Below are 56,196 nucleotides of genomic sequence, written 5' to 3'. Positions count from 1 at the left end.
GCGCCGCGGTGCGACTCACCGTGCTGAACCAAGCCACCATGTCGGCGCCGACCACCATCGTGGCCGAGGGCGTGCGCAGCCTGCGGGAGATGACGCTGTCGATGGCGGCGTTCCTGGTCGAGCATCCGAAGGCGCGGTTCCTGGTCGATCCCGCCCTGTGCGCGGGCGTGCACGACCGGGTGCTGCCCGAGTTGCCGTTCCCGGTCCCGCTGCTCGTCGCGCCGGACAAACCGGTGCTCGGTCTGTCCGACGCGCTCGCCGCGCACGACATCGCCGGTTCCGAGATCGATTTCGTGCTGCCCACCCACCTGCACTGGGACCACGTCTCCGGCCTGCTGGAATTGCCTCCCGCGGTCGAGGTCCGGTTGCCCGCGGCCGAATACGACTGGGCCATGGGCGGTCCGCACGCCCCGGCCGGTGTGGCGCGCGGGCCACTGCGCGGACGTACATTCGACCGATTCGAGCTGGACGGACCACCGGTGCTCACCTTCCCACGCAGCAAAGACCTGTTCGGCGACGGTTCGGTACTGCTGGTCGATCTCGCGGGCCACACGCCGGGCAGCATCGGCGTGCTGCTGGCGGTGGATGACGGCAGCCGGGTGCTGTTCGCGGGCGACGCCGTCTGGAGCAAGCTGCAGGTCGACCTGCTCCGCGAAAAGGCGCCGATGCCGGGCAAACTCTTCGACTCCGACCGCGACGCCGCCTTCACCACCATCCACCGCCTACACGCGCTGCCCGACGACATCGAACTCATCGCCAGCCACGACTACGAGGCCGTCACCGCCCGCGCGAGCAAGTAACCCGGTCAGCCGACCACGGTTTCGGCGAGTCGTGCGGTGATCAGCTTCTCGGCCTCGGTGACCATTCGGCCGATCAGTTCGGCGCAGGTCGGGATGTCGTGGATCAGGCCCTGGCACAAGCCGACCGACCAGATTCCCGCGTCCAGGTCGCCTTCCTCGAACACCCGCCGACCGCGTGCGCCCGCGACCAGATCGCGCACGTCGTCGAAAGTGCCGCCCGCTTTCTCGATTTCGACGACCTTGCGACTGATCTCGTTGTCCGCGACGCGCGCGGTATTGCGCATGGTGCGGAAGATGAGCTGGGTGTCGCGCTCGGAGTTGGCGACGATCCGCTCCTTGACCTTCTGATCGATCGAGGACTCCTGCGTGCACAGGAATCGGGTGCCCATATTGACGCCGTCCGCGCCGAGAGCGAGCGCCGCGACCAGGCCGCGGGCGTCGGCGATGCCGCCGGAGGCGATCATCGGAATGCTCAGTTCACGGGCCGCGGCGGGGATGAGCACCAAACCGGGGACGTCGTCCTCACCGGGATGGCCCGCGCATTCGAAGCCGTCGATGCTCACCCCGTCCACGCCGATCCGCTCCGCCTTCAGCGCATGCCGGACGCTGGTGCACTTGTGCAGCACCTTGATGCCCGCGTCCTTGTAATAGGGCAGGAACGGTTCCGGATTGCTGCCCGCCGTTTCGACGATTTTCACGCCGCTGTCGATGATCGCCTGAACGTATTCCGCGTACGGCGGCGGATTGATCGACGGCAGGATGGTGACGTTCACGCCGAAGGGTTGGTCGGTGAGCTCCCTGGTGCGGGCGATTTCGCGGCGCAGGTCGTCGGGGGTCGGCTGGGTCAGGGCGGTGATGAAGCCGAGCCCGCCCGCGTTGGCCACGGCCGCGACGAGTTCGGCGCGCCCGACCCACATCATGCCGCCCTGCACGATCGGATGCTCCACCCCGAATTTCTCGGTGAACCTGGTCCGCAGCATTGCGCTTCTCCTCTATCTCGGGCGGGCGTGCCGGTCCGCCCGTTGGTGTCGATGGTGACATGAGGATCGCCTCGTGTTCAACTCATAAGTGAGCCGAGGTTCGCACGATTGGCTCTGACCGATGCCGTGCTTGGATGCGACAGGATTGTGCCTGAACAACCAGGTAGATGTGCGTATTTGGCATCTGGATACAAATTCCGACCGCTTGACAACGATTCATCCACGGATGCCTTGTCGGACAATTAAGTTAGTTGCTATTCTGCTCCGGATTCAGCCCGTCGCCGCCGGACATCCGGCGGTCGGAGAGGAGTTCGTGGCATGACCACCGGGGCAGCAGCGCTCGCCGAGCCGTTCAGGTCGCGGCGCAACCACTGGAACAACCAGATCGCCGTGCATGCGCAGATGCGCCCGGACGCGGTCGCGGTGCGGTTCCATGGCGTGGACACCACGTGGCGCCAATTGCACGAGCGATCAATGAAATTCGCCGACGGGCTGGCGCGCCGGGGAGTCGGATTCGGCGATCGGGTGCTGATCCTCGCGCTGAACTACCCCGAATACCTCGAAGCCGTCTTCGGCATCAACGCGCTCGGGGCGATCGCGGTCCCGGTCAACTTCCGGCTCACACCGCCCGAAGTCGCCTACATCGTCAGCGATAGCGGCGCCAAAGCGATCGTCAGCGATACCGTGCTGCAACCACTGGCCACTGCGGTACGCGCGCAGGCTCCCGCCCTGGAGACCTGCGTGGTGATCGGCGGCGCGTCCGGCGAGGGCGTGGTCGGCTTCGACGACTTGCTCGCCGAAGACGGCGAACCGCATATCCCGCTGGACATCCCCGAAGACACCCCCAGCTTGATCATGTACACCTCGGGCACCACGGGCAACCCGAAGGGCGCGGTGCTGACCCACGCGAACATGAACGCCCAAGCGCTGACCTGCATCCGGGCGCTGGCGCTGGAACCGGATTCGATCGGACTGTGCACCTCGCCGCTGTTCCACATCGCCGGACTCGGCAGTCTCGCACCGGCTTTCCAGCTCGGCGCCAAGACGGTGCTGCACCCGCTCGGGGCGTTCGACGCCGGGGAATTCCTCGACGCGCTGGAGCGCGAGCAGGCCACCTCCGCCTTCTGCGTGCCCGCGCAGTGGCAGCTGGTCTGCGATCACCCGACCGTGAAGGAACGCAAACTCGCGCTCGAGGTGCTGAGCTGGGGCGCCGCGCCCGCGTCGGACACCGTGCTGCGCGCGATGGCCGAGTGCTTCCCGAACGCGTTCAATGTCGCGGTGTTCGGACAGACAGAGATGTCGCCGATCACCTGCGTCCTGGAGGGCAAGGACGCGATCCGCAAGATCGGCTCGGTGGGCAAGCCCATCCCGACCATTCAGGCACGCATCGTCGATGACGAGATGAACGACGTCGCTCCTGGCGAGGTGGGTGAAATCGTCTACCGCGGACCCACCCTCATGCAGGGCTACTGGAACAAGCCGGAGGCCACTGCGGAGGCGTTCGCGGGCGGCTGGTTCCACTCCGGCGATCTGGTCCGCCAGGACGAGGAGGGCTTCATCTATGTGGTGGACCGCAAGAAGGACATGATCATCTCCGGCGGCGAGAACATCTACTGCGCCGAGGTGGAGAACGTCCTGTTCGCGCACCCGAAGATTCGGGAGGCGGCCGTGGTTGGCCGCGCACACGAGAGGTGGGGTGAGGTCCCGGTCGCGGCGGTCGCGCTGCACAACCCGGACGACGAGCTGACGCTGGCTGAGCTCGAGCCGTTCCTCAACGAGAATCTGGCCCGCTACAAGCACCCCAAAGATCTGGTGCTGATGCCCGAGCTGCCGCGCAACGCCAGTGGCAAGGTCGTGAAAGTGCAGTTGCGCAAGGACTATTCGTCCTGAATGCCAGGAGCGCACGTTTCACGTGAATCGACGCAGCGATGGGCGTTGAATGCGTAAGGTCGTCCCATGGCGATCCGACGCATCCGCGCCGCCGTACTGGCGCTGCACTGGCAAGTGAATGTCATTCGGCCGGAAGGCTTTTTCGGGCCGATGTTAGCCGCGCCGGTCGCGGCCAGCGGTGTGGTGCCTCGTGCGACGGACTTCCACGCGGCGGCGCTCGCGCTGGATGTGCCGGTTGTCTTCACCCGGTTCACCATCCCGGTCGGCGAGGGCGAGCTCGTGCGCAACACCGGCTTCATGCGCTCGGTCGGCGCGGCGCAAACCGAATTCCGCCCCGATTCGCCCGGTAGCGCGATCATTCCGGAGATGGAGGCGCAGCCGACAGACGTGTTCGACAACCAGAAGCTGTCCGGGCTCGCGGGCAGCAAGCTTCCGGAGTGGTTGGCGGATCAAGGCATCGGGACGCTCTTCATCACCGGCGTCGCGACCGACCTGACCGTCGAGCAGACCGCGCGGCACGGCACCGACCTCGGGTTCACCGTGCACCCGGTGTCCGACTGCGTTGCTGCTGCGAGCCCGGAAGCGCACGATTTCGCGCTGACCAACCTCGAACTCGTTACTGCTGGGTGCCTGACCGCCGCGCAGGCGCTGGAACTCGTCCGCGGTGACGGCCCGATCTAGTTGTCGCGGTTCATGATGGTGTCGACATGGATGCGAGCCTGTTCAATCGTTGCCGTGTCTGGCTGAGTTCGGCTTGCCGGGCTTCGATGCGTCTGGCCAAGTCGTCCAGTTCCGCTCGCAGCTCTGGGCACATTTCGAGGAAAATGCCATGATCGCCGGTGCGGACGCAATCGAGGTATTTTCGGATGGTCGCGGTTCCCAAACCAGCGGAGACCATCATTCTGATCTGGGCAACGCGGGTGACATCGGATTCGGAGTACTCCCGGTATCCGCTGCTGTTACGAGCCGGGACCAATAGTCCTTGATCCTCGTAGTGGCGTAGCGCTCGCGCGCTTGCGCCGGTCGACATGGCGAGTTCGCTGATCAGCACCCTTGGTTCCTCCTCATCGGCTTGACATTCACGCTGACGTGAACCCATACCCTCCTGCCGTATGACAACTGGAACAACCCAACGGCGTGCCTCGATCATCCACGGTTACCACGCATCCCCTGAGGATCACTGGTTCGGTTGGCTGGCCGGGCAACTCGACGCGGTCGGCATCCCGACCACGGTTCCGGCTCTTCCGAACCCGCACGAGCCGGACCACGCGCAGTGGGCGGAGGCCGTCCGCGCCGAGTTGGGCGCCGTTGACGAGAACTCGATTATCGTCGCGCACAGCCTGGGCTGCCTGACCGTGCTGCGCTATCTGCGCTCACTTCCGCAGTCCTGGCACGTCGGCACTCTCGTGCTGGTGTCCGGATTCGTCGAGCGACTCCCCGCGCTCCCGGAATTGAATGCGTACATCGGAGACGGCTGCGATGTGGCGGGGTTCAGCAACCACATCGGTCGACTCACGGTCATCCGGTCCGACTCGGACCCGCTGGTTCCCATCGGTCACACCGATCGTCTTGCCGACCTCCTCGGAATTTCCGCAGAGGTGGTTCCCGGAGCCGGTCACTTCCTCGCTTCGGACGGCGTCACTTCGCTACGTGAAGTTCTGGTAGCCGTCGGTCTCGGCCATTCGTTCCGCTAGCCAGCGGCTCTATTCAGCTCGGATGGGAAATCCGTAAGGCGAACGTTGCGGACGGCAGTGGGATGACGACACCCGCTTCGGTGAGCAGCCGTAATACCTCCGGCGGCAACGGCCGACGCGGCGGTGCCAGCTCGCGGTCTACTCGACGTTCGAGCATCAGCGTGGCCCCGAAATAGCAACCCATCTGCACGAGGATGGCGACGGCCGTGCACGTGAAGACCGCGATGCTCATCGCTCGGTCACCTCTGCCGGGCTGAGAATGGCCCAGCCCGCCGGTCTGGCGGTGTACGCACCAGGGAGGCGAGGGGTGCAAGGGCAGGCATTCGCCGGGTGATACATACGCTGCACAGTCCGGCTGAGCCGCCCGATGCGGAGGTGTATTGCCGCGAGGACCAGGGCCTGGACGCAGAACATCGCGTGTGTCAGCATCACCGCGCCCCGGTCATCTGCGTGAGGACGTGCCGGACGCCGTCGATGAAGTCTCCGAAGTGCGGCATCTCCCCCAGGACCGGTGGGTCGATCCAGACGTGGCGCGGGTCGCCGGGGGCCGGAAGGCGCACCCGCATGCCGAGGTAGGCGCTCACTCGGTGTACCACCAGGATCGGGTCGTTGCTGATTCCGCGGATCAGTTGGACGTCTTCCGGCGCGGCGGCGGACAGGAACTGCCAGCGCCGCGATCGTCCGCAAACGCAGCCGGTGTCGGCGTGGGAGATGACCGGTGCGCGCATGTCCAACTGCAACAGACTATTTCGCATGACCCGTGCGATCGCAGCGGGCATGCCGGCTACCCGCACTCCGGTCTCGAGTCCGGCTTCGAGCCACAGTGCCCCGAGGTCGGTGTCGACGGTCGATCGGAGTCCGAACTCGCGCTCGTAGAGATCGCGGCGCTGCCAGGCGGCCTGGATTGCGAACCGGGTTGTGCCCATAGGAACTCACAATTCAATCGTTGGAAGTCGGTTCGGCCGTCGTGCACCACGAAGACCGTCAGACCTGGGGAGTGGCTGCGCCCCCAGGCATCGAGAAAGCCACGCGCCGCCGTCTCGCACGCACAGCGGTCGATGACCAAGTCGCCTGTCGCCCCAACGTAGACGAAGCGGAGATGCACATCCGGCTCGCCCGGTCGGGGACTTCCGTTTGGCGACAACGTGATTCACCCCGCGCGCCATTCCGGCGCGATCGCCATGGGGAGCTCCGCCTCAACGCCGCCCGAATAGGCGAGGTCTGCACGGTCGCGTCTGCGGACAGTCCCATGGTGGTTGCTGAAGCGCCATCCCGACCGTCTCCAACGCGGTGAGCCCCACCCTTCCGGCCAGATCGCTTACCACAGAGGCCACTTCGGCGGCCTTCATCGCGGCCGTCGCCTGGTCGATGGTCAGCGTGCGCCCCGGTAGGTACGAGACGACCCAGCATTTCCCGCCGACGCATTTCGCTTGATGCTCGGTCTGATCGCTGATCATCAGCGAGTTGCGGACCACTTTGACCGCCATCGCTTCCCCTATCCCCTTGAGCCAGCGCCCAATTGAGCGCCTCGCTTCGATGCTAGGTAGAGTACGTCACTTAGATTAAGTGGACAACCTAAGCGGAAGAGTTGGTCGTAGTTCTTTGCTGTACGGTGATGGCGGCCTTATCGAAGGGGAAGGATCGAGATGGCACGGACGTCTCCAACCGTCGCTGGGTGGGAATTGATGCTCCGCATCCGAGAGCAGAGCAAGGCGCTCGGGGTGAAGGCGACAACGATCCAGAAGGCCCTGGACATCAGCTCCGCGTACTGGTCGCAAGTCGCCAACTATCGCGGTGTCCTCACGGAGAGCAAGCTGGAGACCCTCCTCGACCTGCTCGAGTTCGAACCGGACGAGAAGGAGGAGCTGATCGCACTCCGCAAGATCGCGAAGGGGCGCGGTTGGTGGAACGAGTACTCGGCACTGTTCAACGACGAACTCGCCCGGTTCTTCGGGTTGGAGGACGGTGCGCGAAGCATCCGCAGCATCGAGAGCGGCGTGATTCCGGGACTTCTACAGACCGAGGACTACATCCGCGCCCTGCTGTCATCGCCCCTCTCAACAGGTCGACCAACCGAGATCGGACAGCGTGTGCGGGCGCGCATGCAACGGCAACGCCGCCTCGACGGACCCGACCCGCTTCAGCTGTCGGTGATCATCGGCCAAGCGGCGCTGATGCAGGAGATCGGCGGCCCGCACGTTCAGCGGGATCAACTCCGGCACCTTCTCCGGCTCGCCGACCAGTACCCCGACACCCTTGAGTTGCGCGTTCAGTCATTCAGTGGTGCGAGCCTGAACGCATCGACCTTCCAGCTACTGGACTTCGAGAGCTCTCGACTGCCGACGTTGGGCTGGCTGGAGTCCACTATCTTCCTCGAGGTTGTGCATGATCCCAAGCGCATCGAAACGCTCGACTTCTTGTACAGCAGAGTGGAACAGATCGCACTCGATCGAGATGAATCACTTCGTCTGATTGATCAGATTGCGAGTCAGATAAGGTAGTTACTGTGAGCACGCGGTGGTTCAAATCGACGTTCAGCGGCGAAGCAGGGGCGTGCGTCGAAATCTTCCATCGGAGCGACGCCGTGCTCATCCGCGACAGCAAGTACACCGGCCCCGCAAACGAGCAGCCGATCGTTTCCGTTGCACCCGCGATCTGGCCCACCTTCCTGGACCTCGCCCTGAGCGCGGACTCCGGCACCCTGGATGAAGGCGTGACCATCTCCCTCCACCACGACGGTGGAGCCACGATCTCCGTCAAAGGAATCGCCTTGGTCTACAACGCCGACGAGTGGGACGCTTTCACGAAGGGCATCGCGGACCGCCAGTTCGACCGCTGACCTGAGGCGATGGGGGTCGTCTGGGCCCCGAGTTACCTCCCGCGAGTGGCACATGGCTGCGGCATCGGTCGAGTAACCCTCTCCGTGGTGTGCCACTCGCGGATGCGCTAGCGTCCGTGGATCCATTGGGCGACAGCGGCGATGGCCGATGCTATCGAGATCACGCAGGCGAGTATCGCGGACCAGGTGAGGCTGGCGGTGACGTAGGAGATCTCGCGGAACCCGGGTGCCGGATAGTTGTCGTGGCCCTTGGCCCATCGGAGCAGTAAGCCGACCTGTGTGCCCGGGTCTCGGGCCGTGCCGTACGAAACCACGCGCGTCAGTTCGTCGCCTTTGCTATTGAGGTAGAGCGCGGTGGCGATGGTGAAAACTGCTACGAAGGCCGTGGCGACGATCGCCAGATACGTGAGCGCCTTGGTGCGGGCCACAGTATTGACCGCCACACTGCACACAGTGACTCCGATCGCGACGCTGGTGAGGATTCCCCACGCCCCGCTGGCCTTCGGACTGGGAATTGATGATCGAGCCCAGAGATCTACCCAGAAAGTGGTCACGTGGAGTCGGCCGAAGCCGTTCGCGTGGATCGTACCGTCGGTGCCGCCGGTAGCTGTGGTCAGCCATGGCTGGAACAGCAGGACAAATATGACAATGCAGCCGACCGCGGCGAGCAGGTAACCCCAGTTTCCATCGAGCACGGCCCGCAGCCGTTTGCCGCCAGGCACGGCCGGCGGCCGCCTTCCTGCGAGTACGGCCCGCAGCCGCGCGCGATTCCATCGACGGCGCTGCGCCCCACTTGCTTTGTCGGACTGCTCATGTCGAGCTTCTCTGATCTGCCACGGGGTAGGGCGCACGACTCCTCAGCCTATGAGTTCGGCTGTATGGGTTCCGTCAAGGAATTGGGCCTTGCGTGGAAAGGATTCGTCAAACTCCGGCCTCGCCCTGCACGCGAAATCCGATGCCCTGGAGGCACTCGGGAAAACAGAAATTGCCCCACCTCGCGTGAGGTGGGGCAATTATGGGGGCGATTACTGGCCGGTGCCAGTCCCCGTGCCGGTGCCGGTGCCGGGCGCCGCGCTACCGGTGCTGAGCAGCTTGGCGAGTTCGACCACCACCTTCGACGAGCCCGTCTCGACGGGGGTGGTCCCGCCGTTGCCGGTGCCGGTCCCCGGGTCGGCCGCCGCCATACCAGCGCCAGCCGCAACGATCCCGGCCGCCACTGCGCATGCCACACCGAACGTACGAATCTTCTTCATTGAGAAGTGATTTCCCCTCTTGCGAACCCTCCCGCTGGGTGCGGTCGTCGACCGGACCCAGTTGGGCGGAGGCTGTGATCCACCTCCGTGCAGAGTCCTATCACGTGCCGTTAACGCCGATCCAGCGTGCGTGTGGGCGAAGTTCATACGGCGAATAGCCTGAACATAACGGCGATTTCATTTCGGGTACTCGGAAGTATGTATTGCACAACCGAGGCCGATCGCCCGGTAACTCGGGGCATGCGCGTCCGCGCTCGCACTCCCGCAGTTGTTTCCGGATAGCACTACACCTGCATGGAAGTGCAGGGTCCAGCTACCTCACTCCCCTGTGACCAGCCGCATCCAGCCCTGTGCCGGTCAACACGGCGCGTCGGCGAGACGGTATTCATCCGCAGGACGCGAGCACGGCGAACGGTTTGTCACAGCAACCTTTCGGCGCATGACGAGACAAGGCTCACAGCCGAGATTCTGTAACAGGGCGTATTCACAATTGGATTTCGTGTGAATGCGCACCTCACGGTTCGCAGCAGAACCGACTCGTTGGTACCTGTCAGCAGTTCTCCCCACACGCCGTCTCGGTAATACCCATGGAGCACTTCCGGTAATCGGCATATGTCGCGCCTCACATGTGCGCTCACATCGGACCGACCGCCGCGACAGCGGAAAGGTCGTCGCCTCGCCCGCGATGGAGACCAGGGCGTCGACCATTTTCCGGGTGAGGCGCGTCATCCTGGGTGAGTGGGGATCAGCGGTGACGTGCGTTGTGCGAGCACACAATCGCAATCCCTGATCTAGAAAACAGCCGAAGGCGCAGGTAGACGGGCTGCTTCAGGGTTGCCGCGATGGGTCGGGAATGGCTGCGGAATCGCCGCGGACCCGGCTGCTCAAGCCGGGGCCGACCAACTGGACCAGGTGCTGGTACGCCTCCTCGGCCGAAAGCGGCGGATGAGGTTCCGCGATGGCGCCGAGCATGCCGACCACACCCCAGGACAGGAACGTCACGGTGGTGGTGAATTCCTCCTCCGGCATCGCGAGCCGGTCGCCCAGCCGCTCGGCGAGGATCTGCCCGACCATCACTCTGGTCGTCCGCAGCAGTACGGTGCCGCTCTTACGGCCGAGCAGGGCGCGATATACCTCGGGGTTGTCGGCGGCCAGCCGGAACAAGGTGCGCACCGGCGCGAGCGGTTCTTCGGCGTCGGTGTCCGTCTCCGCCGCGGCCACGGCGGCGTGCAGGTAATCGGTGCTGCTACGCAGGAGCAGATCGTCCTTGTCGCGGTAGTGCGCGTAGAACGTCGAACGCCCGACGTCGGCGCGGTCCAAGATGTCCCGGACGGTGATCCGGTCGTAGCCGCGTTCGAGCATGAGCTCGATCAACGCCCGGTGCAGCAGGGTCCTCGTGCGCCGGACCCGGCGATCCGCACTTTCGGTGATGTCCTGGCCGTCCGACACGATGCCTCCTGAACAAATCTTCCGCAGGTGTCCGGTTGCGGATGGTTTCGGCCATATTGCCCCTGGTCGGCACGACGACGTCCACCGATCCTGAACATATGACCGGAAACGAACCCAAGTCTGCCATCCCGCACCACGACGACGACATCGGCGTACTGCTCACCCAGCCGCGCCGCTACCGGGCATTGAAGGCCGCGTTCCTGCTCGGCCGCGCGGGTCGCCTGAACGTGCGTCTGGCCGAGCTGGCCCGCCCGTCACCCGGCGCCGATGTCGTCGACATCGGTTGTGGTCCAGGTGATTTCGCTCGCGTGCTGGCTCGCACCGCCGGTCAGGTCATCGGTGTGGATCCCTCGCCGCGGATGATCGACTATGCGACCGCGCGCTCTCGCTCCCTGCCGAACTGCCGGTTCGAACTCGGCGCCGCGCAATCGCTTCTCCTGCCCGACGCCTCCGCTGACCTGGTGACCTCGACTTTCGCCATGCACCACATCCCCGCGGCGCACCGCTGCGGCGCCGTCGAGCAGATGTTCCGGGTGCTGCGACCTGGCGGCAGGCTGCTGCTCGCCGACACCCACCCGACCGGCCCGGTCCTTTCCGCGGCCGTGCGCATCATGGCGCGGTTCGCCGCACACCGCACACGCGATGCGACGCACGACGACGCCGATCCCTTGGCTGGCATCGATATCCGCCGGTACCGGGACATGTTGTGCGCGAGCGGATTCGAGGACGTGAAGTTCGTCGCGGTGCGGCCCGCGACCGGCGTGCTGCTGGCCACCAAGCGATGAGGGACGCTGCCGGTCAGGCTCTGTCGTGGGTCCGCGCTGGGCCGAGCGGAGGTAGCGGAGCCGCAGAGAGGGCGCTGCCTGTTGCAGTCCGTCCACAGCCGGGCAATGGGCCGGATGAAGGCGAAGCAGCCGCTCAGATCAGGTCCCTCGCGGTCATCCACCGCATGGTGGCCCAGCCGCAGAACACCGGCAGCCAGCAGGTGAGCACCCGATACAGCAGCACCGAGGGCACCGCGATGTTCGCGGGCAGGCCGAATGCGGCCAGACCGCCGATCAGCGCGGCCTCGACCGCACCGACACCGCCCGGAGTCGGCGCGGCCGAGGCCAGCGTGCCGCCGATCATGGTGACGATGGTGACGGTGACGAATGTCGTGCCGCCACCGAACGCCTCCACACTGGCCCACAACGCGCCTGCGAAACCGAGGGTGATCGCCGCGCAGCCGAGGACGATCACCGCGGACCGCTTGGGGTCGCGGGCCAGATCGGCGAGTTCGCCGAGGACTTCCTGCAGTTGCGGCCGGACCGCGTTGTTCAGCCAGCGGCGCAGCTTCGGCACGAACATGAAGGTGCCGACGATACCCACGCCCACACCGGCGAGCAGATACAGCACCGTGGCGTCGGGGACGAAGTGCGAGAGATCCGCGGACGTGCCCGCCACGATGCTGAACGCCAGCAGCAGGCTGATGTGCGTGATCACCTGCACGGCCTGCTGTAGCGCCACCGCCGCTGTCGCACGGACCGCACCGATACCGCCCTTCTGCAGAAAGCGCACGCTCAGCGCGAGCCCGCCCACCCGCGCGGGGGTCGTTGTCGCGGCGAAGGTGTTCGCGACCTGCATGATCACTAGATTCCGGAAGCTCACCGCACCGGACGCACAGGCCCACAGCGCTGCCGCCGCGCCGACGTAGGTCAGCGCCGAGACCCCGAGCCCGAGCAGCGCCCACCACCAGTTCGCCGTTCGCAGCTGGGTGAAGAAGGTCGGCACCGCACTGATGAACGGATAGGCGACATACACCAGCCCGATCAGCAGGACCAACTGGATGATCTGGTTCCGCGAGAACCGGGTGATCTGCTCGGCCTCGATCCGGTCCTGCCCGGTCTGCTTACGCACTTCCTCGCGCGCGCCGGACAGCGCGTGTTTCCAGTCCGGGATCGACTTGCGAATCCCGGTGGGTATGGCCGACTTGGTCAACCGGCTCGCCGCCGCGAGCACCCGCGATTCGCCGAGCGCGTCGATGGCCGCCCGTACCGCGGGCTCCTTGCCGAAGACCGCGGTGGTCGTCACCAGCAATTGGGCGATGTCCGACTGCAGCTGCGCGTCCGACGCCCCGAACTCGGCACTGCCGAAGCCGCCGAAAGCTGTCGCTCCCTCCTCGACGCGGATGTCGACAGGTCGCAGATCCCCGTGCGAGATCTGCTTCCGGTGCAGGGTGTCGAGTGCCTGCCACAGACCGGGCAGCACCTCCTCGGCCGACTCGGTGATCGCCTTGCCCCGCGGCTGCGTGTGCGCGAACAGCATCCAGCCACGGGAGAGCGCGGCAACCGCGACCGGCGTACAGCTGGCCAGGCCCAGGTCACCTACGGCGATCGCCATCAGCGCGCGGTGCTCGACCGCGCGGTGCATGGACCCGTGCATGGCCGCGGTTTCGCTGCTGCGGAAGGTGAGCCAGCGCCACACCTGCCGCAGCGCACCGAAGCTGCGCTGGTTCTTGCCGAACATCTCGACGACCAGCTCGCGCTCGGGCCCCTCGACGGCGGCGGCCAGCACCAGTGGCCCGCGACCGGCCGGATGCACCACGGTGAACCCGGTGACGACGTGGCCGCGCCTGGCGAGCACCCGGACGGCGGCGTCGAGCGGAACCTCGAGCGCGGGCGTGCCGACCACGAGCACGATCACCGCGCCGACCAGCCAGCCGACCGCGAGCCCGAACATCGCCCGCGCCGGGACCACGGTGCTGACCACCAGGTGCATCGGCGCGAAGGCGAGCAGCAGGAACCACAGCCAGCGACGCGGCCGGGTGGGCAGCCAGGGGCTGGACACGGTGAGCATCGCGGCGATCATCGCGATCCAGCGGGGATCGTCCAGGAACTGGGACAGGAACGTGTCCAACCGGTCCGGCACCTGGAGGTGCCATTTCGGCGCGGACAGTCCGGTGCCGGTGATGGACAGCAGCAGTCCGGCGACCACTCCGGCCGCGGCATAACCGGCCAGCAACTTCCACTGCCTGCCGATGATCAGCTCGATCAGGATCGCGAACGGCAGGGCCACGATCGCCATGCCGTAGACCAGATACACCAGATTCGACTGGGCGGGATTCAGGAAGTCGACGAGGGTGGATACCGAACTTTCCAGCGCCAGCCATTCCGGCCGGGTGATCAGCGACGCCGCGACGACGATCGCCACCCCCAGCATCGCGAGGACGACCCGGACTATATCGCTCGTCCGCCGGATCATCGGCTGTAGCAGGCTACCAGTGACCGGGATTTCCCGCCCGCTCTTGCGCCCCTCCGAGTCTTCCGGCCGTACCAGTCGGGTGACGCGGGATTTGCGTTCAGGTCCTGCGTTGGGTGCCGCTCGTGTTCTGGGCGTACCCGACGAGTTGCCCATGTGCTGTGCTCCTCCGCCTCTCCGGGTCTTCCGGCCGTACCAGTCGGGTGGCGCAGGATTTGCTTCAGGTCCTGCGTTGGGTGCCGGTGGTGTTCTGGGCGTGCCCGGCGGCTTACCCAGGTGCGTACGAGATCAGTTGTTGCGTTCGCTGCACGATACTGCGCGGCGCATGCGGCGATGTTCTTGATATCCGCTGGTTGTTGCAAGGTTCTCCACCTACTGTGCCGCACATCACTCGTGCTCGAGGTTGATCCTGACATTGGTGTCAAGTTCGAGCATGTGGGCATGGACAACGAACTCTTCGACTACAGCCCGATCGTCGAGCGCGCGCCGGTGCACTGGCCCGGCGGGGCCAGGGTGGCGTTCTATGTCGGTCTCAACATCGAGCACTATCAGGTGGACCGGCCCAGCACGAGCATCTTTCCCGGCACCGCCGGACTGGCGCCCGATCCGCTGAACTACGGATGGCGCGATTACGGGCCGCGGGTCGGCATCTGGCGGGTGATCGAGGTGCTCGACCGGCACGGCATCCGGGCCAGCGCGCTACTCAACTCCGATGTCGCCGCCCGCAATCCGCAGATCATCGCCGCGGGCGTGCAGCGGAACTGGGCGTGGCTGGCGCACGGGAAGAACAACTCGATCTTCCAGGCGGACATGTCGGTGGACCAGGAGCGCGCCTATCTCGCCGACGTCGTCGCGACCATCGAACGCGCGACCGGCCGCATGCCGCGCGGCTGGATGGGTCCCGCGCTCACCGAGACGTTCCACACCCCGCGACTGCTCGCCGAACTCGGCTTGGACTATGTGCTCGATTGGACCAACGACGATCAGCCGTATCCCCTGTCCGTGCCGGGCATGCTCAGCGTCCCCTACTCGGTGGAACTGAACGACAACACCCTGTTTCTGGGCAAGGCCACCAGCGGGCCGGAATTCGTGCGGATCGTCCGTGACCAAGTCGACCAGCTCTACGCCGAGTCGGCCGACAGCGGCCGCGTCATGGCGCTCGCCCTGCACCCGTTCGTGATCGGCCGGGCATTCCGGATCAAATATCTGGACCAAGCCCTCGACTACGTGGCGACCCACCCCGGGGTGTGGCTGACCACCAGCGACGAGATCGCCGAGCACTACACGGGCGCGTCGGCACTTGCCGAATCCGCGCGATCCGAAGACGATCGGGTCACATAGCCGATGCTCGGGAGGCGGGAATGGCAATGCAGGACAAGGATTTGACCGGTAAGACGATAGTGGTGACCGGTGCGAGCTCCGGCATCGGCGCCGAGGCGGCGCAGCGGCTCGCGGCGCGCGGCGCCACCGTCGCGGTGGTGGGCCGATCGCCGGAACGCACCGGGGAGGTGGCGGCGAACGCGGGCGCGCAGCCGTTCGTCGCCGACTTCGCCCGGCTCGATGACGTGCGCAAGCTGGCCGATCAGTTGCTCGACCGGTATCAGCGCATCGATGTGCTGGCCAACAACGCGGGCGGCGCCTGGCCCAAGCGCACCGTCACCGACGACGGCAACGAGCTGACCTTCCAGGTCAACCATCTGGCGTCGTTCCTGCTGACCAACCTCCTGCTGGAGCGCCTGACCCAGTCGCGGGCCAGGGTGGTCAACACCTCGAGCACGACCTACCGGATGGCCAAGCTGGACCTGGACACGGTCAACGAGCCGACGGGTTCGTTCAACCAACTCGGCGCGTACGCCGCGTCCAAGCTCGCGAACATCCTGTTCACCAGGGAGCTGGCCCGCCGCACCGAGGGCACCGGTCTCACCACCGCGGCCTTCCACCCCGGGGCAGTCGCCACTCACGTCTACGACAACGCGCCGCTCGGCCTCGGCTGGTTCATCCGGTCTCCGCTGTCGCGCCCGTTCTTCATCCGCCCGGACAAGGGCGCCGAGCCCTTGGTGCATCTGGCCACCACCGCCGACGGCGAGGCGATCAACGGGCAGTACTTCCACCGATTCAAGCTGGAGCCGCCGAGCAACAAGCAGGCGATCGATGCCGGTCTCGCACAGCGATTGTGGACGCTGTCCGAGCAGGCCACCGGCATCGCGACCGCGGAATAGCGGCGGTCAGGGTTCGGCGTCGGCGAGCCGGAGGGAGTTGACGCCCTCCGGCTCGTCCATCGGGTCCAGCTCGACGCCGTACACCGCGCCCGACCGGTCGCTCGCGTCCAGCTCGGCGATCGCCCGAGCGACCTGCTCGGTGGGCACGAGCGCGGGAAAACTGTTGGGCGCGATGGCATTGGCGCGCACACCGAACTCGGCGAACTCGGCGGCAATACCACGAGTCAGTTGATTCAGCGCGGCCTTCGACGCGGAGTACAGAGTCTGTCCCGGGTACACCTCCGATCCGGAGATGCTCGAGACGTTGACGATGTTGCGGTTGCGCGCGCGGTTCTCCGGACCGGCGTGCAACCAGCATCGCTGTGCCAAACGCGTCGCAAGACGAAGGGGCACACCGACGTTCAGTGCGAAATGGCGATCGAAGTCCTCCAGTGCCGCGTCTCCGTCGACGATGCCGCGCGGGTGCAGCCGCAGGTGCGCCGCGTTGTTCACCAGCAGGTCGACGTGGCCGAACCGGGCCAACGCCAAGTCGACGACCCGGTCCACCTCACCCGGCTGCGTCAGATCGGACCGGACCACGAAAATGCGCGATTCGTTCTCCGGCAGCGCCGCGTCCGGCGCGAGCGGATCGACGTACCACTCCAGTTGCGACGGCGCGGCGGGCGTGCGAGTGCGGCACACGGCGACGATGTCGTAGTCGCGGTAGTAGGTACGGCAGAAGGCGTCGCCGAGCGTGCCGCTGGCGCCGGTGAGCAGGCACACGCGGCGTTCACCAGTGGACAATCTTGTCTCCTCCCCAGCGCCCTTCGGCATCCACCTTGGTGCGATGCACCCACATCACCACGCTGTTGCGGTCTTTGGCGTTGTTGCCCGCGAAGGTGTGCCAGCTGCGCGGCGTGACCTCGAACAGGATCAGCGAATTGTCCAGCGGCGGAACAAGCGTCACCGACGGTAGCGTGGCGTCGTCGGCGACGTGGTCGTACAGCGCGGTCTCGCCGCCGTCGCCGGGCTCCCACCCGGGATTGCCCAGATAGAACAGCACCGCGACGCCGCGAACGGTCTCGCGTGCGACGACGCCGGGCGCGCGTGCCCCGGTCTTGGTGTCGACCGTCCCGTCCGGCAACCGGACCTCGCCGGGACCAGGGGATGGCCCTTGGAACCAAGCCGGGTTGAGGTCGTTGTGGGGCCAGCCGAACGGACTGCCCGGACGGTGATGGTGCACCGATCCCTCGATATCGCCGGTCGCCGCGACGCCGCCGACCCTGGCGACCAGGTCGTGCCACTCCCGCGAGGCGAATATCGCGAGCGGCCCGTCGCGCAGATCGGCCAGGCGAATGCCGTCCGCGCTGTAGCCGTCGGCGACCGAACCGGACAGCCCGGGACGTTCGCGGCGAACCCGGTCCAGTTCGTCGGTCAGTCGCTGATAGAACTCCGGAACGAAGACGTCGCGGGCGTACACGTGCGGAAACGGTTGGCTGCGCCGGACCCAGCGCCGATGGGCGAACAACTCCGCGAACCACTCCGGCACCGCGAGCCCCGACTCGGTTGTCACGATCACTCCCTCCCGGTCTGACCCTCCGCGATCATAAATGGCGCAGTCGGACGGAGCCCGTCCTCAGCCCGCGCCGGGCTGAGCCAAGGCTCGAGCAGCCGCTCGCGCGGCGGGCTGAGCGAGGGTTCGGGCAGTCGCTCGTGCGCGGGGCCGAGTGAAGGGTTCGGGCAGTCGCTCGTGCGCGGGGCCGAGTGAAGGGTTCGAGCAGTCGCTCGTGCGCGGGGCCGAGTGAAGGGTTCGAGCAGTCGCTCGTGCGCCGGGCCGAGCGAAGGCGAGGCAGCCGCATATTGCCCGCACCCGCTGCACGCGTCCGAGTCTCGCGCTGCGAGGATCGGGCGGTGAGCCGTGATCTGCGTGTGTGTTTCGTTGGAGACTCGTTCGTCGCCGGCGTCGGCGACGAACGCTGCCTGGGCTGGGCCGGTCGGCTTTCGGCGGCGGCGCACGCGGAGGGGGTGCCGCTGACCGGGTACAACCTGGGCGTGCGTAGGCAGACCTCGGCCGAGATCCTGGACCGCTGGCTGATCGAGTGCTCGCCGCGGCTGCCCGAGGGCGTGGACGCCAGGGTGGTGCTGTCGTTCGGCGTGAACGACGGCTTGTACGAGAACGGCGGTCCACGAGTGTCGCCCGCGCAGTCGGTGGCCAATCTGGAGCGCCTGCTGGCGCAGGCCGCCGAGCGAGGCTGGCCGGTGCTGGTGGTGGCACCGCCGCCGATCGCGGACGACGAACACAATGCCCGCACGGCCGCGCTCGACGCGCGGTTCGCACAGACCTGTGCGGCGTCGGGCGTGCCCTACGTGAGCGTGTATCAGCCGCTGTGCGACAACGCGGTGTGGGCCGCCGAGGTCCGTGCCGGCGACGGCGCACATCCCGGGGCGGCGGGCTATGACGAGGTCGCCGCCCTGATCGCGCCGCGGTGGCGGGAGTGGTTGTTGCGCTGATCGTTTCGCTTGGTCAGCGGGAAAGCCAGCCGCCGCAATCGGATTGGGCGATCGCTCCCACGTGCTGTCGAAGTCCCCCGTGAGCGCCCCAATGGTCGATGACACTGCCGACTGTCGCAGCCGGGCCGACGGCGTTGATTCTTTGCGCTGAACTCGACGACCGTCAGTGCGGATGCCGCAGCACGCGTGTGACGCGCAGCGGGCAGCCCTCCACCGCGCCTGGGCGTATGCCCCCACGGCGCGTCCGATTGCGCGCGTCGCCGATCGGGTCAGCCGATGGACCGGCTGCGCTCACCGGCTGCGGACCGACGCCTGCGCACCGCGTCCAGATCTACCGGCCGCGCAGTGCAGGTAGCGTCCTCGTCAGAGGTGAACGCCTCGGCCAATTCCGGTAACCAGCGGAGGATTTCGTCGCGATAGTGCCCCTCGGTCTCCAACTGGCCGAGCACGCCGACCAGAGTCAGGAACGAGCGGGCGAAGGGAGTGCAGTAGGCGGGCATGGTCGTCTGCCGGAGCACGTTCGACAGGCGGGGATTCGTGGTGCGCAGCACCTGCCGGCGCAACCAGCGCGTGGTCAGCCGATAGGTCGAGTGCCGTAGCGGCTCGCCGCACGGGCTGATCGCGGCGTAGAGCTCCGCGCTATCGAAGGCGCGTCCGGACTGCACGAATCCGTGCCTGCGCGTCGCGGCCGCCAGGTCTTCAGGGCCGCCGGTGAAGATCGCCTTGCAGTAATCCAGGGTCAGCTCGGCGAAACCCGCGGGCGGCCATGCGCAGCAGGCGCCGAAATCCACCACGCCGAGCCGGCCGTCGGGCAGCAGCCGGAAGTTCCCCGGGTGCGGATCGGCGTACAGCAGGCCGTGCCTGCCCCAGCCCGAGGTGACGAAGCGGACCATGAGCATGCCGACCCGGTCTCGCTCGGCCCGCGACCCGGAGGCGATGATCCGCTGCACCGGCGTGCCCTCGATCCATTCGCTGATCAGCACGTCGCCGTGCTGTGCGACAACGTTCGGCACGTGGAAGTCCGGATCGTCGGCATAGGCGGCGGCGAAAGCCCTTTGGTGGCCGGCCTCGGCCGCGTAGTCGAGTTCGTCGGTGACCGACGCGCAGATCGCCTCGGTCACCGCCTCGACGTCCGCGCCGGGCAGGAAAACCGAAGCGAGATAGGAGATTCGGCGCAGCTGGTCCAGATCACCCGCCACCGCCTGCCTGCCGCCGGGGTACATCACCTTGACCGCGACCTGCCTGCCGTCGTGCCAGACCGCGCGGTGCACCTGGCCGAGCGATGCCGCGGCGGCGCGGCGGTCGTCGAACTCGCGGAATCGCGACCGCCACTGCTCGCCCATACTGGCCGCCATGGCGGCGTGCACAGTGTGCGGCAGCATGGCCGGCGCGGCGTCCTGCAGCCTGCTCAGCGCGATCCGGTACGGCTCGGCGAGCTCCTGTGGCAGCGCCAGTTCGTAGATGGCCAGCAACTGACCCAGTTTCGCGGCGCAGCCCTTCAGCTCGCCGAGTACTTCGAAAATGTGCTGTGCGGTGCGGAGCTGGATGTCGCGATTGACTTCTTCGGCCGATTTCCCGAATGCGCGTTTACCGGCGCCCGCCGCCTGACGTCCGGCGAAGGCCATCGGGAGCGCGGCGAGCTTGGCGCCGCGAATTGCACTGTGAACTGGAGGTTTATCATAGGATCGCGACGCGAAGAGCCGGGATCGCTTGCCCGGGAACGGTTCCCCGGGGCGTTCACCGATGGGCCGGAAGGTCATGAGTCACCTCACAGTTGCGCGGACAAGTGTGACATAGGTGCAGTACCGAACAGTAGGGCCTAGACTGTCTGGGACGTATTCGAAAATAGTCGAAAGGTGACTTCGATGGGATCCCAGACGGTGGTCGCCGACGTTGCCGACGAGCTGGCGCGCCGGGTTGCCGCGGGTGAATATCAACCGGGGGATCTCATGCCGTCGGTGCGTCAGGTGGCCGAGGAGTTCGACATGAACCGCGCGACGGCGCAGCTGACTTTGGGTCGGCTGGAGTCGTACGGCTTCGTCGAAGCTCGGCGCGGCAAGGGATTCACGATTCGGGACGTTCGCGAGTCCGGCGGCGTCGACGTGTACCGCCAACTGTTCCGCTTCTCGATTCCCATGCCCGACCTCGCGATCGAGATGTTCCACGACATCGTGGACGTGGAGCGCAATCTCGTGTTCGAGGCGCTGCTCGCCTACACCAGTGGCTCGCAGGAGATCGACATGGCCGAGTGGAAGGCCTCGATCGACGAGCTCGAAACGATTGCTCGCCAGGATGTTCCGGATCTGCGGCGGCTGCTGACCATCGAAGTCGCGCTGGTGCGCAGGATGCTGACCGCGCTCGGTCTCACCATGCAGCGCGCGATCCTGAACTCGATCGGCGAAATGGTGCTCGAGGTCCCCGAGGCGGTCGAGGCGTACTTCGCGGGCGCGCCCGACCTGCATGTCCTGGTCTGGCGCGCGCTTGCCGCGGTGTGGGCTTCCGGCTCCGGGCCGAGCGAGGCGCAACTGGCGCTGTTCGAGGATCTGTTCGGCATGTACCACGAAAAGGTCGTCGCGCGGTTCGAGGAGCTGGTGGGCGGGGTCGAGTTGCCTGTCGAGGAAACGCGCGCTGCCACGGCATAGCCGCTGTCGTTCGTACGCTGCACAGTCCGTCTGAGACGGACATTGGACATGCGCGGGAGTGCTTCTCGCCGCAGGGTAAGTCGCGGCAGCGTGCAGGGCGGGAGCGGTTCGACGCATGTCTCAGACAATTGGTCCGGGTCGGCGGCCAAAACAAGATCGGCAACCGGCCCGGTCCGGTCTTCTCCGCCGATAGCGTTCCGGCGGCTCAGATTCCGCCGTTGATCTTGTTGAGACGTTCGCACGCCTCCACATACTCCTCGATCAGCCGGTTCACCACGTCGGCGGAGCGCTCCACCCGATTCATCATGCCGACGATCTGCCCGACCGGGTTGAAGTTGACGTCCTTGGCGGCCTCGGGGTAGCGGTGTCCGCGCTTCACGCCGTCCAGGGCCACCATCATCTGCAGCGGCATCGGCAGCGGATCAGGGGTGTCGGCCTGCTCCCATGCCTCGGTCCAGTCGTTGCGCAGCATTCGGGCGGGCTTGCCGGTCCAGGCGCGTGACCGCACGGTGTCGTGGCTGGTGGCCTCGAGATAGGTCTGCATCTGCGCGGGCGGTACATTGGCCTCCTCGACGGTCAGCCACAGCGAGCCGGTCCACGCGCCAGCAGCGCCCATCGCCATGGCCGCGGCGACCTGACGGCCGTTCCCGATGCCGCCAGCGGCCAGCACCGGCAGGTCGCCGACCGCGTCGATCACCTGCGGCCACAGCACCAGCGAGGAGACCTCGCCGCAGTGGCCGCCGCCCTCGGTGCCCTGGCAGACGACGAAGTCCAGACCGGCATTCTTGTGGTTGAGCGCGTGCTTGACCGAGCCGCACAGCGCGCCGATCAGCCTGCCGGAGTCCTGTACCTGCTTGATCACGTCCTCCGGCGGAGTACCGAGCGCGTTGGCGACCAGTTTCGCCTTCGGATGCCGCAGGATCACCTCCACCTGCGGGCCCGCGGTGGTGGCGGTCCAGCCGAGCAGCTGGTTGTGGTGCTCGCCCTCGGGCAGTTCGGGTACGCCGTGATCGGCGAGGAGCTTCTCGGCGAAGTCGCGATGACCTTGCGGAACCAGCTCGGCCAGTTTCGCTTCCAACTGTTCGGGGGTGAGGCCCTCGATCCCCTTGCCCTCGTACTTGGAGGGAATCACCAGATCGACGCCGTAGACGCCCTGCACGTGCTCATCGAGCCAGGCCAGTTCGACCTCCAGCTGCTCGGCGGTGAAGCCGACCGCACCCAGCACGCCGAGCCCGCCTGCGTTGCTGACCGCGGCCGCCACGTCGCGGCAGTGGGTGAAGGCGAAGATGGGGAATTCGATCCCGAGCCGTTCGCAGATTTCGGTACGCATGGCGTGCTGGTCTCCCTCACTGCTCCGCCGCGAACGGCGCGGCGCAGATGTCATAGAACGAGTTACATAATGGTCGCGCGGTCCGGCGGGCCGTCAGCGCGTCGATGCCGCCGCAACCGCAGATATCGCCATGAAGCGGCCGCGGCGCCATCGACAGGCCCGCCCACCATGCATCGACAGTAACACGTTCTAGTTTTCTGGGGGAGTGCTGCCGTGACGTCAGTCCGCGGCGTGCTCGAGTTCGGCCAGGGAGTCCTCCAGGTGATCGAGCAGCCGGGACAGCTGCGGCACGCTGCGGCGGCAGCCGACCAGGCCGAAATCGAGGTTGCCCGCGTTGGAGGTCAGCGTGATGTTCACCGCCTGCCCGTCGAACGGGATCGACAGCGGGTAACTGGCATCGAGGCGCGCCCCGTTCCAGTACATGGGCTCGCCAGGACCCGGCACGTTGGAGATGACGATATTGAACGTCGGATTGGTCCAGGGGATCAGCGCGGGCACGAGATTGAGGGCCAGCGGACTGAGCATCAACGCCGACAGCGCCATCGTCTGATTGCACGACAGCGCGCGATAGACCTCTTTGCTGTCGCGCATCGACGCGCTGACCACGCGCAGCCGCTCCAGCGGATCGGCGAGATCGGTGGCGAGGTTGCACAGCGCCGCACCGACCTTCACGCCGTTTGTCTCGTTGTCGTCCTCGGAACGCAGCGACACCGGAACCATCGCGATCAACGGTTTGTCCGGCAACGCATCCCGTTCGAGCAGATAGCGGCGCAGCGCGCCCGCCGACATGGCCAGCACCACATCGTTGAGCGTCGACCCGGTCGCCTTCTTGACCTGCTGCAGCCGCTCCAACGGCCAGGACCGCACCACCGATCGGCGCGCACCGCCGATCGGCACGTTGAACATCGTGCGCGGCGCCGTGAAAGGCTGCTGCCGCAGCAGGGCCTCCCGAGCGGCTCGCAGCACCGACGCGCCGGAAGTGGCCGCCGACAACAGGTTTCGTGTCGCGGCCCGCACACCGGACGGCTCCGCCTTGTGCCGTGTCCTCGGCAGATGCCACGGCACCCGCGCCGCTGTGGCGGACGCGTCGCTGGTCAACGTGCGTCGTAAAAGGCGTTGTGCCGAAACGCCGTCGATCAAGGCGTGGTGCATCTTCGAATACAGCGCAAACCGTCCGTCGGCCAAGCCCTCGATCAGATGGATCTCCCACAGCGGGCGATGCCGGTCGAGCAGGCTGCCGTGCAGCCCGGAGGCCAGCTCGACGAGTTGGTCCATCCGTCCGGGCCCGGGCACGGCCTGCCGCCGCACGTGATAGCCGAGTTCGACGTTCTCGGCGTACGTCCACGCCAACTGCGGTGTGCCGAATACCGTTGCGGGATGCTTGCGGAAGGCGGGATCGATATCGGTGCAGCGCAAGAGTTTTTCATGAACCTGCGCGGCGAAGTCGGCGCCCGCGTTTTCCGGCGGCTCGAAAAGTTGCAGCGATCCGACGTGCATCGGCTGTTCGCGGGATTCGGCGAGCAGAAAGACCGCATCGACCGGCGCGATGAATTCCATGATGGGTCGCCCCCTGACGACAGTGGTGAAAGTGTTGTTGATTGCTATCGACCACGTTGTCGGCGGGCCCGCGCAGCCCAGGAAATCGCCGCGACACGATCAACTTACCTGCACCGGACCGGTCGTGTTCGGCGAATCACCGAACCTTCGCAGCCAGCAGGTAGGCCTGTCCGAACCGTTCATCGGGCTCCGGCTCACGAACCATACGGGCGATCAGGGTGAACCCGGCATCGGTAAGCAGACGCGCGAGTCGTTTCGGCGCCCACCGATAGGCGCGAGTCACCTTGTGGTCGAACGCTTCTACCGCGTCGGGACGATCGGCTGTCTGAAACGCCAGCAGCAAGTGGCCTTTGTCCCCGAGTACCCGAGAAAACTCGTCCAACACCTGCGGCACGCGATCGGGTGGGAGGTGGATCAAGGAATACCAGGCGACGATCCCGCCGAGCTCTCCGTCGCCGATCGGTAACTGTTCCAAGGAACCTTGGTCGAAGGACAGGTGTGGAAATTGCGCCCGCGCGAGCGCGATCATTCGCGATGACAGGTCGATGCCGAAGACCCGCACGCCGAGCGTCGCGAGATGCGCGGCAACCCGCCCGGGGCCGCAGCCGAGATCCGCTACGGGGCCGGAACTGTCCGCCACCAACTCCGCGAACGCGGCGAGCATCGCCCGATCCAACGGCTGGCCGACGAGCTGGTGCCGGAAAAGCTCGGCATAGAGCTCGGCGACGTCGTCGTAAGCGATGCGCGTCGCGGTCACGTCGGCGTATTCGTCCGCGGAGTCTTCAGTCGAGTCCAGCATCCACAGCAGCGTATTACGCGGTCGGATCGAAGGCCCGGGACGCCCCGCGGAGCGATTACCTCTCGGGTAGTGGGGCGGCCGCGGTGGGCACGGGCGGATCCTCGGGAGCCGGCTCGGCGCGGCTGCGCGCGGTGCCGAGAATCGAGCCGAGGATGACCAGCGGGAAGCCGATCGCCATGCCCGCGGTCAGCGGCTCGTCGAGCGCCGTGACGCCGAGCAGGATCGCGACCGCCGGGTTGATGTAGGTGATCACCGTGGCGCGCGCGGGACCGACTTCGGAGATCAACGCGAAGAAGAACAGGAACGCGACGGCCGTGCAGATCACCGCCAGGCCGAGCACGGACCACGCGGAATCGGCCGTGATGTGCGAGGGCCACAGCCATCCCGCCAACGGGGCGTAGAGCGCCGCGGCCAGCAACAGAGAGCCGGTGACCACACCCAGCGGAGGCAGGTCGGCGAGTGCCCGGTTGATGATGATCGGACCGACCGCGTATCCGATCGTCGTCAGGCCGATCGCGCCGATGGCCGCCGGATTCCGCAGATCGATATCCAGGCCGACGAGTGCGGCGACACCAGCGAATCCCACGAGCAGACCGGTCACCCGGCGCGCGTCGAACCGGTCATGGCCGAGCCTGGTCACGATCACCACCGCGATCAGCGGAACCGCGGCGATCAGCAACCCGACTGTCGAGCTGTTCAGCGTGGTTTCCGCGTACCCGATCAGGAACCACGGGCCGGTGATCTCGACCAGGGTGTAGAGCAGCAGCGGCCGCCAGCGCCGCAGCACCGGAGTCAATGCGTCGCGGTACAGCGCGATCGGCAACAGCAGCAGCCCGCCGATCAGCGTGCGCCCGAACGCGACCACTATCGGGTCGAGATCCTCCACCGCGATCCGGATCATCGCGTACGGCACACCCCAGATCACGCCCATCGCCAGGAACAGCGCCCATCCGCGTCGCGTCATCGCGCGACCGCCGATCGGCGCCGGGGAATGAGGATCGGATCGGTTCGTGACATGCTCCGCTCGCTTTCGATCACTCGGAGCTTAATCAAATGATCCGATCATCCGACAGGTCCAGTTCCCAGTTCTGAACAAGGCAGGTTTCACCCTGGTCGAGCTGTCCTCTTCGCCCGGTTTTCCCGAATAGTCGGCACGGCAATGACGTTCGAGCTAGTCTCGCCGGGAGCGAAGGGAATGCATGATCGTGGTCGACGTCATCCGCCGGCTGGCCCCGAGCGAACTGATGTTCGCCGCGGGCGAGGTCTTCATCGGGTATTCGGCACAGGTATCGGGCCCATTGGACCTGACGGCTCTGACGGCGGCCTTCGAGGCCGTCGCCCGCGCGCATCCGATCCTGCGCGCCCGCATCGAGGTGGCCGAAGGCGGCGGTCATGCGTTCGCCGTCTCCGACGCCACCCCCGAGATCTTTGTCGCCGACGCGGACCCCGAAATGCCGCTGACCGGTGCAAAATTCGATCAGCGCGTTGGTGTTTGCGCCTTGTGCGTGGTGCGCTCTGGCGATACCGCCGGCGTGACGCTCATGATCCACCACAGCGTCGCCGACGCCGCGCACGCTTTCGCCGTGGTCGACGCGCTGTGGGCTGGGTACCGGGACGCCGCCGCGGGGCGCCCGCTCGACCTGCCGGTGCACGCGTTTCCCGAGCCGGTGGAGCAGTTGCTCGCGGCGCGGGGCATCGAGAAGATGGTGCTGCCCGGAGGGCCGCCAGCGGGTGAATCGACTGCTCCGCAACCCGTTTCGCAGCCACGCGACGACGACTACCCCGTGCTGCGCACGACCCGTTGCCGGCTCACCCGAGACGAGACCGCGGCGCTGGTCGAACTCGGTCACCGCGAGAACGTCACGGTGCACGGCCTGGTGTCTGCGGCATTGCTGCGGACCGAGGCCGAGGTTCGCGAACTGCCTCTGACCGGACTGCTCTACCTGTACTCCGTTGACCTACGCACCAGGATGAGCCCCGAAGTCGACGCGACCGAGGGGACGAACGTCCTCGGATTCGCCAACTACCTCTCCCCCGAAGCCGACGTGACACTGGTCGGCTTGGCCCGTGGCATCAGCGACGCCCTGCACGCGGGCCTATCCGCGGGCATCGTGCAACGGACCCCGTTGAACATCCCCGACATGGCCGCCGCACCCCCGCCGGCGCTCCCCGGTGTGGTGATCGCGACCAACTGGGGCACCATCCCACAGCTGCCCGAGCAAGACGCTCTGCGCATCGACGACTTCCACTCCACCATGCTGGCGAAACCGGACCTCACCGGCCGCCGCCCGCAACAACCAGGCGGCGGCACCTGCGTCATCAGCACCTTCGCGGGCCGCCTGAGCGTGGAAATCCACCACCCGCCGGAATTCACCGACCTCCAGCGCCACCGCATCGAGGTACTGGAACGCAACCTCCGCTCGGTACTCGTCTGATCGAACGCTCCGCTTCGACCGGCTGGCACCGCATCTGTTCGGCTGCGTCTGAGTATCGCTCGGTGCATTCTGCCTCGGACACGGCTGGCCGCGAAGCGATTGTCCGCAGCTGACACGCACTCGGCGCATGTAGCTCTGACGGTTCGCCGCAGTGCGGGAGAAATACGCGTGACCTGAAGAAGGGGAGCAACTGCCCTGTATCCGAGGTTGACCGACCGGTCGGTCATCGCTACCGTGGTGACATGCATCGTTTCCTCCGCGACCGCCCCGGTCGCCGAGAAAACAGCTCATCACCTGGCCAAATGGGCGAGTTCCCGCGCCCGATGAACCCTGCAACCGGCACGCGTGGTCGAAGTACTGGACGACCGAACCGACCAGAGTCGCAACGCGGTTGCTCGACGTCCTGCATGCCGTACGACACTGGGAGAAGCCATGATTCAGACCGTATCCACCCCACTCGGGGAGATCGCCGTGCATCTCACCGGCCCCGATCCGGCCCAGGCACCGAATCTGCTCTTGCTCCATGCCAATCCGGGCGATCACCGCGACTTCGACCCGATCGTGGCCGAACTCGCCGATCGGTGGTCGATCGCAGCGGTCGACTGGCCCGGCTACGGCCGGTCTACGGTGGCCGATCCGCTCGCGGTCACTGCCGAGGGATTGGCCGAGGTAGCCGGTCAGGTATGGGACATTTTGGCGACGAGGGGCTTTCAACGAGTGACGGTGATCGGCAACAGCGTAGGTGGTTACGCTGCCATGCGTCTCGCGCAGCGCAGGCCCGGCGCCGTGGCCGGACTGGTGCTCGTGCAGTCCGCGGGCTTCGCCCCGGTCAATCCCATGACCCGGGCGCTCTTTCGGATCATGGGCGATCGAGGTGTCGCACGTGTTGCGGTGACGCCGTCAGCGCGGGCCTATCTCGGCCCACTGGACAGAGGCGGAGTGCGCGCGGTCTACGAACGGGCCCGGCGCATCCCGGCAGTGTCCAGTCGGCTGGACGTCTATCGCTCCGTGTGGCGCAGTTTCGCCGATCCGCGGTTGGATCTGCGGACGCAGGCGCCGCTGCTCCCCGAAATACCCGCGCTGGTGGTGTGGGGCAAATTCGATCCGATCAACCCGTGGCTGCTGAGCCGACGTGGGATCGCACAAGTTCTGCCGCATGCCGATGTCGTGGTGCTTCCCACCCGGCACGAGCCGTTCTGCGAACAGCCGGCCCTGTTCCTCGAAACGGTGACACCGTTCCTGCTCCGGCATGCTGGAATGACGTCATGAGATCCGCCGAACCCGGACGTCGTGCACTCCTCCAGGCCGGCCAGACACTGTTGGCCGCGGAGGATCTGAGCCGGGTGTCGGTGAACGCGATCGCCGCGCAGGCGAATATGGCCAAAGGCAGCTTCTACCAGCATTGGCGCAGCCGCAGCGACTACATCATCGCTCTGCATCGCGCGTTCCACGACAAACTGATCGAGTCGGTGACCGCGACCATCGCGGGCGCCGAACCCGGACATGAACGCCTCGCGGCCGCGATCGACAGATATCTCGATGGCTGCCTGGCCGAACCGGCCACCAAAGCACTGCTCGTCCAGGCGCGCACGGAAGCCGGTCTCGGCGACGAGGTCGCCGCCCGCAACCGGCAAGCAGCTGAAATGATCACCGCCGACCTGGCCGCCATAGGTTGGCAAGACCCGGAACCGATCGCCGCGTTGCTGGTCGCCGCAATCGCCGAGATTGCGCTAGCCGAGCTCACCGCAGGCGAATGCCGCACCGATCTACGCGACGGAGTACTGCGATTGGCCGCGGCGCCGAAATAGCCTGCGGTGATCTCGCCGGGCGCCGCTGCGTGGCGAGGCCTGGCGTCACGTCGAAGCGGGGGAGGCGCCGAGACCTCGTTCAGCCTCCTTCGCCGGAGAAGCGGTGGCGGAGGGCGGCCGCCCGGAGCGTGAGGTGGTTGCGCTCGGCGAGGTTTTGCGCCTGTGCCGCGGCATCCACATAGAGCTGCGCCGCCGTGGCGACGTCACCCGCCCGCTCGTGCAGGTAGGCGGCCGAAGCGGTGTACCGCGGGAGGCCCGGGTCGACTTCGGCGAGTGCGGCGAGCCCTGCCTGCGGTCCGTCGGCCTCACCGACGGCGACGGCGCGATTGAGCCGCACCACCGGGCTGCCGGTGAGCCGGACCAACTCGTCGTACCACTCGACGATCTGCACCCAGTCCGTCTCGCCTGCGGTCTGCGCGTCGGCGTGCAGGGCCGCGATAGCGGCCTGCGCCTGGTACTCCCCGAGCCGGTCGCGGGCCAGCGCGGCCTGAAGCACGGCCACGCCCTCGGCGATCAGGTCGCGCCGCCAGAGGCCACGGTCCTGCTCGGACAGCGGCACCAAGCTGCCGTCGGCGCGCGTGCGGGCGGGGCGTCTCGCGTGGTGGAGCAGGAACAGAGCGAGCAGTCCCGCGGCCTCCACGTCGCCGGTAGTCGCGGCCAGCTGCCTGGCCAGCCGGATCGCCTCCGCGGCGAGGTCGACCTCGCCGCTGTACCCCTCGTTGAACACCAGGTACAGCACGCGAAGCACGGTGTGCAGGTCTCCGGGACGATCCAGCCGGACGTTGCTCACGGTGCGTTTGGCCCGGCTGATCCGCTGGGCCATCGTCGCTTCTGGCACGAGGTACGCCTGCGCGATCTGGCGGGTGGTGAGGCCGCCGACCGCCCGCAGCGTCAGGGCGACGGCCGAGGCAGAGGTGAGACTCGGGTGCGCGCACAGAAAGTAGAGCTGCAGCGTTTCATCCACCGACGCGGTCGGTCCGGGCGGCGGCTCGTCGGAGACCTGAAGTTCGCGGCGGCGCCGCGCGGTGTCGGAGCGGGCGAGATCGAGGAAGCAACGCCACGCCGTGGTGATCAGCCAGCCCTTGGGGTCGCTGGGACGCTGGTTCGGCCACGTCTCGACGGCCCGGACCAGTGCCTCCTGGACGGCGTCCTCCGCGGTCGCGAAATCCGCCCCGCGGTGGACGAGGGCCGCCAAGACGCCGGGAATCAAATCCCGCAGCTGGGCCTCGTCCACCGCGTCGGCGTCCATCACTCGGTGACAGTCGGCGCGGCGGTCAGGAACGGCCGAACTTCGAGCCACTCGTGGATCGGCTTGCCGCCCGCGCCTGGCGCTGCGGACAACTCGCCGGCCAGTTCGACGGCGCGCTCATAGGAGTCGACGTCGATGACCATCCAGCCCGCGATCAGGTCCTTGGTCTCCGCGAACGGGCCGTCGGTCACGGGCGGCTTGCCGTCGCCGTCGTAGCGGACCCATGCGCCCTCCGGCGCCAGGGCCTGGCCGTCGACGAACTCGCCGCTGCCTTCCAGCCGGGCCGCGAAGTCGTTCATGTACTGGATGTGCGCCTCGATCTCGGCGGGCGTCCACTGGTCCATCGGCACGTCGTTGACGGCAGCCGGGGCGCCTCGGTAGTGCTTGAGGAGCAGGTACTTGGCCATGACATTCTCCCTTCGGTTGCGACCGTAGTTGATCGCTCACCCCTGGGACGGAGCCGTCACGACGTTCTCGACATCCACCGCCGAACTTTTCTCGAATTTTTTTCCAGGGCCTACTCATCCGGCGACCGCGGCGCACGAACTGGTCAGAAGATGACCCGCACCCTGACCTGGCTTCCGGGGCGGGGTGCCGGACAGCTGATTTCTGTCCGCATGTCACAGGCGGCTGCGCTGTCTCGTCTCGGGTGTCGAAGGTGGTTCTACGAAGACCACACCCGCCCATAACAAGGAGCTAGTCGTGCCAGAACAAACCACACAACAGCACGTCGCGCTGGTGACCGGAGCGAACAAGGGGATCGGCCGTGGGGCTGCCGAGCAACTCGCCGCGCTGGGTATGACGGTGCTGATCGGCGCCAGAGACCCGCGCCGCGGCGAGGAGGCCGCTGCGGCGCTGCGCGCGGCCGGTGGGGATGTGCATGCGGTCACCCTGGACGTCACCGACGCGACCACCGTCGCAGCGGCCGCGAAGTTTGTCGAGGAGCGCTTCGGACATCTCGACGTGCTGATCAACAACGCCGGCATCACCGGCTCCGGACAGGTTTCGCCCATGGATGCCTTCGATCAGGTCCCCAGCACCGTCGACCTGGATATGGTCCGGGAGGTGTTCGAGACCAACGTCTTCGGGGTGATCGCGGTGACCAACGCCATGCTGCCGCTCCTGCGACGGTCGCCGGCGCCGCGCATCGTGAACGTCAGCTCGCACGCCGCGTCGCTGACGCTCAGCAGCGACCCCGACGGCCCCTTCGCGGCGCTGCTGCCCTCGGCGGCATACTCGCCGTCCAAGTCCGCACTCACCGCGCTGACCGTGCAGTACGCCAACGAGCTCCGGAAGGACGGCATCCTCGTCAACGCCGTCGCCCCCGGCTACGTCGATACCGACAGCAACAACCACACCGGGCTCCTGACGATCGCCCAGGGCGCTGCGGTCCTGGTGCGCATGGCCACGCTCGACGCGGACGGACCGACCGCCGGGTTTATCAGCGAGGAGGGTCCGGTGCCCTGGTGACAGAGGGCCCGGCCCGCGGAAGACGGACGGCGTAGACAGCCTCGGCGGGCGCGTTCTCGTTGATCACACACCACTGCAAGGAGGAGCTGACGTGACCCGGACCGAAGAGTTCGAAAACCTGCGGCCGCTGCTGTTCTCGATCGCCTACCGGATTCTCGGCAGTACGAGCGAGGCCGAGGATGCGGTCCAGGAGACCTGGCTGCGCTACGAGGCCTCCCCAACCCAACCAGCCTCGGCCAAAGCATTCCTGTCGGCCACCGTGAGCAGGATCGCGATCGACGTGCTGCGGTCGGCCCGCGTGCGGCGGGAGGAGTACGTCGGGCCGTGGTTCCCCGAGCCGCTGCTGACCGACCCGTACCAGGACCCGCAGCGGTCGGCGGAGCTGGCCGACTCGGTGTCGATGGCGGCCCTGCTACTGCTCGAACGGCTCAGCCCGCTCGAGCGCGCCGTGTTCGTGCTGCGGGAGGTGTTCGGGTTCGGCTTCGGAGAGGTCGCGGCGGCGGTGGGGCGCTCGGAGGCCGCGTGCCGCCAGCTCGCGGTCCGGGCTCGCCGCCACATGGACCGCGGCCGCCCCCGGTTCGAGGCCGACCGAACCGAGCGCGAGGAACTCGCCGGGCGATTTCTCGATGCGTTCCGGGACGGGGACGTCGACGGGCTGACAACGCTCTTGGCCGCCGACGTCCAGCTGGTCGGCGACAGCGGCGGCAAAGCCCCGCAATGGGCCGACCGCTTCATCGGTGCCGAAGATGTGGCTGGGGCGCTCGCCGCGCTCGTCGCACTGCTGGCCGGGAGCGGCGCGACGATGGAGCCGCACCAAGTGAACGGCCAGCCTGGCGCAATCTTCCGCGACCGGGACGGAAAGGTCCTCAACATCTGGGCCCTCGACATCCTCGACGGACAGATCCAAACCATCCGTTCGGTGATCAACCCCGACAAGCTCGGACACGTCGGTCCCGTGGCAGATACCTGGGCGACCTTCCGCGAAGCGAACCAGGCCACCCGGACCGAAGACGCACTGACGAGGCTTACGTGGCCTGCTCGCGGCTTGACGCGGAGCGACGACGGAAGGGGGCGACTACTTTCCGGATAATGTCCGCTGCGCCCCATGTGTCGAGACCATGTGCTACCACGCTGAACAGGTCCCAGATACGCAGCAACTGCGCCTGGTCCCGCCAGCCGTCGAAGGGGTGAGCGAGTTCCTCGTATACGGCGAAGAACCGTTCCGACTCCTGCGCGCGGGGTTGGCACCACAATGCGGCCAGGTCGATTTCGGGCCAGCAATAGGACACGGCCGGATCGATCAGGGCGGGTTCACCGCAGCTGTCGGCCAGGATGTTTCCCGGCCACATGTCTCCGTGGGTCAGCGCCGGTGCATGCGGCGGGATCAGCTCCGGAAGCTCGGCGCACAGCCGCTCCACCGCCAGCCGGTCCGGTATGTCGAATTCCGTCAGGACCAGCGGTTCCCGCAGCCACCGGAGGATCCTGTGCTGAGCGAAGAACGCATGTCCATCGGTCTCCCAGCAGTTGTCCTGCCTCATCCGGCCATGCCAACCGTCCCGGTGCCAGCCGAACCGACCGGAGATGGTGGAGGTGTGCAGCTCAGCGACCATGCGGCCGAGCTGATCCCAGAACCGCTCCCTGTCGGTGCGGGGCTGCAGTTCCTCGAGCACGAGCAGCTGTGGTGAGACATGCACAACCGTTGGGACGCGCACGCCACCGAGCTCACGCAACGCCGATAGCCCGGCCGCTTCGACGGTGAACATTGTCGGCTCCGGCTCGGCCATTGTCTTCGCGAACACCCGGCCGCTGTCGCACAGCGCGGCCATCGCAGCGACGCAGACGCACCCGCCTGTCGTCGCCTCGAGTCCCGCGACCGCGAAGCCTGCCTCCTCCAGCCGCTGAGCGAGGAGCTCCACCCCTGACATGAGGCTAGTGAACCACGAGACCCTACAACAGTCCTCAGCCGCGGGCCATATCCACGAACCGAGACAGATGCAGTTGGTGTGCGACGGTAATCGTCGCGGTCGGCCCGTTGCGATGCTTGCCGAGAATCAAGTCTGCTTCGCCGCCACGCGGGTCATCCCGTTCGAATGCATCCGGCCGATGCAAAAGGATAACCATATCCGCATCCTGTTCCAAAGAGTTATGGAGATTTATGCCGTTTGCCACGAAATTGTGTGTGCCATAGACCGTTCCGTCGAAAACCTCTTGATCGCCTACGCTGGTAATTTCAACGATCTTGTCCCAGAAGACGTCGTTGGTCGCGTACATATCGATATCCGCATCGTCCAGCACTGCCGCCACGCGGGCGAGCCGGGACCGGCTTGGCGAGTGCTTCCACATAGTCGATCCGCAGAAGCGTGAGCCCATCGCCGCCGAGAATTCTCGGTGCGTCATGTTTTTCGCGGTGAGGAGCGTGCGAACCTTCGACCAGACTTCGCGCGGAACCGTGTCGACGTTTGTATTGCGAGTCATCGGCTCCAACTCGGCGAGGGCCGCACGCGCCGACCGCCCGCGCGCGCCGTGCACGCCGACATCGCGCAGGAAGATGGTCTGGTTATCCGAGCCGTCGATGGTGAGATGCCAGCAGTCGCGGTAGCCGGTCTTGCGGACCTTCTTGATCCGGCCGTGCACACCCAAACGAAGCAAAAGCTGGGCTACATCATCGATCAGACGGCGGCTGGTCGAAGCGTAGTAAACCCGTGCCTGGCGTCCCTTTGCATCCCAGCGCACTGAGCCATCCGTGGCCCAGAGGTGACGCAAGAACAGGGCGACCTGGTCGTTCGGCAGTGCAAAAATGCGCTCGGGGATGAACTTTTCGTAGCTGCGCAGGCCGAACAGTCCCAGCTCGTCGAGCCATGCGGCGATGGGGTTCCGCTTGCCCCGGGCAAGCCGCCCCGGCGCGGGCAATCGCAGAGTGGTCACGCGCGCGGCCGCGTATTCGTCACGAATGGCCGTCACACCGAAATGTGTGGCGGCCTGTGTGACCACCGCCAAGTTCTCCTCGTCAATGCTGGCGTAACGGATTGGCTGGCGCTTGACACATGACCCATCGCCGATCATGTGGGCCAGCAGGATCACCTCGGCGTCTGGCATCCGAGTCGTGTGCACGGGCTCGGGGACGAGGCGGGGGGTGGCGAGCCGGTCGCCAACGGCCAGCTTCTCCAAAGGAATCCAGCCGTCAACGGTCAGGAACGGGTGATTGTCCGTTGCCTCGACTTCACGCCCGGAAGCGAGCCGGAGCCGGAACACCTCTTTACGACCGCTAGGAAAGACCTTCACCATCGGCCGGGCTACCATGCGCATCCGCTCATCGAGAGACCACACGAGCGGCTGCTCGCCGCTGGCGAGAAGCTCACCGAGGGTGGTCTCACCGCCGGTGTCGGCCCGCAGAATGCGAGTCGACGCGGGCAGGCAGCCCGATTCGCGCAGGTCCGAGACCATGGGGCGCTTGTCGGTTCGCTGTTCGGGACCGCGGTTGAGCTGGCTGATCGCAACCACGGGCACTTCCAGTTCCTTCGCCAGCAGTTTCAGGTTTCGAGAGAAATCCGAGACTTCCTGCTGGCGGGATTCGACCTTTTTGCCGGAGGTCATCAGCTGGAGGTAGTCCACCACAACGAGTTTCAGATCGTGGCGCTGCTTGAGCCGCCGCGCCTTCGCCCGGATTTCCATCATGGTCAGGTTCGGCGAATCGTCCACGAACAGCGGCGCTTCGCTGATCTCACTCATCCGCCGCGCCAGTTTGGTCCAGTCGTCGTCACTCATCCGCCCGGACCGCATATCGCCGAGCTTGATCTTGGCCTCGGCCGAAAGCAGCCGCATGACGATCTCGGTGCGGCTCATCTCCAACGAGAAAATAACGCTCGCCAAGCCGTGCTTGATCGAGCAACTGCGCATGAAATCCATTCCCAAAGTCGATTTGCCGACTCCAGGCCTGGCCGCGACGATGATCATTTGTCCTGGGTGCAGGCCATTGGTGACTTCGTCGAGTTCGGTGAAGCCGGTGGGGACGCCGAGGGAGATGCCGCCGCGGCTGGCGATGGAGTCGATCTCGTCCATCGTCGGCTGGAGCAGTTCCTCGAGTGGGAGGAAGTCTTCGCTGGTGCGGCGCTCGGTAACCTCGTAGACCTCGGCTTGGGCGCGGTCGACGACCTCGGCGACATCCTGGCCGTCGGCGCCGGCGTAGCCGTACTGCACGATGCGGGTGCCCGCCTCGACCAGGCGGCGCAAAATGGCTTTCTCCGCGACGATTTCGGCGTAGTAGCCGGCGTTGGCGGCCGTTGGCACGGTCTGGGTGAGCGTGACCAGATACGGTGCGCCGCCGATGCGCTTCAGTTCGCCGCGGCGGTCAAGCCCGGCGGCAACGGTGACCGGGTCGGCGGGTTCGCCACGCCCGTAGAGATCGAGGATGGTGTCGTAGATGGCCTGGTGGGCAGGACGGTAGAAATCGCCGGGGCGAATCACCTCGACCACATCGGCGATGGCGTCCTTGCTCAGCAGCATGCCGCCGAGCACCGATTGCTCGGCCGCCATGTCGTGCGGCGGCTGGCGGCCGAAGTCTTCGCCGGGGGGTTCGGGCGGGAAATCCGTGTGCCCGCGGTCATCGGTGGCTGTCACGAGACTCGACCGTCCTCTCTACCCCACGACCGGGTTCCACCCTGTTGACTCGTTCTACCCCCGGGCACCGACACGTTCGTCACCGCCGCTGACCTGGGGTCCAGCTACCGCTGCGGCACCCGCCCGTACGCACCGTTCGGGCGGCGCGCACATGGCGATGCGAAGAACCTAGGCGACCCGGCGGGCACCCGCCAAACCGGACTGTGCACACAGCTGTGGATAAGTTGGGGAGTGTTCACCTAACGATGTGCACCCCCTGTGTACAACTTGGGGAAAACGCAGGTGCGCGCGGTCGAACACGCAGATAGATAGTGACTTCTGCATTTCGGACCGTGTGGATTAATGAAGTTGCGGCGTGTCGGCCAAGTTGAACAGCCGGGCGTGTTGGGTTAACAGCACGTGAGGTGAATATGACTCGAGTCACAGCGCGAATGGTCGGTTTCGCCGGCAATCCACAGGTTGGAAAAACCGATGCTTCACCGCAAGGTGATGAGCAGCCCAAATGCTCCGAATGGCGCTCCGGCCATTCGGCAAACAATTAGCTATTTAGCAGCCGCGACACGTTCAGGACCACTCCCATGTCGCCACGGGAGTGGTCCTCGACGGATGCCCGAATCAGGCGGCCGTGACCGTCAGGTCGAACTTCGCCACCACATCCGGGTGCAGGTGCACCACGACGCCGTGCTTGCCGGTCGTCTTGATGTGCGCCTTCGGCAGTTCGATGCTGCGCTTGTCGACAACGGGACCACCCGCCGTCTTGATCGCGGCCGCGACGTCCGACTGGGTCACCGAGCCGAACAGCTTGCCGGTGCCCGCGGTCTTCACGCTCAGCGAGACCGACGCCAGGGCCTCGATGGCCTGCTTCAGCTCGTTGGCGTGGTCCAGGTCGCGGACCCGGCGGGCTTCCTGCGCCCGGCGGATGCCCTCCACCTGCTTCTCCGCGCCACGGCTGGCCACGATCGCCAGGCCGCGCGGCAGCAGGTAGTTGCGGCCGTAACCGTCCTTCACCTCTACGGTGTCGCCGGGGGCACCGAGGTTGTCCACATCAGCAGTCAGAATCAACTTCATTTGCGTGCCTCCCTTTCTCAGCGAGCCGTCGACACGTAAGGCAGCAGAGCGACCTCACGCGAGTTCTTGACCGCAACCGCGATATCGCGCTGGTGCTGCACGCAGTTGCCGGTGACGCGGCGGGCGCGGATCTTGCCGCGGTCGCTGACGTACTTGCGCAGCAACGCCGTGTCCTTGTAATCGATCGTGACAGTTCCGGTCTTGCTCTCCTTGCAGAACGAGCAAGCCTTCTTCTTGAGCACCTTTTCGCGCGCGGGCGCTTTAGGCATGGTCTTGTACTCCGTAATCAGTGATGGCCCGAATCAGGCGGGCCGATGTAGCCGTTCTCAGAACGGCGGTTCGTCATCCATGCGGCCGCCGCCCCCGAAGGAGCCGGCCGCGGGCGCACTGCCCCAAGGGTCGTCCTCGGCACCGCCGGAACGCCCACCCCCACTACCGGAAGGGGAGGCCGCGGCATAGCCGCTCCCGCCGCCGGACCCGAACCCGCCGCCACCACCGCCGCGGCTGGTCTTGTTGACCTTCGCGGTGGCGTAGCGCAGCGAGGGGCCGACCTCATCGACCTCGAGCTCGACGACCGTGCGCTTCTCGCCCTCGCGGGTTTCGTAGGAGCGCTGCTTGAGCCGTCCGCTCACGATGACACGGGAACCTCTGGTCAGGCTTTCGGCGACATTCTCCGCGGCTTCGCGCCAGATATTGCAGCGCAGGAACAGCGCTTCGCCGTCTTTCCACTCATTCGAATTACGATCGAACACCCGGGGGGTCGACGCGACGGTGAAATTCGCCACCGCCTGTCCCGCCGGCGTGAATCGAAGCTCGGGGTCGGCCGTCAGATTTCCGATGACGGTGATGACCGTGTCGCCTGCTGCCATTGTGGTTCCTCCTGCTCGGTGTGCAGTCCGCGTCTCGCTGTTGCGCTAGAGCCTAGGCACAGGCTCTGACGCAAACGAGAGTTGCCGGACTACTTGTCGTGGCGCAGAACCTTGGTGCGCAGCACCGTCTCGTTGAGACCGAGCTGGCGGTCGAGCTCGCTCACGGTGGCGGGCTCGGCGGTCAGGTCGACCACGGCGTAGATGCCCTCGGCGTGCTTGGCGATCTCGTAGGCGAGCCGGCGGCGGCCCCAGATGTCGACCTTGTCGATCTTGCCGCCCTCGGTGCGAACGACACTGAGCAGGTTGTCCAGCGACGGACCAACAGTGCGCTCGTCCAGGCTCGGATCGAGGATGACCATCACTTCGTAATGACGCACGGACCAATCACCTCCTGTGGACTAGGAAACGGCCACGGACGGTCCGTGGCAGGAGGGTCGTTGCGTCAGCAACCCGACAAGGCTACCTGAGTGGTCGTTGAGCAGCGAAATCGGTCCACTGCTCGGTCTCGGGCGGGTATTCCGGGCGTATTTGCCGGGGTACACCGGCATGGTCCGGCGGGGCCGCATAGGGTTGTCGCTATGCCCACCGGACTCGTCGCCCGCGACCTGCCCGCAGGTCGTGTACGACGCCGCGCGGCGTTGACTGCGGTGGTGGTGCTGCTGTGCGGCCTCACCCTCGCCTTGGCGTATGCGAACAAGGCGCGCTGTGCGGAGGCGCCGTTCAACACGGACGGTCGCAGCACGGTCTTCGACATCATCAAGGATTCGGACGTCTGCTACTCGGATATCCAATTCCTTTGGCTCGGCAGGGACATCAACGAACACGTCTTTCCCTACGTGCACGGCGGCATCACCGACGACGGCGCGCTGGTCGGCGGGGCAGTGGAGTATCCGGTGCTCAGCGGCGTACTGATGTGGCTCGGTGCGGTCGGCGCGGACAACGACGCGGAGTTCCTGCGCTATTCCGCCCTGCTGCTCGCGCCGTTCGCGCTGCTCACCGCGTGGATGTTGGCCCGATTGGCCGGGGGTGCTGCCCTGTTGTGGGCGGTGGGCCCGCCACTGGTGCTCTATGCCTTCCACAACTGGGAGCTCCCGGTGGTGTGCATGGCCGTAGCGGCCGTCTACGTGCTGGGGCTGACCCGCTTTTCCCTGCGCACCAGGGGAATCGCGGCAGCCGTGTTACTCGGGCTCGGTTTCTGCCTCAAGCTGTACCCGGGGATCTTCGTGCTGCCGCTGGTGGCGTACGTGCTGACCGGCGGCGTGGAACGCGACGCCAATGGCAGCGATCGCGGTGTGGACGTTCGCGGTGCGCTGCTCACCGCGGCCGCGGCTGTAGGAACCGTGGTCGCGGTCAACCTGCCGTTCGCGTTGGCCGGTTACGAGGGCTGGCGGGCGTCGATCACGTTCCAGCAGCTGCGTCAGGCCGACATCACCACGAATTCCATCTGGTACTGGGGACTTCGGCCGATGTTCGGTCCGGACGCGCACAGCGAGGCGGCGTTCCAGCAGGCGGTTTCGATCGCCTCGCCCACGCTGGTGCTCGCGGCGTTCGCGCTGGCCATGTGGCTGGGCTGGAAGCGGTACCTGAGAACCCGCGTGTTTCCGTGGGTCGGCGTGAGTGGTGCGATGCTGTGTGGATTCCTGCTGTTTCACAAGGTGCATTCCCCCCAGTACACCTTGTGGCTGGTGCCGTTCCTGGTGTTGCTCGAGGTGCCGTGGTGGCTGATCGGCGGCTACCTCGTCGCCGACGCGGCCATCGGGATCGGGGTGTTCCGCTACTTCTATTCGATCGGGTCGGGCACCTCGGTCGAGCTGATGGAGCACATCGTCCAATTCGGGGTGTGGGGACGCGCGAGCCTGCTTGTGGTGCTGTTCTTCGTGTTCCTGTGGGCGCTGCCGCGCGGGTACCGATCGGTGTCGCCGCGGACGGCGCGGTCCGACCCCAGTGATCTCGTTCCGGTTCCCTAGGCTCCGCGCTACTTGCGCGCGCTGTGCCACTGCATGCCCCAGTGGTAGGCCTGGTCGATCTCGCGCTGGGCGCCGTTGATGTAGTGCACCTCCCGGTGCACGGTGATCCCGGTGCCTTGGTTCTGCAGCAGGGCGATGGCGCAGGAGCGGGCGCCGTCCACGGGGGAGTCGAGCCGCATCTCGATCCGCGGACCTGCCGTCGGGTAGAGGGTCACCACGCCGTCGGCGGCGGCCCAGTTGGGCACGCCCTGATAAATGAAGGCGAAGATCAGGATGCGCCGGAAGAGCTCGGGCCTGGCGAGGTTGATGTGCATGTTCTCGCCGCTCGCGGCCGAACCGCTGCGATCGTCGCCGTCCAGTTTGATGTAGGGCTCGACGTCCAGCGCGCCGAAGTTGTGGCCGATCGCCTGCACCACACCTTTGGCGCCGTTGGACAGCTCGTAGAGACAGCCGAGGTCCAGATCGACCGGCTTGGAGCGGCGGAAGAACCCCTTGGGACCGCTCGACCAGTTCAGGTTCACCCGCATGGTGCCCTGCTGTTCGCCCGGCTTGGTCAGGTTGATGCTCGGCGTCGCCTTCGACAGGGTCACCTTGGACAGGTCGACGCCGCCGTGGTTGCCCTCGATGGCCATGGCGCGCTCCCCCCTCTGTGCAAACGAGAGCGGCAGCGGCCATCCCTCGGGATGGGGCCGCTGCCGCAACGGGTCTTCGGCTGCATGCCGGGAATCAGCCTACCGGCGTGGGTTCTCGTTCGCTGTCCAGTTCTTCCTCATCCGCGCCGCGATTGCGGAGGATGCTGCTGACGAACGCCGCGCCGATGAACGCGACGCCGATCAAACCTGTGACGAGCTCGTTGACGTGCACGCCGATCGAGATGAGCAGGATCACCGCCAGCGCGCCGATGGCCCAGTGCGCGCCGTGCTCCAGGTAGACGTATTCCGAGAGGGTGCCCTTGCGCACCAGGTACACCGTGATCGACCGGACGAACATGGCGCCGATCAGGCCGAGGCCCAGCGCGATGATAATCGGGTCGGAGGTGATGGCGAACGCGCCGATCACGCCGTCGAAGGAGAACGACGCGTCGAGCACCTCCAGGTAGAGGAACAGGAAGAAACCCGCTTTACCGGTGGCCTTGGCCAGTTCGGACGGGCCTTCGGTGTATTCCTCGGTGTGGAACATCGAGCCGAGCCCGTCGACCGCGATGTAGGTGATCATGCCGAGCAGGCCGGCCGCCAGGACGGTCGAACGGTGCGCCTCGTCGGAGACGAACTCCGCGGTGAGGATCAGGCCGGTGCCCGCGACCACCACGGAGAGCATGTCCAACTTGCCTGCCCTGGCCAGCGGCCGTTCCAGCCAGCCGAGCCAGGTGATCTCGCGCTCCTCGAAGATGAAGTTGAGGAACAGCAGTGCCAGGAACATGCCGCCGAACGCCGCGATCTGCGGGTGCGCGTCGGTGAGCAGCTTCTCGTAGCTGGGGCTGCCGTCGGGGAAGGTCAGCGCGTCGTTCGGGGGCGGGTTGAGCGCCAGGTCGAACGCCCGCACCGGATCCAGCCCGGCGGTGATCCACACGATGGCGAGCGGGAAGACCAGGCGCATGCCGAAGACGGCGATCAGCACGCCGATGGTGAGGAAGATCCGCTGCCAGAACGCGCTCATACGTTGCAGAACGGTGGCGTTGATCACGGCGTTGTCGAACGACAGCGATACCTCGAGGATGCCGAGGATCGCGGCGAGCGCGAAGGCGGTCGGCCCGCCGTACACGAACGCAACCACGAGCGAGAGCACCGTGACGAGGAGGGACATGCCGAATATGCGCAGGACCACGCTGGGACCTTTCGTGAAGTAAAAAACGAGTCGGCGACGGTTGCTACCAGCGTGGCTGCTGGATCGCCGGTTGTCCAACGCTGTTCCCAGGGCGCACCGGCATGCCTGGGTCGCATGACGCAGGGGGCCCGTCGCCGGGCCCCCTGCGAACAGCGAAGAATTCCTTAGACGTTCACGCCGTAGTCACGGGCGATGCCGGCCAAGCCGGAGGCGTAGCCCTGGCCGATCGCGCGGAACTTCCACTCCGCACCGTTGCGGTACAGCTCGCCGAAGACCATGGCGGTTTCGGTCGACGCGTCCTCGGTGAGGTCGTAGCGGGCGAGTTCCTGGCCGTTGCTGCGGTCGACGACGCGGATGTAGGCATTGCGGACCTGGCCGAACGACTGCGAGCGAGAGTCGGCGTCGTAGATCGAGACCGGGAAGAAGATGCTCTCGATGGTGGGCGGGGTGTTTGCCAGGTCGACGTTGATGACCTCGTCGTCGCCCTCGCCCTCGCCGGTGCGGTTGTCGCCAACGTGCTCGATCGCGCCTTCCGGGGACTTCAGGTTGTTGAAGAAGACGAAATGCTGGTCGGACAGGACCTTCTTGTCCGCGCCGGTCGCGATGGCGCTCGCGTCGAGGTCGAAGTCGGTGCCCGTAGTGGTCCGCACATCCCACCCGAGGCCGACCGAAACAGCAGTCAGGTTAGGCGCCGCCTTGGTCAGCGAGACATTGCCGCCCTTGGACAAACTGACACCCATGCGGGATTCCCTTTCAATAGTCCGTCATTGGTTCCCAGCATGTCCGAATCGCCGGGTACGTCATACGACAGTAGTAGGTTTCGCCGAAGTTGCGTAGGAACCCGCGTAACCCTCGGCGAACAGGAAGATCTCCTACCATCGGGGCGTGGCAGGCCGAAGGCGTGGTTGGTTCCGGTCGTCGGGGAACGACGAATGGATCGAGCACGCCCGCACCGCGCTGGCCTCGGCGTTTCTCGATATGGATCGGCGCCAGAGCGCGGCGGACGTGGCGGTGCACGCGGCCGATCAGGTTTTCCCGGAGCGGCGGATGGGCCAGCGCTGGGAATCTGTGCGCCACAGATGCTATGGCGCGGGCGAAAGCTACCTGGCGCTGAGTGCGGAGTTGGACGGCGCGCAGCGCAGCGGCACGCCGATAGCGCATGGGCAGCAGCGTGTCGATGCCGCGGTGCGGCAGCTGACCGACGCGGCCCGTGCCGTCGACGAGTTCTATCACGGCAACCGGAGCCTGCTCGAGGAGGCGGTCGCCGTGCTCGGCGCGGTGCCGCAGCTGGTGCGGCAGGTGCAGCTCGCCGCCGCGGCCGTGCGCGGGCAGGCCGCGGAATCCGAATTCGCGAACTATCCCTCGGTGCGCGAGCGCGCGGCCGTGGTGGATGAGGCGCTGGTCACACTGGAAGCCATCGGATCCGACGCGCCCGGCGCCGTGCGTGAGGCCGCGAACCGGCTGGACAGCGCCACGAAAGAGTTGGCGGAAGCCTTGGCACAGGCCCCATCTCGGACCGCCGCCGCGCAGAACGCGATCGCCTCGGTGACCACCCGTCTGGCCGCCGTCCGGACCAGGGCCGAAGGGGTCGCGCCCGCGTACTCGGTGCTGCTGCGCGAGTTCAACGCTGCGAGTTCGGCGGATCTGGCTGACAATGAGCGGGAAAGTCGGCGAGCCATCGAGGCTGCGGACGCGGCTCTCGGCAGGGCGCGTGCGGCAGCGGCGGAAAACAACCCGGAGTTTGCACTTGATCTGACCACATCCGCGCGCGGGTTCCTCGCCGAGGCCGAGCAGCAGGTCGATGCCGTCACCAAGCGGCTCACTCTGCTCCGTGCGATCCGGGCCGACCCGCTAGAACACGCCAAGGCCGTACGATTCCGGCTGCGGGATGCGCAAATGCTCGCGGTGAGCCGGGGGCTCGTCGCCGAATGGGGATCGGTGCTCGACGCGCAGGCGGCACGGATCGACCGAACCAGCGAAACACTGTCGGGGCGTCACCCCGACTACTGGGCCTACGTGGCGGAATTGGATGCCGTCACCGAATTCATAGCCGGGATAGTGGATCGAATGAGAAAACAAGCAGGACCACGACGAGAATGAGGATGGGGCAACGATGACCGCAGGCATCGCCGTCCAGCAGGAGGTTTCCCTGCGGAAGCGCATGCCGCTGCGCCACTTCCGGCAATTGCACGGCCCAGAGGCGAGGCGTCTTTTTCACCGGCAGCCCGAACCGTTCGCCAGCGACCGCGCGGATCGGGAATTGCTCGCGATCGGGCTCGGTGCCACCCTGTACGCGCCCGCGACCAGGCCCGATCTCGCGTTGACGATCAGTAAGCGGGCTGGGCACGGGGTGTGTTCGATGGTGATCGATCTCGAGGACGCGGTCGCCGACGACGAGGTGGAGTACGCCAAACAGCAGACCGTCGCCGCGCTCGATCTGCTCGCGGCGAGCCACGACGCGAATCCGCTGCTGTTCATCCGGGTGCGCGACGCGGACACGATCACCGAGATCATCGAGCAGCTCGGCCCGGGCGCGCAGGCGCTGACCGGGTTCGTGTTCCCGAAATTCGACAGCGTTTCCGGACCGAAGTACCTCAACGTACTGAACGTGGCCGCCCAGCGTGTGAACCGGCCGCTGTACGGGATGCCGGTGCTGGAGTCGCCGTGCCTGGTGCACCGGGAGACCCGCGACTACGAACTCACGCAGATCGCGGCGCTGCTTGCCGCGCATCGGGACCGGGTGCTCGCGGTGCGGGTGGGCGCGACGGACATGTGCTCGACCTTCGGCATCCGGCGCGATCGTGATCTGACCATCTACGACGTGCGGGTGGTCGCCGACGTCATCGCCGACATCGTGAACTATCTGGGGCGCGCGGACGGAACGGGTTTCGTCATCACCGGGCCGGTGTGGGAGTACTTCGCCGACCACGAGCGGATGTTCCGGCCGCTGCTGCGCACCGCGCCGTTCGAGGAATCCGACGCCGTGCCGTTCCGGCAGTACCTGGTCAGCCGGGATCTGGACGGGCTGCTGCGGGAGATCACGTTGGATCGTGCCAACGGCATCCAGGGCAAGACGGTGATTCATCCGTCGCACGTGGCCGCCGTGCACGCGCTGTCGGTGGTGACGCATGAGGAGTACTCGGACGCGCTGGACATTCTGCGTGCCGATGTCGGCGGCGTGGCGGCCTCGGGCTACCGGAACAAGATGAACGAAATGCGGCCGCACCGCAGTTGGGCGCGGCAGACGCTGTTGCGCGCGCGGGTGTTCGGCGTGGCGAACAAGGGAGTGTCGTTCGTGGATCTGCTGACGGCGTTGGTCACCGTATGAGTCAGGCGGCGACCGAGTTCGGGCACAACGAAATTCCCTGGGCAACAAGAATTCTCGGTATCGGACTGGATCACGATGCCGAGTGTGACGCGGATCGCCTTCGCTCGGCCCAGCTGCCGATCACGGCGCTGGTCCGGCCGGGGATTCGGCACAACAATCCGCGCCGGGCGCACCTGCTGGTGTCCACCGTGCTCGGCAAACATCTCCCGACCGATCCGCGGGTGGTGCTCGGGGCGGGCAATCATCTGGGTGATCTGGTGCGCGAGGTGCTCGGTGAGCGCGAAGCGGTGGTGCTCGGGTTCGCCGAGACCGCGACGGGCCTGGGCCACTGCGTGGCGGCGCGGATCGGCGCGAGCTGCTATCTCCATTCGACCCGGCGCGAGGTGCCGCACGCGCAGACCCTCGCCGGGTTCGAGGAGGGGCATTCGCACGCCACCTCGCACCTGTTGCAACCGACGCCCGCCGATATCTTCGTCAACGATCTGCCACTGGTGCTGGTCGACGATGAAATCTCCACCGGTGCAACGGCGATCGACGCGGTGCGCGCGCTGCACGCGTTTTCGCCGCGGTCGCACTACGTACTGGCGTCGCTGGTCGATCTGCGTGGGGTGGCCGACCGGGCCGAATTCGATGCGGCCGCAGCGCAACTGGGTGCGCGCATCGACACGGTGTGTCTCGCCACCGGCCGGGCGACGCTGCCCGACGGGCTGGTCGCCGCCGTCGGCGCCCTTCCCGAACCCAGGCTCAACCCGACCGCCGGTCATCCCGGCACGTTCCGGCGGATGGAACTGCCCTGGCCTGCTTCGGTGCCGGAGGGCGGCAGGCACGGGATACTCGCGTCCGAAACCGACGCGTTCGAGGCGGCGCTGATCACCGCGGCCGAGCTGCTGACCGCGCGGCTCGACGCTGATTTCGCCGGTCGGCCCGCTATCGTGCTCGGTCACGAGGAGTTGATGTATCTCCCGCTGCGGCTTGCGGCGCTGCTCGCCGAAACGGGTACGCCGACGCGCTTTCAAACCACCACGCGATCGCCCGCGTATGTGCTGGACGAGCCGGGATATCCCTTGCGGCGCGGGTTCCGGTTCGTCGCACCGGAGCCCGGCGACGAAGCGCCGCGCTACCTGTACAACGCGGACTGGCCAGATGATCCGCTGGACCTTTTCGAAGCGGATATGGCGGGGCTCGGAGCACTGGTCGCCAGCGCTGCTTCGGGGCGCAGCGAGGATGTCACGATCACCGATGACGGCGTCGACAGCGGCGCGGAGGGCGACGGTCCCGCGTCCGATCCGGTGCTCGTCGTCGTGGTCGACTCGCCCGCCGACACCGCACAGCTGCGGGCCGAGGGCGGACTGATCGACGTGCTGACCGCCTCCGGCGCCGATGTGCTGCTCGCGGTGCTGCGGGAGGCCGACCCGCGGCGGCTGCACGCGGAACGCGCCGAGTCGCCGGGAAAGGACGGGAGCCGACTATGACCAGCACGAGGGTGGGTGCGTTGCCTGTTCCGCTGCACGGTCCGGAGTTCGGATCGTATGCGGCCGACGAGGTTTCCTGGTTGCTGAAGGACCTGTCCGAGGTCGATCTGGAGCGCGACGTCGCCGAGCGGGAACGGAAGATCCAAGCCGGGCAGGCGCACTACGCGGAGTCACTGCCGATCGAATACCAACCGGACGCGCACTATCGGACCCTGTTCGACGAAGTGCTCACGGCCAGCGCCGAGCGGCTCGCGCTCGCCGTCGCGACCGTGTCGGAGCTGGTCGTCGCCGAACGCGGCGAGGACATCGTGCTGGTGTCGCTGGCGCGGGCGGGCACGCCGGTCGGCATCCTGATGCGTCGCTGGCTGCGTGCGCGGCGGCCGAGCCTCACCGTGCCGCACTACGCGGTGTCCATCGTGCGGGATCGCGGCATCGATGGGGTGGCGCTGGACTATCTGGCCGAGCACCACGACCCCGACTCCGTCGTGTTCGTGGACGGGTGGACCGGCAAGGGTGCGATCACCCGCGAGCTGACCGATGCGCTGGACGCCTACCGGGCGGCCGGAGGCCCGCGGTTCAATGACGAACTGGCGGTGCTGGCCGATCCCGGATACTGCGTGCGCACCTACGGCACCCGCGACGACTTCCTGATCGCCTCGGCCTGCCTGAACTCCACCGTGTCCGGACTCATCTCGCGCACCGTGCTGAACGACACGCTGATCGGCCCCGGCGATTTCCACGGCGCCAAGTTCTATCGGGAGCTGGCCGGTGACGATATGTCCCGACGGCTGCTCGACACCGTGAGCGGCGCCTTCGACGCGGTCCGCGACCGGGTGGCGGCGGAGGTGGCCGCGATCCGCGCGAGCGACCGCACGCCCACCTGGACCGGCTGGGCGTCGGTGGAGAAGGTCAGGGAGCGGTACGGCATCGCCGGCGTCAACTTCGTGAAGCCCGGCGTCGGCGAGACCACCCGGGTGCTGTTGCGGCGAGTCCCGTGGCGGGTGCTGGTCCGCGAGGCCGACGCGCCCGAGCACGCGCACATCCGGTTACTCGCCGCCGCCCGCGGGGTTCCTGTGGAAATCGTCGATGACCTGGCATATTCGTGTATGGGATTGATCAAGGACGTGCAGCAGTGAACCTCTCTCGGAAAGTGCAGCGAAGACGTGCGCTGATCGCGACCGACCTGGACCGGACGATGATCTACTCGCGTAGCGCCTTCAGCACCACCGCCGACGTGCCGACGGTCTGTGTGGAGCATCTCGAAGGCGCTCCGCTGTCGTTCATGACCACCACCGCGGCGCTGCGGATGCAGTCCCTGACCGAACCCGCCGCCGTCATTCCCACCACTACCCGCACCATCAAGCAGTTCGGGCGCATTCGACTACCCGGGGCGCCCTGGCGTTATGCGATCACCAGCAATGGGGGGAACATCCTCGTCGACGGTGTCCCCGACCTGAGCTGGCGCATCGACATCGACGCCCAGGTGCGCGCGGGCGGCGCCACCCTGTCGGAGGTGAGCAGGGAACTGCACGCCCGCATCGATGATTCCTGGGTGACCAAGTTCCGCGTGGCCGACCACCTGTTCTGCTACCTGGTGGTGAAGCCGAAGGCCGTTCCCGACGGATTCCTCGCCGAATGGGACGACTGGTGCCGTCCGCGCGGCTGGTCGGCCTCCCAGCAGGGCCGCAAGATCTACACCATGCCGCTGGCCGTCTGCAAGAGCCGCGCTGTCGCCGAAGTCCGCAAACGCCTCTGGGACAGCGGTGAACTCGCCGACGAGGCAAGGACGCTGGCTGCGGGAGACGGCGCTCTCGACGCCGAAATGCTCCGCGCCGCCGACTCCGCCATCCGGCCCCGCCACGGCGAACTCGAACAACTCAACTGGACCAACCCCAACCTCACCGTCACTCGCGCCGCCGGCATCCTCGCGGGCGAGGAAATCATCAACTGGTTCATCAAAGCGGCGCCCAACCACACCGACGCATAGGCTTTCGCCCCTGAGGGTCAGTGCGGCATCACGCCGGTTCGAAGGTGGACTTGAAGTCGGGGCATTCGACCAGTGGGTCGTGGGTGCAGGTGGAGGCGTGGCGGAGGCTGTCGCGCATGCGGCTGAGGCGGGCGATGTCTTCGTCGAGCTGATTCGCTTTCTCGGCCATGCGGATGCGAAGTTCGGCGTCGGTGGGGGAGGCGCGGAGGAAGCGTGCGATTTCGGCGAGGGTGAAACCGGCGCCTCGGGCGCAGGTGATGAGGGCCAGGCGGCCGAGGATATCGGGGTGGTAGGTGCGGCGCAGGCCGTTGCGGCCGGTCGCGGCGATGAGTCCGCGTTTCTCGTAGAAGCGCAGGGCGGAGGGGGCGAGGCCGGTGTGGTCGGCCACTTCGGCGATATCGAGTAGGGCGTCCGTCATCTCGGCTCCTTGACTTGAACCACGCTTCAAGTCACAGACTAGCTCGCATGACAATTCATCACCTCAATTGCGGATCGGTGCGGCAGATCGAAGCCACCTACGACGGACCTGCGCCCGCCCACGCGGTCAACCACTGCCTGCTGGTCGAGACCGAATCCGACGGGCTGGTCCTGATCGAGACGGGCATCGGGCTGGACGATGTCCGCGACCCGGCGGGCACGCTCGGCGCGGACTGGGTCGCGATGGCGCAGCCGAGCCTGTCCGAGGACGAGACCGCCATCCGGCAGGTGCAGCGTCTCGGCTACGACCCCGGCGATGTGCGGCACATCATCCTCACCCACCTCGATGTGGATCACTGCGGCGGACTGCCCGACTTTCCGCACGCACGGGTCCACGTGCTGGCCGCCGAGTTGGCGGCGGCACTCGCCGAAGCTCCGAGTTTCCGCTACCGGCCCGCGCACTGGGCGCACGACCCACAGTGGCTGACCTACCCGTCGGATGCCACCGGAAAGTGGTTCGGCTTCAACGCGATTCAACCGAAGGACCTGCCGGAAGACTTCCAGCTGATTCCGCTGGGCGGGCACACCGCGGGCCACACCGGCGTCGCCGTCCGCGACGGTGAGCGCTGGCTGCTGCACTGCGGCGACGCCTACTACTACCACCGCGAACTCGATCCGGCTCCGCAGCCGCACCCGGTGCTCGACATCGTGCAGACCACCTCGGAGGTGCACCACGACCTGCGGCTGGGCACCCAGGCGCGGCTGCGGGAGCTGCACCGCGATCACGCCGACGAAGTCACGCTGATCAGCGCGCACGACCCGTGGGAATTCCAGCGCGCAAGCTGACAGCCGCGCGATCGGTCATCGGCGCTGCCAGCACTGGGCGGTGTCGGCGAGGTTCCACCACGAGACGTAATCCGGGTCCTGGTCGAGCCGGGTCCAGTCGGCATCCAGGATGTCGAAGAACGCGGTGTCGGCGGTGCGTCCGCCGCGCGACTCGCCGATGTAGACGAGGGTGCGGCCGCCCGCCTGCTGGTAGGCGGCGAGGGTGGTCGAGGCCATGGGGTTTTCCCAGCCGGGCGGCCAGCAGAGGAACAGGACATCGCTCGCGTGGGCGGCGGCCAGATCGGCCGCCGACGCGGGTGGTGTCGCGGTGGGATGCCACATTGCGACTTGTCCCGGGGCGGAAGGGAAAGCCGAATTGGTCACGAGGCCGGGCGGATGTGAATCGAAAGCGGTCGTCGGTACACCGATCCGGGTGAGTTGATGCGCCCAGTAGCCGCGACCCGACCCGACCTCCATGATCGGCCTGCCTTCCGTGACCTCCGCGACCCACCGCAGTGTCGCGGGGGACGGAATGGCATACGCGTAGGCGGCTTGCAGGAGGATCTGCGCATAGGCCAGACGAGCACTACCTTTCGGATTGCCACCGTTCACCTCGCGTCGCGCCGCACGCTCCGGCGGCCCCGGAGAGACCGCGGCGGCGACGACATCCCAGTACGGATTCGTGCTGGCGCCACCGGTCATGTAGTGCAGCAGGTGCAGGTCGAAGGTGGCGTCGGCGATGTCGTCGCCGGTGCCGGGCAACCGGCCCACGGTGGACCAGTAGTCCGCGACGCGCGGATACGCTGTCGCGAACGTGGATTCGTCTTGGACCAGGTTCGTCAGCGCGGTGCGACGCTGCGGCGAGAGCGCCAAGTCAGCCATCTACCGATTCTCCGCCGCCTATCCCCTGCGTCGGCGAGCACCGAGACGATTTCACCATACCGACGCGAATCTTTTGCTGTCTGTATGCCATCTGCCCGGCAACCTGCGATACATAGCGAGCTCTATGGTCAATCGGTAGTTCGCGACGCGCGGATAAGCTGCCGTGTAAAGGGATTCGACCTCGGCCACGTGCGTATGCGTTGTGCCGAGAGCGACGAGTCAGCGATGCCTGGATTCGCAGATACGGCGGCCCGCTGAGCGGTCCCGGGGGCGATTGCATTCCGCGCCATCGCTATCCGCCGATCAGCAGATGAAACCCGGACTCAGCCGCCGTCGCGCATGGACACCAACCCGCCGAGCGTGCCGAGATATGCCGCCCCATCGGGCCCGATGGCGATCCCCGCGTAATTGTTGTTGAACCCGAGGCCGGTGCCGGACAGCTGTTTCCACACGGTCTCGCCGGTGCGATAGTCGAGCGCGGTCCAGTACCAGGGATCGCTCGGTTCGGTGCCCTTCGTGTAGGTGTAGATCAGTCCGGTGGCCAGCGATAGCTTCGGCACCACCGTCGGCGCGGCTTCGACCGTGTTGGTCCAGGTCAGATGGCAGCCGCTGCCGTCGGCCTCGATGTCGACGCGAGCGAAACCGGGAGTCGTGGTTTTGCCGGACGCGGTCGCATCAGGGTGTGCATAGCCATAGTTGTTCTCGACGATGAGTGAGCGTCCCGCGCCGATCAACGAGTTCTCGGTCGCGCCGTGGCCGGGCTCGAACACCGGCACCGCGCAGACTTGACGTTCGGCGACCGAGGGGGCCGTGCGGTAGACGACGACGTTCATCGGGTCGGCATTGTCGGTGATTGCGACATAGCCGTCGGGGAGGATGGTGGGTGTGGTGCCGGTTCCGTCGTCCACCTGGCCCGGCTTACGCTGGTTGCTGTTGGCGTAGGTGACCTGCCAGGTGATCTGTGGTGCGCCGCCGGGACCCGCGTCGAAACGCAGCAGTTGGCGGTTGGTGGCGATATAGACGTCACCGGCCGCTCCGACCGCGAACGAGTTCTCGATCTGGTTCTCCGCGCCCGCGCCGAGCCGGATGACCTGTGCCGCACCGGTATCCGGATCGAGCGTGCCGACCACGCCGTTGGTCTTGGCCACGAACCAGATCAAACCGTTCGAGTCCGGCACCGCGGAGTTCAGCGTCTCGCCCGGCTGCAGCACGCCGGTCAGGTCGTAGTCGCGCACGAGCGAAAAGCCGTCGGCGGCAGGGGTTTCGGCAAAGATCTGAATGTGCCCGGTGCTGGTGCCCACTACCGCGCGGTCGGCGTCGTCGAGATAGAAGTACCCACCGCCGACGAAGTTGTTGAACGCGCCGGGTTGCAGCGTATCGAGCGGGCTCTTACCGGGCAGCGGATGTTTGCCCAGCACGGTCATCGTGACGGGGTCGATGAGGTAGAGACCCGGTTGCAGCCCGAGGCAGGTCGTGACGATGCGACCGGCGCGGTCGAACGCCACCGAGCCGCACTCACTGCCGAGCAGCAGCGAATCGGTCCGCGGCGCCCGGCCGAGTGGGCCGGGGCGGGTATAGGTATCGCTCATCCAACCGTCGTCGTGGACACCCGAGTTACCGTTCGGCGCCAGGTACGGGTGCTGGGGGACCGGGGCGATGCCGGTAACCGGTTCACCGATCGCAGGTGCGCCGAGAAACCGTGGAACGTCGGGTACGGCTGGTATCGAAGGAATCGGCGCCGCGGCGGCGGGCACCGCTACCGAGGCGAGTGCTGCTGCCAGCAGTGCCGTACGCAGGTTTCGAAAGGAAATGTGAAACACGAGTGAACGGTATCCAGGTCCGGCTCGTCGCGAATCCCCCGCACGAGGGGCGCGAGTCCCCTGTGTGAGTGATGACGAATGCGCGGGCGTGACCACCGGGCCGGACCTGCGCCGCCTCCCCTTGCTCAGTATTGCTGTTGCCCAGCCAGCTGCTGCGCGATCACCCCTTGCAGCCGTTGCAAGCCGCCGACGGTGACGCCGCTCTGGAGCTGTCCCTCGATGGTGCGCACCAGCACCGAGTCGCTGAGCACCTTCTCGCTGGACTGGATCAGCACGGTTCCCGCGCCGGTGAAGTCGAATTGACGCTCCTCACCGGAGTTGACGCCCAGGGCCGCCGCGCCCGCGGCCAGGAAGTCGGTGACCCACCGCTGGTCGTAGTGGTGGCTCGGCGAGGGGCAATCCGCCCACCCGACCAGCGATTCCGGGTCCACCCGCAGCGGCGGCTCGGCGAACATGACCGGTCCGTTGGACGAGGCGAGGAACTTGCCGGTGCCGATAAGGGTGAGGAATCCAGGCACGATGGACTGGTTCAGCGACAGACCGGGCTCGAACGCCAGCAGGTTCGCCGCCCGGATGGTCAGGTTGCCGTTGTCCTCCAGGTCATAGGAATTGATGTCGTAGCCGCGGTCGCCGATGATCAGCTTGCCGTGCCCCTCCGCGACGACATAGTCGCCGGTGAACAGCGGTGCGGAGAACTGCTGCGACACCATGTGCAGCAGACCGCCGTGCAGGCCGTGCGTGAGCATCTGGAACCGCATGTCGCCGTAGTAGGCGATCATCGCGCCCTTGCGCATGAACCACGGCTTGTTCAGGTCGATGCAGTAGGCGTAGCTGTTTCCCGGGATGTTGTCGCTCTCACCGAGAGTCATGGGGTTGAGGATCTGGGACATGCTCACAACTTCTCTTCGGAGGCCTGTACATAGACGACACCCTGCCCGACGCAGTGCAACTGCATCGCCTCACCGGAACCGCGGCCGACCGCGTCCCGCCAGCTCAGCGCCGTCTTCAGCTCGGTCTGCACATTGCCGTAAGCGGCGACGAACGCCTGCGGGTCTACCACTATCGGATTCGGGCCGCCCACTTGCAGTTCCAGGAACCCGCCATGCGCGAGCAACACCGCCGCGCCCTGACCGGACAGCTGGGTGGTGAACATGCCCTGGCCGGTCAACGCGCCCGACGCGGCGCCGCGCAGCGCGCCCATCAGTCCGCCGCCACCGCCTCCGCCGCCCGAACTCATCACGGACACCACCGAACTCTGCAACCCGGCGGTGTTGGCCAGCAGTCGCGAGGCCTCGACGCGCAGTGTCGCGCCCGGCTGCATGTGCACCACATGCACTTCCAAGCCCGCGAACCCGTAATGCACCTCGCCGGTGCCCTGCGCCAGCATGGTGCGTTCGTGCTCGCCCGCCATCGCGCGCCCGGCCAGTCGCATCACACCACCCATGCCGCCCATCCCCTGGCCGCCCGGAATCTGATGCGGCGCAAAGGAAACGTCGCCGGTGTAGAACAGCATCGCGCCGTTGCGAGCGGCCACGCCGCCCGCCATCCCGACGTTGACCTTGACGACTTTGCCGTTGACTTTCTCGAACATTCGTTGGTCCTACCGTTCCGCCGGCTGGATCGACACCACGCCTTGCCCGTCCCAGCGCAGCGAGAACGCCTCGCCCGCGTCCTGTCCGACGAAACTGCGCCAGGACACGTCGGTGACGAACGACTGATTGAGGTTGCCGCGCGCGGCGACGAACGCGTCCGGGTCCACCACCAGCGGATATTGCGGGGACACCTCGAGGTGAATGAGCGGCCCGCCCGCCGAGAGCAGCGCGACCTGCCCCTGGCCGGAGACAGTGGTGGTGAACAGGCCCTGCCCGGAGGACGCGCCGCGCACGCCGGCGAAACGCACGTCGGTGCGCAGGTTCCCGGCGAAGGCGAGCAGCTGTTGCGACTCCACTTGCAGCGTCTCGTTGTTCAGATCGACCACGGTGACATGCTGGCCGTTGACCGCGAAGAAAACCCGGCCGTTGCCGGAGCACTCCATCAGCGAGAGCTTCTCGCCGGTGGCGCGCCGCTTGAGCCCGGCGAGCACGCCGTCGCCCCCGCCGAAACCGGCCGACTTGAACTGCACATTTCCTTCATAGGCGATCATCGAGCCGGAAATCGCCCTGAGACTGGTTCCGGCGAGGTGGGCCTCGACCACCTTCTTCGATTGCTCGAACAGTTGCGCCATGGAATGTTTGCCTGCTGTCTCGATCGGGAACACGGTGTGATTGCCGTATTCCATCTGCGTGTCGTCACCCTAACCGATGTGCCAGTGCGTGTCGGGGTAGCGCGGCCGTTCAGTACGAGCGGTGCCGAGCGCGTTTCTCGTAGAGTGTCAGGCGTACGCACCGACAAGCGAAGGGTCGAACTTGTCCGCAACACTCGCCAAGGGCCAGAACGGTCCGCTGGCCACCAATGACGTGGTGATTTCCGTCCAGCTCGCGGCGCCGGCGGATCTGTCGGCACTACTGGTCACCGAGCGGGGCAAGGTCCGTTCCGACGCCGACTTCGTCTTCTTCAACCAGCCGACCGGTCCCGGCGTGAATCTGCAGCCCGCCCCCGCCGGACAGCCCGCGTCGCTGGCGGTGTCGTTGAACGCGGTGCCCGCGGACATCGACCAGATCCGCGCGGTGATCACGCTGGACGACGCGAACAGCACCTTCGGCCAGTCCGCCGCTCCGACCGCGATCGTTTCCGACGGGGCCGGTAATCGCTTGTACGAGTATCGGATCGAGGGCCTGAACACCGAGTCGATCGTGATCGCGCTCGAGTTGTACCGCCGCCAGGGCGCGTGGAAGGTGCGCGCGGTCGGTCAGGGCTACGCCGGTGGGTTCGCCGCGCTGGTCACCGACCACGGTGTCAGCGTCGACGACGCGCCCGCTCAGCCCGCGCAGGCTCCGCAACCCACGCAGGCTCCGCCGCCGCCTCCGCAGCAGCCCGCCG

At 66.7% G+C, this 56,196-nt stretch carries 57 protein-coding genes (1 of these 57 only partly in view); 24 read left to right on the top strand and 33 right to left on the bottom strand.

What is annotated here, in order from left to right; genetic code table 11:
• On the top strand, window positions 1-800 hold the 3' portion of the coding sequence (locus NA4_RS02185) for an MBL fold metallo-hydrolase (RefSeq protein ID WP_157128749.1). 175 nt of this gene lie to the left of the window's left edge; the window shows 800 of its 975 coding nt (coding positions 176-975); its start codon lies beyond the left edge, outside the window; it ends in the stop codon at window positions 798-800.
• 5 nt (window positions 801-805) lie between these two features.
• Here the strand turns inward: NA4_RS02185 and NA4_RS02180 are convergent, their stop codons facing one another.
• Window positions 806-1,780, bottom strand: a complete 975-nt coding sequence (locus NA4_RS02180; RefSeq protein WP_174552898.1) for an NAD(P)H-dependent flavin oxidoreductase — start codon at window positions 1,778-1,780, stop codon at window positions 806-808.
• Between the two features lie 318 nt (window positions 1,781-2,098).
• On the opposite strand from NA4_RS02180, the gene fadD5 reads away from it, so the two are divergent.
• Window positions 2,099-3,670, top strand: coding sequence for a fatty-acid--CoA ligase FadD5 (fadD5, locus tag NA4_RS02175; RefSeq protein WP_067463012.1), 1,572 nt, complete (start codon window positions 2,099-2,101; stop codon window positions 3,668-3,670).
• 66 nt (window positions 3,671-3,736) lie between these two features.
• Window positions 3,737-4,351, top strand: a complete 615-nt coding sequence (locus tag NA4_RS02170; protein WP_067463009.1) for a cysteine hydrolase family protein — start codon at window positions 3,737-3,739, stop codon at window positions 4,349-4,351.
• Window positions 4,352-4,361: 10 nt separating this feature from the next.
• Here NA4_RS02170 and NA4_RS02165 read toward each other — a convergent pair whose 3' ends face one another.
• Window positions 4,362-4,721: a MerR family transcriptional regulator gene (locus NA4_RS02165; RefSeq protein WP_067463006.1), complete on the bottom strand. Its 360-nt coding sequence runs from the start codon at window positions 4,719-4,721 to the stop codon at window positions 4,362-4,364.
• A 61-nt stretch (window positions 4,722-4,782) separates the two neighbouring features.
• Between NA4_RS02165 and NA4_RS02160 the strand changes: the two genes are divergently transcribed.
• A complete protein-coding gene (locus tag NA4_RS02160; RefSeq protein WP_067463003.1) occupies window positions 4,783-5,364 on the top strand; it encodes an RBBP9/YdeN family alpha/beta hydrolase in 582 nt (193 codons plus the stop codon).
• 13 nt (window positions 5,365-5,377) lie between these two features.
• Here the strand turns inward: NA4_RS02160 and NA4_RS02155 are convergent, their stop codons facing one another.
• The 3 genes from NA4_RS02155 to NA4_RS02145 all read right to left on the bottom strand — a co-directional run bounded on the left by NA4_RS02155 (window position 5,378) and on the right by NA4_RS02145 (window position 6,851).
• Window positions 5,378-5,596, bottom strand: coding sequence for a hypothetical protein (locus tag NA4_RS02155; protein ID WP_067463000.1), 219 nt, complete (start codon window positions 5,594-5,596; stop codon window positions 5,378-5,380).
• A gap of 196 nt (window positions 5,597-5,792) precedes the next feature.
• Window positions 5,793-6,290 carry a hypothetical protein gene (locus NA4_RS02150; protein WP_067462997.1) on the bottom strand — a complete coding sequence of 166 codons (498 nt, stop codon included), beginning with the start codon at window positions 6,288-6,290 and terminating at the stop codon, window positions 5,793-5,795.
• Window positions 6,291-6,560: 270 nt separating this feature from the next.
• Window positions 6,561-6,851: a hypothetical protein gene (locus NA4_RS02145; RefSeq protein WP_067462993.1), complete on the bottom strand. Its 291-nt coding sequence runs from the start codon at window positions 6,849-6,851 to the stop codon at window positions 6,561-6,563.
• A gap of 198 nt (window positions 6,852-7,049) precedes the next feature.
• On the opposite strand from NA4_RS02145, the gene NA4_RS02140 reads away from it, so the two are divergent.
• The gene (locus NA4_RS02140; protein ID WP_245671039.1) at window positions 7,050-7,865 is read left to right on the top strand and encodes a DUF5753 domain-containing protein; all 816 of its coding nucleotides are present in this window, start codon (window positions 7,050-7,052) and stop codon (window positions 7,863-7,865) included.
• A 5-nt stretch (window positions 7,866-7,870) separates the two neighbouring features.
• Entirely contained in the window at window positions 7,871-8,203 is a 333-nt protein-coding gene (locus tag NA4_RS02135) for a DUF397 domain-containing protein (protein ID WP_067462989.1), read from the top strand.
• 107 nt (window positions 8,204-8,310) lie between these two features.
• Here NA4_RS02135 and NA4_RS02130 read toward each other — a convergent pair whose 3' ends face one another.
• From NA4_RS02130 to NA4_RS02125, 3 genes are all read right to left on the bottom strand, one after another.
• Window positions 8,311-8,925: a hypothetical protein gene (locus tag NA4_RS02130; protein WP_067462987.1), complete on the bottom strand. Its 615-nt coding sequence runs from the start codon at window positions 8,923-8,925 to the stop codon at window positions 8,311-8,313.
• Between the two features lie 303 nt (window positions 8,926-9,228).
• Window positions 9,229-9,456 (bottom strand): hypothetical protein, encoded by a 228-nt coding sequence (locus tag NA4_RS40015; RefSeq protein ID WP_157128748.1) that lies wholly within the window; start codon window positions 9,454-9,456, stop codon window positions 9,229-9,231.
• 828 nt (window positions 9,457-10,284) lie between these two features.
• Window positions 10,285-10,905 carry a TetR/AcrR family transcriptional regulator gene (locus tag NA4_RS02125; protein ID WP_245671038.1) on the bottom strand — a complete coding sequence of 207 codons (621 nt, stop codon included), beginning with the start codon at window positions 10,903-10,905 and terminating at the stop codon, window positions 10,285-10,287.
• 98 nt (window positions 10,906-11,003) lie between these two features.
• On the opposite strand from NA4_RS02125, the gene NA4_RS02120 reads away from it, so the two are divergent.
• Window positions 11,004-11,690 (top strand): class I SAM-dependent methyltransferase, encoded by a 687-nt coding sequence (locus NA4_RS02120; RefSeq protein WP_067462985.1) that lies wholly within the window; start codon window positions 11,004-11,006, stop codon window positions 11,688-11,690.
• A gap of 133 nt (window positions 11,691-11,823) precedes the next feature.
• Here NA4_RS02120 and NA4_RS02115 read toward each other — a convergent pair whose 3' ends face one another.
• A complete protein-coding gene (locus NA4_RS02115; protein WP_067462982.1) occupies window positions 11,824-14,145 on the bottom strand; it encodes a lysylphosphatidylglycerol synthase transmembrane domain-containing protein in 2,322 nt (773 codons plus the stop codon).
• Window positions 14,146-14,583: 438 nt separating this feature from the next.
• Between NA4_RS02115 and NA4_RS02110 the strand changes: the two genes are divergently transcribed.
• Window positions 14,584-15,483: a polysaccharide deacetylase family protein gene (locus tag NA4_RS02110; protein ID WP_067462979.1), complete on the top strand. Its 900-nt coding sequence runs from the start codon at window positions 14,584-14,586 to the stop codon at window positions 15,481-15,483.
• A 20-nt stretch (window positions 15,484-15,503) separates the two neighbouring features.
• On the top strand, window positions 15,504-16,361 hold the full coding sequence (locus tag NA4_RS02105) for an SDR family NAD(P)-dependent oxidoreductase (protein ID WP_245671037.1): 858 nt from the start codon (window positions 15,504-15,506) through the stop codon (window positions 16,359-16,361).
• Between the two features lie 6 nt (window positions 16,362-16,367).
• Here the strand turns inward: NA4_RS02105 and NA4_RS02100 are convergent, their stop codons facing one another.
• Entirely contained in the window at window positions 16,368-17,144 is a 777-nt protein-coding gene (locus tag NA4_RS02100; protein WP_245671036.1) for an SDR family NAD(P)-dependent oxidoreductase, read from the bottom strand.
• A complete protein-coding gene (locus NA4_RS02095; protein ID WP_245671035.1) occupies window positions 17,131-17,913 on the bottom strand; it encodes a 2OG-Fe(II) oxygenase family protein in 783 nt (260 codons plus the stop codon). Before NA4_RS02095 ends, NA4_RS02100 begins: the two co-directional genes overlap by 14 nt.
• Window positions 17,914-18,251: 338 nt before the next feature.
• On the opposite strand from NA4_RS02095, the gene NA4_RS02090 reads away from it, so the two are divergent.
• Window positions 18,252-18,851: a DUF459 domain-containing protein gene (locus NA4_RS02090; protein ID WP_067462973.1), complete on the top strand. Its 600-nt coding sequence runs from the start codon at window positions 18,252-18,254 to the stop codon at window positions 18,849-18,851.
• A gap of 269 nt (window positions 18,852-19,120) precedes the next feature.
• On the opposite strand, the gene NA4_RS02085 is transcribed toward NA4_RS02090, so the two are convergent.
• Window positions 19,121-20,476: an ABC1 kinase family protein gene (locus NA4_RS02085; protein ID WP_067462971.1), complete on the bottom strand. Its 1,356-nt coding sequence runs from the start codon at window positions 20,474-20,476 to the stop codon at window positions 19,121-19,123.
• Window positions 20,477-20,716: 240 nt separating this feature from the next.
• Here NA4_RS02085 and NA4_RS02080 point away from each other — a divergent pair, with 240 nt between their 5' ends.
• On the top strand, window positions 20,717-21,493 hold the full coding sequence (locus NA4_RS02080) for a GntR family transcriptional regulator (protein ID WP_067462967.1): 777 nt from the start codon (window positions 20,717-20,719) through the stop codon (window positions 21,491-21,493).
• 205 nt (window positions 21,494-21,698) lie between these two features.
• Here NA4_RS02080 and NA4_RS02075 read toward each other — a convergent pair whose 3' ends face one another.
• The 4 genes from NA4_RS02075 to NA4_RS02060 all read right to left on the bottom strand — a co-directional run bounded on the left by NA4_RS02075 (window position 21,699) and on the right by NA4_RS02060 (window position 26,143).
• Window positions 21,699-22,823: an NAD(P)H-dependent flavin oxidoreductase gene (locus NA4_RS02075; RefSeq protein WP_067462964.1), complete on the bottom strand. Its 1,125-nt coding sequence runs from the start codon at window positions 22,821-22,823 to the stop codon at window positions 21,699-21,701.
• Between the two features lie 219 nt (window positions 22,824-23,042).
• Window positions 23,043-24,380: a WS/DGAT/MGAT family O-acyltransferase gene (locus NA4_RS02070; protein WP_067462961.1), complete on the bottom strand. Its 1,338-nt coding sequence runs from the start codon at window positions 24,378-24,380 to the stop codon at window positions 23,043-23,045.
• 136 nt (window positions 24,381-24,516) lie between these two features.
• Window positions 24,517-25,179: a class I SAM-dependent DNA methyltransferase gene (locus NA4_RS02065; RefSeq protein WP_067462958.1), complete on the bottom strand. Its 663-nt coding sequence runs from the start codon at window positions 25,177-25,179 to the stop codon at window positions 24,517-24,519.
• 55 nt (window positions 25,180-25,234) lie between these two features.
• Entirely contained in the window at window positions 25,235-26,143 is a 909-nt protein-coding gene (locus NA4_RS02060; protein WP_067462956.1) for a DMT family transporter, read from the bottom strand.
• Between the two features lie 235 nt (window positions 26,144-26,378).
• Here NA4_RS02060 and NA4_RS02055 point away from each other — a divergent pair, with 235 nt between their 5' ends.
• From NA4_RS02055 to NA4_RS02045, 3 genes are all read left to right on the top strand, one after another.
• The gene (locus tag NA4_RS02055) at window positions 26,379-27,614 is read left to right on the top strand and encodes a phthiocerol/phthiodiolone dimycocerosyl transferase family protein (RefSeq protein ID WP_067462954.1); all 1,236 of its coding nucleotides are present in this window, start codon (window positions 26,379-26,381) and stop codon (window positions 27,612-27,614) included.
• A gap of 432 nt (window positions 27,615-28,046) precedes the next feature.
• Window positions 28,047-28,883, top strand: coding sequence for an alpha/beta fold hydrolase (locus tag NA4_RS02050; RefSeq protein WP_067462952.1), 837 nt, complete (start codon window positions 28,047-28,049; stop codon window positions 28,881-28,883).
• Window positions 28,880-29,422 carry a TetR/AcrR family transcriptional regulator gene (locus NA4_RS02045; RefSeq protein ID WP_067462950.1) on the top strand — a complete coding sequence of 181 codons (543 nt, stop codon included), beginning with the start codon at window positions 28,880-28,882 and terminating at the stop codon, window positions 29,420-29,422. The genes NA4_RS02050 and NA4_RS02045 overlap by 4 nt, the downstream gene beginning before the upstream one ends.
• A gap of 79 nt (window positions 29,423-29,501) precedes the next feature.
• On the opposite strand, the gene NA4_RS02040 is transcribed toward NA4_RS02045, so the two are convergent.
• A complete protein-coding gene (locus NA4_RS02040) occupies window positions 29,502-30,671 on the bottom strand; it encodes an RNA polymerase sigma factor (RefSeq protein WP_067462947.1) in 1,170 nt (389 codons plus the stop codon).
• A complete protein-coding gene (locus NA4_RS02035) occupies window positions 30,671-31,078 on the bottom strand; it encodes a YciI family protein (RefSeq protein ID WP_067462944.1) in 408 nt (135 codons plus the stop codon). Before NA4_RS02035 ends, NA4_RS02040 begins: the two co-directional genes overlap by 1 nt.
• 295 nt (window positions 31,079-31,373) lie before the next feature.
• Between NA4_RS02035 and NA4_RS02030 the strand changes: the two genes are divergently transcribed.
• Together NA4_RS02030 and NA4_RS02025 are read left to right on the top strand one after the other, a co-directional pair.
• Entirely contained in the window at window positions 31,374-32,141 is a 768-nt protein-coding gene (locus tag NA4_RS02030) for an SDR family NAD(P)-dependent oxidoreductase (protein WP_067462941.1), read from the top strand.
• Between the two features lie 91 nt (window positions 32,142-32,232).
• Window positions 32,233-33,231, top strand: a complete 999-nt coding sequence (locus NA4_RS02025) for an RNA polymerase sigma-70 factor (RefSeq protein ID WP_084496723.1) — start codon at window positions 32,233-32,235, stop codon at window positions 33,229-33,231.
• Here NA4_RS02025 and NA4_RS02020 read toward each other — a convergent pair.
• From NA4_RS02020 to rpsF, 6 genes are all read right to left on the bottom strand, one after another.
• The gene (locus tag NA4_RS02020; protein WP_067462938.1) at window positions 33,167-34,066 is read right to left on the bottom strand and encodes a fructosamine kinase family protein; all 900 of its coding nucleotides are present in this window, start codon (window positions 34,064-34,066) and stop codon (window positions 33,167-33,169) included. The two genes, NA4_RS02025 and NA4_RS02020, sit on opposite strands and share 65 nt — an antisense overlap.
• A 34-nt stretch (window positions 34,067-34,100) precedes the next feature.
• Complete coding sequence (locus NA4_RS02015) at window positions 34,101-36,758, bottom strand: replicative DNA helicase (protein ID WP_067462935.1); 2,658 nt, start codon at window positions 36,756-36,758, stop codon at window positions 34,101-34,103.
• Window positions 36,759-37,373: 615 nt separating this feature from the next.
• Complete coding sequence (gene rplI / locus NA4_RS02010) at window positions 37,374-37,826, bottom strand: 50S ribosomal protein L9 (RefSeq protein WP_067462932.1); 453 nt, start codon at window positions 37,824-37,826, stop codon at window positions 37,374-37,376.
• Between the two features lie 17 nt (window positions 37,827-37,843).
• On the bottom strand, window positions 37,844-38,095 hold the full coding sequence (rpsR, locus tag NA4_RS02005; RefSeq protein WP_039803271.1) for a 30S ribosomal protein S18: 252 nt from the start codon (window positions 38,093-38,095) through the stop codon (window positions 37,844-37,846).
• A 57-nt stretch (window positions 38,096-38,152) separates the two neighbouring features.
• On the bottom strand, window positions 38,153-38,695 hold the full coding sequence (locus NA4_RS02000; RefSeq protein ID WP_067462929.1) for a single-stranded DNA-binding protein: 543 nt from the start codon (window positions 38,693-38,695) through the stop codon (window positions 38,153-38,155).
• 89 nt (window positions 38,696-38,784) lie between these two features.
• Window positions 38,785-39,072, bottom strand: a complete 288-nt coding sequence (rpsF, locus tag NA4_RS01995; protein WP_040871220.1) for a 30S ribosomal protein S6 — start codon at window positions 39,070-39,072, stop codon at window positions 38,785-38,787.
• 201 nt (window positions 39,073-39,273) lie between these two features.
• On the opposite strand from rpsF, the gene NA4_RS01990 reads away from it, so the two are divergent.
• A complete protein-coding gene (locus NA4_RS01990) occupies window positions 39,274-40,662 on the top strand; it encodes a glycosyltransferase family 87 protein (protein WP_067462926.1) in 1,389 nt (462 codons plus the stop codon).
• An 8-nt stretch (window positions 40,663-40,670) separates the two neighbouring features.
• Here NA4_RS01990 and NA4_RS01985 read toward each other — a convergent pair whose 3' ends face one another.
• The 3 genes from NA4_RS01985 to NA4_RS01975 form a co-directional block, all read right to left on the bottom strand.
• Window positions 40,671-41,294 carry a TerD family protein gene (locus tag NA4_RS01985; RefSeq protein ID WP_067462924.1) on the bottom strand — a complete coding sequence of 208 codons (624 nt, stop codon included), beginning with the start codon at window positions 41,292-41,294 and terminating at the stop codon, window positions 40,671-40,673.
• 94 nt (window positions 41,295-41,388) lie between these two features.
• The gene (locus NA4_RS01980; protein ID WP_067462921.1) at window positions 41,389-42,486 is read right to left on the bottom strand and encodes a DUF475 domain-containing protein; all 1,098 of its coding nucleotides are present in this window, start codon (window positions 42,484-42,486) and stop codon (window positions 41,389-41,391) included.
• A gap of 164 nt (window positions 42,487-42,650) precedes the next feature.
• Entirely contained in the window at window positions 42,651-43,226 is a 576-nt protein-coding gene (locus NA4_RS01975) for a TerD family protein (RefSeq protein ID WP_067462918.1), read from the bottom strand.
• Window positions 43,227-43,371: 145 nt separating this feature from the next.
• Between NA4_RS01975 and NA4_RS01970 the strand changes: the two genes are divergently transcribed.
• The 5 genes from NA4_RS01970 to NA4_RS01950 are packed head-to-tail and all read left to right on the top strand — an operon-like array spanning window position 43,372 to window position 49,273.
• Complete coding sequence (locus tag NA4_RS01970; protein WP_067462915.1) at window positions 43,372-44,586, top strand: hypothetical protein; 1,215 nt, start codon at window positions 43,372-43,374, stop codon at window positions 44,584-44,586.
• Between the two features lie 13 nt (window positions 44,587-44,599).
• Window positions 44,600-45,814: an HpcH/HpaI aldolase/citrate lyase family protein gene (locus tag NA4_RS01965; RefSeq protein ID WP_084496722.1), complete on the top strand. Its 1,215-nt coding sequence runs from the start codon at window positions 44,600-44,602 to the stop codon at window positions 45,812-45,814.
• Window positions 45,811-47,286, top strand: a complete 1,476-nt coding sequence (locus tag NA4_RS01960; protein ID WP_067462912.1) for a phosphoribosyltransferase domain-containing protein — start codon at window positions 45,811-45,813, stop codon at window positions 47,284-47,286. The genes NA4_RS01965 and NA4_RS01960 overlap by 4 nt, the downstream gene beginning before the upstream one ends.
• Before the next feature lie 20 nt (window positions 47,287-47,306).
• Window positions 47,307-48,422, top strand: a complete 1,116-nt coding sequence (locus NA4_RS01955; protein ID WP_157128752.1) for a cysteine protease StiP family protein — start codon at window positions 47,307-47,309, stop codon at window positions 48,420-48,422.
• A 59-nt stretch (window positions 48,423-48,481) separates the two neighbouring features.
• Window positions 48,482-49,273, top strand: coding sequence for an HAD family hydrolase (locus tag NA4_RS01950; RefSeq protein WP_067463158.1), 792 nt, complete (start codon window positions 48,482-48,484; stop codon window positions 49,271-49,273).
• 28 nt (window positions 49,274-49,301) lie between these two features.
• Here NA4_RS01950 and NA4_RS01945 read toward each other — a convergent pair whose 3' ends face one another.
• Entirely contained in the window at window positions 49,302-49,691 is a 390-nt protein-coding gene (locus tag NA4_RS01945) for a MerR family transcriptional regulator (protein ID WP_067462906.1), read from the bottom strand.
• Window positions 49,692-49,738: 47 nt separating this feature from the next.
• Here NA4_RS01945 and NA4_RS01940 point away from each other — a divergent pair, with 47 nt between their 5' ends.
• Window positions 49,739-50,536 carry an MBL fold metallo-hydrolase gene (locus NA4_RS01940; RefSeq protein ID WP_067462903.1) on the top strand — a complete coding sequence of 266 codons (798 nt, stop codon included), beginning with the start codon at window positions 49,739-49,741 and terminating at the stop codon, window positions 50,534-50,536.
• Window positions 50,537-50,551: 15 nt separating this feature from the next.
• On the opposite strand, the gene NA4_RS01935 is transcribed toward NA4_RS01940, so the two are convergent.
• From NA4_RS01935 to NA4_RS01915, 5 genes are all read right to left on the bottom strand, one after another.
• Entirely contained in the window at window positions 50,552-51,397 is an 846-nt protein-coding gene (locus NA4_RS01935) for a hypothetical protein (protein ID WP_067462900.1), read from the bottom strand.
• Between the two features lie 323 nt (window positions 51,398-51,720).
• Window positions 51,721-53,217, bottom strand: coding sequence for an NHL repeat-containing protein (locus tag NA4_RS01930; protein ID WP_157128747.1), 1,497 nt, complete (start codon window positions 53,215-53,217; stop codon window positions 51,721-51,723).
• Between the two features lie 125 nt (window positions 53,218-53,342).
• Entirely contained in the window at window positions 53,343-54,107 is a 765-nt protein-coding gene (locus NA4_RS01925) for an AIM24 family protein (protein WP_067462897.1), read from the bottom strand.
• 2 nt (window positions 54,108-54,109) lie between these two features.
• Window positions 54,110-54,808: an AIM24 family protein gene (locus NA4_RS01920; RefSeq protein WP_067462893.1), complete on the bottom strand. Its 699-nt coding sequence runs from the start codon at window positions 54,806-54,808 to the stop codon at window positions 54,110-54,112.
• Between the two features lie 9 nt (window positions 54,809-54,817).
• A complete protein-coding gene (locus NA4_RS01915; RefSeq protein ID WP_067463152.1) occupies window positions 54,818-55,441 on the bottom strand; it encodes an AIM24 family protein in 624 nt (207 codons plus the stop codon).
• 181 nt (window positions 55,442-55,622) lie between these two features.
• Here NA4_RS01915 and NA4_RS01910 point away from each other — a divergent pair.
• On the top strand, window positions 55,623-56,196 hold a 574-nt coding region (locus NA4_RS01910; RefSeq protein ID WP_174552896.1), incomplete at its 3' end, for a TerD family protein.

The sequence above is a fragment of the Nocardia amamiensis NBRC 102102 genome, from assembly GCF_001612745.1.
Taxonomy (GTDB): domain Bacteria; phylum Actinomycetota; class Actinomycetes; order Mycobacteriales; family Mycobacteriaceae; genus Nocardia; species Nocardia amamiensis.
The sequence above is the reverse complement of the archived record's forward strand: the minus strand, read 5'-3'. Positions and strand labels throughout refer to the sequence as shown.

Bases quoted from the DNA above. Each gene is read 5' to 3' on its own strand.
- NA4_RS02180 (WP_174552898.1), bottom strand. From the start codon at position 1,780: ATGCTGCGGACCAGGTTCACCGAGAAATTCGGGGTGGAGCATCCGATC.
- fadD5 (WP_067463012.1), top strand. From the start codon at position 2,099: ATGACCACCGGGGCAGCAGCGCTCGCCGAGCCGTTCAGGTCGCGGCGC.
- NA4_RS02170 (WP_067463009.1), top strand. From the start codon at position 3,737: ATGGCGATCCGACGCATCCGCGCCGCCGTACTGGCGCTGCACTGGCAA.
- NA4_RS02160 (WP_067463003.1), top strand. From the start codon at position 4,783: ATGACAACTGGAACAACCCAACGGCGTGCCTCGATCATCCACGGTTAC.
- NA4_RS02155 (WP_067463000.1), bottom strand. From the start codon at position 5,596: ATGAGCATCGCGGTCTTCACGTGCACGGCCGTCGCCATCCTCGTGCAG.
- NA4_RS02150 (WP_067462997.1), bottom strand. From the start codon at position 6,290: ATGGGCACAACCCGGTTCGCAATCCAGGCCGCCTGGCAGCGCCGCGAT.
- NA4_RS02145 (WP_067462993.1), bottom strand. From the start codon at position 6,851: ATGGCGGTCAAAGTGGTCCGCAACTCGCTGATGATCAGCGATCAGACC.
- NA4_RS02140 (WP_245671039.1), top strand. From the start codon at position 7,050: ATGCTCCGCATCCGAGAGCAGAGCAAGGCGCTCGGGGTGAAGGCGACA.
- NA4_RS40015 (WP_157128748.1), bottom strand. From the start codon at position 9,456: ATGAAGAAGATTCGTACGTTCGGTGTGGCATGCGCAGTGGCGGCCGGG.
- NA4_RS02120 (WP_067462985.1), top strand. From the start codon at position 11,004: ATGACCGGAAACGAACCCAAGTCTGCCATCCCGCACCACGACGACGAC.
- NA4_RS02115 (WP_067462982.1), bottom strand. From the start codon at position 14,145: ATGATCCGGCGGACGAGCGATATAGTCCGGGTCGTCCTCGCGATGCTG.
- NA4_RS02110 (WP_067462979.1), top strand. From the start codon at position 14,584: ATGGACAACGAACTCTTCGACTACAGCCCGATCGTCGAGCGCGCGCCG.
- NA4_RS02105 (WP_245671037.1), top strand. From the start codon at position 15,504: ATGGCAATGCAGGACAAGGATTTGACCGGTAAGACGATAGTGGTGACC.
- NA4_RS02085 (WP_067462971.1), bottom strand. From the start codon at position 20,476: ATGGCCTTCGCCGGACGTCAGGCGGCGGGCGCCGGTAAACGCGCATTC.
- NA4_RS02080 (WP_067462967.1), top strand. From the start codon at position 20,717: ATGGGATCCCAGACGGTGGTCGCCGACGTTGCCGACGAGCTGGCGCGC.
- NA4_RS02075 (WP_067462964.1), bottom strand. From the start codon at position 22,823: ATGCGTACCGAAATCTGCGAACGGCTCGGGATCGAATTCCCCATCTTC.
- NA4_RS02070 (WP_067462961.1), bottom strand. From the start codon at position 24,380: ATGGAATTCATCGCGCCGGTCGATGCGGTCTTTCTGCTCGCCGAATCC.
- NA4_RS02065 (WP_067462958.1), bottom strand. From the start codon at position 25,179: ATGCTGGACTCGACTGAAGACTCCGCGGACGAATACGCCGACGTGACC.
- NA4_RS02060 (WP_067462956.1), bottom strand. From the start codon at position 26,143: ATGACGCGACGCGGATGGGCGCTGTTCCTGGCGATGGGCGTGATCTGG.
- NA4_RS02055 (WP_067462954.1), top strand. From the start codon at position 26,379: ATGATCGTGGTCGACGTCATCCGCCGGCTGGCCCCGAGCGAACTGATG.
- NA4_RS02050 (WP_067462952.1), top strand. From the start codon at position 28,047: ATGATTCAGACCGTATCCACCCCACTCGGGGAGATCGCCGTGCATCTC.
- NA4_RS02045 (WP_067462950.1), top strand. From the start codon at position 28,880: ATGAGATCCGCCGAACCCGGACGTCGTGCACTCCTCCAGGCCGGCCAG.
- NA4_RS02040 (WP_067462947.1), bottom strand. From the start codon at position 30,671: ATGGACGCCGACGCGGTGGACGAGGCCCAGCTGCGGGATTTGATTCCC.
- NA4_RS02035 (WP_067462944.1), bottom strand. From the start codon at position 31,078: ATGGCCAAGTACCTGCTCCTCAAGCACTACCGAGGCGCCCCGGCTGCC.
- NA4_RS02020 (WP_067462938.1), bottom strand. From the start codon at position 34,066: ATGTCAGGGGTGGAGCTCCTCGCTCAGCGGCTGGAGGAGGCAGGCTTC.
- rplI (WP_067462932.1), bottom strand. From the start codon at position 37,826: ATGAAGTTGATTCTGACTGCTGATGTGGACAACCTCGGTGCCCCCGGC.
- rpsR (WP_039803271.1), bottom strand. From the start codon at position 38,095: ATGCCTAAAGCGCCCGCGCGCGAAAAGGTGCTCAAGAAGAAGGCTTGC.
- NA4_RS02000 (WP_067462929.1), bottom strand. From the start codon at position 38,695: ATGGCAGCAGGCGACACGGTCATCACCGTCATCGGAAATCTGACGGCC.
- NA4_RS01990 (WP_067462926.1), top strand. From the start codon at position 39,274: ATGCCCACCGGACTCGTCGCCCGCGACCTGCCCGCAGGTCGTGTACGA.
- NA4_RS01985 (WP_067462924.1), bottom strand. From the start codon at position 41,294: ATGGCCATCGAGGGCAACCACGGCGGCGTCGACCTGTCCAAGGTGACC.
- NA4_RS01975 (WP_067462918.1), bottom strand. From the start codon at position 43,226: ATGGGTGTCAGTTTGTCCAAGGGCGGCAATGTCTCGCTGACCAAGGCG.
- NA4_RS01965 (WP_084496722.1), top strand. From the start codon at position 44,600: ATGACCGCAGGCATCGCCGTCCAGCAGGAGGTTTCCCTGCGGAAGCGC.
- NA4_RS01960 (WP_067462912.1), top strand. From the start codon at position 45,811: ATGAGTCAGGCGGCGACCGAGTTCGGGCACAACGAAATTCCCTGGGCA.
- NA4_RS01950 (WP_067463158.1), top strand. From the start codon at position 48,482: ATGATCTACTCGCGTAGCGCCTTCAGCACCACCGCCGACGTGCCGACG.
- NA4_RS01945 (WP_067462906.1), bottom strand. From the start codon at position 49,691: ATGACGGACGCCCTACTCGATATCGCCGAAGTGGCCGACCACACCGGC.
- NA4_RS01940 (WP_067462903.1), top strand. From the start codon at position 49,739: ATGACAATTCATCACCTCAATTGCGGATCGGTGCGGCAGATCGAAGCC.
- NA4_RS01935 (WP_067462900.1), bottom strand. From the start codon at position 51,397: ATGGCTGACTTGGCGCTCTCGCCGCAGCGTCGCACCGCGCTGACGAAC.
- NA4_RS01925 (WP_067462897.1), bottom strand. From the start codon at position 54,107: ATGTCCCAGATCCTCAACCCCATGACTCTCGGTGAGAGCGACAACATC.
- NA4_RS01920 (WP_067462893.1), bottom strand. From the start codon at position 54,808: ATGTTCGAGAAAGTCAACGGCAAAGTCGTCAAGGTCAACGTCGGGATG.
- NA4_RS01915 (WP_067463152.1), bottom strand. From the start codon at position 55,441: ATGGCGCAACTGTTCGAGCAATCGAAGAAGGTGGTCGAGGCCCACCTC.